At 32.6% G+C, this 57,671-nt stretch carries 49 protein-coding genes (1 of these 49 running past the window's edge); 35 read left to right on the forward strand and 14 right to left on the reverse strand.

Annotated features, from left to right (window positions below; translation table 11 throughout):
- The first annotated feature begins 40 nt into the window (after positions 1-40).
- Positions 41-1,269, forward strand: a protein-coding gene (locus ACVC5O_RS03155; protein ID WP_452220008.1) for an IS3 family transposase whose coding sequence is annotated in 2 segments (ribosomal slippage) — positions 41-398 and positions 398-1,269 — 1,230 coding nt in all. Because the reading frame shifts where the segments join, the coding sequence is not laid out codon by codon here.
- A 54-nt stretch (positions 1,270-1,323) separates the two neighbouring features.
- Here ACVC5O_RS03155 and ACVC5O_RS03160 read toward each other — a convergent pair.
- The 7 genes from ACVC5O_RS03160 to ACVC5O_RS03190 form a co-directional block, all read right to left on the reverse strand.
- On the reverse strand, positions 1,324-1,617 hold the full coding sequence (locus tag ACVC5O_RS03160; protein WP_452220009.1) for a F0F1 ATP synthase subunit epsilon: 294 nt from the start codon (positions 1,615-1,617) through the stop codon (positions 1,324-1,326).
- Positions 1,618-1,693: 76 nt separating this feature from the next.
- Positions 1,694-3,202, reverse strand: coding sequence for a F0F1 ATP synthase subunit beta (gene atpD / locus ACVC5O_RS03165; RefSeq protein WP_452220010.1), 1,509 nt, complete (start codon positions 3,200-3,202; stop codon positions 1,694-1,696).
- Positions 3,203-3,379: 177 nt separating this feature from the next.
- Entirely contained in the window at positions 3,380-4,981 is a 1,602-nt protein-coding gene (locus ACVC5O_RS03170) for an SGNH/GDSL hydrolase family protein (RefSeq protein ID WP_452220011.1), read from the reverse strand.
- Between the two features lie 2 nt (positions 4,982-4,983).
- Positions 4,984-7,749, reverse strand: coding sequence for a TonB-dependent receptor (locus ACVC5O_RS03175; protein WP_452220012.1), 2,766 nt, complete (start codon positions 7,747-7,749; stop codon positions 4,984-4,986).
- Positions 7,750-7,930: 181 nt separating this feature from the next.
- The gene (gene glmS / locus ACVC5O_RS03180) at positions 7,931-9,778 is read right to left on the reverse strand and encodes a glutamine--fructose-6-phosphate transaminase (isomerizing) (protein ID WP_452220013.1); all 1,848 of its coding nucleotides are present in this window, start codon (positions 9,776-9,778) and stop codon (positions 7,931-7,933) included.
- Between the two features lie 9 nt (positions 9,779-9,787).
- Positions 9,788-11,413 carry a DUF4270 domain-containing protein gene (locus ACVC5O_RS03185; protein ID WP_452220014.1) on the reverse strand — a complete coding sequence of 542 codons (1,626 nt, stop codon included), beginning with the start codon at positions 11,411-11,413 and terminating at the stop codon, positions 9,788-9,790.
- A gap of 14 nt (positions 11,414-11,427) precedes the next feature.
- Entirely contained in the window at positions 11,428-12,237 is an 810-nt protein-coding gene (locus ACVC5O_RS03190) for a glycogen/starch synthase (RefSeq protein WP_452220015.1), read from the reverse strand.
- A 162-nt stretch (positions 12,238-12,399) separates the two neighbouring features.
- On the opposite strand from ACVC5O_RS03190, the gene panC reads away from it, so the two are divergent.
- The 10 genes from panC (at position 12,400) to ACVC5O_RS03240 (ending at position 27,549) form a co-directional block, all read left to right on the forward strand.
- Positions 12,400-13,251 (forward strand): pantoate--beta-alanine ligase, encoded by an 852-nt coding sequence (panC, locus tag ACVC5O_RS03195; RefSeq protein ID WP_452220016.1) that lies wholly within the window; start codon positions 12,400-12,402, stop codon positions 13,249-13,251.
- A 13-nt stretch (positions 13,252-13,264) separates the two neighbouring features.
- Positions 13,265-13,615 carry an aspartate 1-decarboxylase gene (panD, locus tag ACVC5O_RS03200; protein ID WP_452220017.1) on the forward strand — a complete coding sequence of 117 codons (351 nt, stop codon included), beginning with the start codon at positions 13,265-13,267 and terminating at the stop codon, positions 13,613-13,615.
- 4 nt (positions 13,616-13,619) lie between these two features.
- A complete protein-coding gene (locus ACVC5O_RS03205; protein WP_452220018.1) occupies positions 13,620-14,588 on the forward strand; it encodes a lysylphosphatidylglycerol synthase transmembrane domain-containing protein in 969 nt (322 codons plus the stop codon).
- Between the two features lie 59 nt (positions 14,589-14,647).
- Complete coding sequence (locus tag ACVC5O_RS03210) at positions 14,648-15,796, forward strand: alpha/beta hydrolase (protein ID WP_452220019.1); 1,149 nt, start codon at positions 14,648-14,650, stop codon at positions 15,794-15,796.
- A gap of 59 nt (positions 15,797-15,855) precedes the next feature.
- Entirely contained in the window at positions 15,856-17,214 is a 1,359-nt protein-coding gene (gene radA / locus ACVC5O_RS03215) for a DNA repair protein RadA (RefSeq protein WP_452220020.1), read from the forward strand.
- Positions 17,215-17,497: 283 nt separating this feature from the next.
- Positions 17,498-22,219, forward strand: a complete 4,722-nt coding sequence (locus tag ACVC5O_RS03220; RefSeq protein WP_452220021.1) for a LamG-like jellyroll fold domain-containing protein — start codon at positions 17,498-17,500, stop codon at positions 22,217-22,219.
- A gap of 118 nt (positions 22,220-22,337) precedes the next feature.
- Positions 22,338-25,775, forward strand: a complete 3,438-nt coding sequence (gene ileS / locus ACVC5O_RS03225; RefSeq protein ID WP_452220022.1) for an isoleucine--tRNA ligase — start codon at positions 22,338-22,340, stop codon at positions 25,773-25,775.
- A 4-nt stretch (positions 25,776-25,779) separates the two neighbouring features.
- Complete coding sequence (locus ACVC5O_RS03230) at positions 25,780-26,163, forward strand: TraR/DksA family transcriptional regulator (RefSeq protein ID WP_452220023.1); 384 nt, start codon at positions 25,780-25,782, stop codon at positions 26,161-26,163.
- A 144-nt stretch (positions 26,164-26,307) separates the two neighbouring features.
- Positions 26,308-26,865 carry a hypothetical protein gene (locus tag ACVC5O_RS03235; RefSeq protein ID WP_452220024.1) on the forward strand — a complete coding sequence of 186 codons (558 nt, stop codon included), beginning with the start codon at positions 26,308-26,310 and terminating at the stop codon, positions 26,863-26,865.
- A 60-nt stretch (positions 26,866-26,925) separates the two neighbouring features.
- Positions 26,926-27,549, forward strand: a complete 624-nt coding sequence (locus ACVC5O_RS03240) for a lipoprotein signal peptidase (protein WP_452220025.1) — start codon at positions 26,926-26,928, stop codon at positions 27,547-27,549.
- A gap of 21 nt (positions 27,550-27,570) precedes the next feature.
- Here ACVC5O_RS03240 and ACVC5O_RS03245 read toward each other — a convergent pair whose 3' ends face one another.
- The 4 genes from ACVC5O_RS03245 to ACVC5O_RS03260 are packed head-to-tail and all read right to left on the reverse strand — an operon-like array spanning position 27,571 to position 30,391.
- Positions 27,571-28,134, reverse strand: coding sequence for a 5-formyltetrahydrofolate cyclo-ligase (locus ACVC5O_RS03245; protein WP_452220026.1), 564 nt, complete (start codon positions 28,132-28,134; stop codon positions 27,571-27,573).
- Entirely contained in the window at positions 28,131-29,096 is a 966-nt protein-coding gene (locus tag ACVC5O_RS03250) for a succinylglutamate desuccinylase/aspartoacylase family protein (RefSeq protein WP_452220027.1), read from the reverse strand. The genes ACVC5O_RS03245 and ACVC5O_RS03250 overlap by 4 nt, the downstream gene beginning before the upstream one ends.
- A gap of 3 nt (positions 29,097-29,099) precedes the next feature.
- Positions 29,100-29,972 (reverse strand): 30S ribosomal protein S6--L-glutamate ligase, encoded by an 873-nt coding sequence (rimK, locus tag ACVC5O_RS03255; RefSeq protein WP_452220028.1) that lies wholly within the window; start codon positions 29,970-29,972, stop codon positions 29,100-29,102.
- On the reverse strand, positions 29,969-30,391 hold the full coding sequence (locus ACVC5O_RS03260) for an ATP-dependent zinc protease family protein (protein WP_452220029.1): 423 nt from the start codon (positions 30,389-30,391) through the stop codon (positions 29,969-29,971). Before ACVC5O_RS03260 ends, rimK begins: the two co-directional genes overlap by 4 nt.
- A 125-nt stretch (positions 30,392-30,516) precedes the next feature.
- On the opposite strand from ACVC5O_RS03260, the gene uvrC reads away from it, so the two are divergent.
- From uvrC to bioA, 16 genes are all read left to right on the forward strand, one after another.
- Positions 30,517-32,310 (forward strand): excinuclease ABC subunit UvrC, encoded by a 1,794-nt coding sequence (gene uvrC, locus ACVC5O_RS03265; protein WP_452220030.1) that lies wholly within the window; start codon positions 30,517-30,519, stop codon positions 32,308-32,310.
- The gene (locus tag ACVC5O_RS03270) at positions 32,307-34,544 is read left to right on the forward strand and encodes a patatin-like phospholipase family protein (RefSeq protein ID WP_452220031.1); all 2,238 of its coding nucleotides are present in this window, start codon (positions 32,307-32,309) and stop codon (positions 34,542-34,544) included. Before uvrC ends, ACVC5O_RS03270 begins: the two co-directional genes overlap by 4 nt.
- Positions 34,545-34,742: 198 nt before the next feature.
- Positions 34,743-35,900 (forward strand): homogentisate 1,2-dioxygenase, encoded by a 1,158-nt coding sequence (locus ACVC5O_RS03275; RefSeq protein WP_452220032.1) that lies wholly within the window; start codon positions 34,743-34,745, stop codon positions 35,898-35,900.
- A gap of 1 nt (position 35,901) precedes the next feature.
- A complete protein-coding gene (locus ACVC5O_RS03280) occupies positions 35,902-36,396 on the forward strand; it encodes a CCC motif membrane protein (protein ID WP_452220033.1) in 495 nt (164 codons plus the stop codon).
- Positions 36,397-36,402: 6 nt separating this feature from the next.
- Positions 36,403-37,566: a 4-hydroxyphenylpyruvate dioxygenase gene (hppD, locus tag ACVC5O_RS03285; protein WP_452220034.1), complete on the forward strand. Its 1,164-nt coding sequence runs from the start codon at positions 36,403-36,405 to the stop codon at positions 37,564-37,566.
- A 147-nt stretch (positions 37,567-37,713) separates the two neighbouring features.
- Positions 37,714-38,493 carry a DUF3108 domain-containing protein gene (locus ACVC5O_RS03290; RefSeq protein WP_452220035.1) on the forward strand — a complete coding sequence of 260 codons (780 nt, stop codon included), beginning with the start codon at positions 37,714-37,716 and terminating at the stop codon, positions 38,491-38,493.
- Positions 38,494-38,498: 5 nt separating this feature from the next.
- On the forward strand, positions 38,499-39,431 hold the full coding sequence (locus tag ACVC5O_RS03295; protein WP_452220036.1) for a tryptophan 2,3-dioxygenase family protein: 933 nt from the start codon (positions 38,499-38,501) through the stop codon (positions 39,429-39,431).
- Positions 39,432-39,437: 6 nt separating this feature from the next.
- Positions 39,438-40,721: a peptidoglycan DD-metalloendopeptidase family protein gene (locus ACVC5O_RS03300; RefSeq protein WP_452220037.1), complete on the forward strand. Its 1,284-nt coding sequence runs from the start codon at positions 39,438-39,440 to the stop codon at positions 40,719-40,721.
- A gap of 3 nt (positions 40,722-40,724) precedes the next feature.
- Positions 40,725-42,368, forward strand: coding sequence for a glucose-6-phosphate isomerase (pgi, locus tag ACVC5O_RS03305; protein ID WP_452220038.1), 1,644 nt, complete (start codon positions 40,725-40,727; stop codon positions 42,366-42,368).
- A gap of 167 nt (positions 42,369-42,535) precedes the next feature.
- Positions 42,536-43,192: a carboxypeptidase-like regulatory domain-containing protein gene (locus tag ACVC5O_RS03310; RefSeq protein WP_452220039.1), complete on the forward strand. Its 657-nt coding sequence runs from the start codon at positions 42,536-42,538 to the stop codon at positions 43,190-43,192.
- 128 nt (positions 43,193-43,320) lie between these two features.
- A complete protein-coding gene (locus ACVC5O_RS03315; protein ID WP_452220040.1) occupies positions 43,321-45,234 on the forward strand; it encodes a TonB-dependent receptor domain-containing protein in 1,914 nt (637 codons plus the stop codon).
- 96 nt (positions 45,235-45,330) lie between these two features.
- A complete protein-coding gene (locus ACVC5O_RS03320; protein ID WP_452220041.1) occupies positions 45,331-45,774 on the forward strand; it encodes a hypothetical protein in 444 nt (147 codons plus the stop codon).
- A gap of 70 nt (positions 45,775-45,844) precedes the next feature.
- Positions 45,845-47,014, forward strand: coding sequence for an aminotransferase class I/II-fold pyridoxal phosphate-dependent enzyme (locus ACVC5O_RS03325; RefSeq protein ID WP_452220042.1), 1,170 nt, complete (start codon positions 45,845-45,847; stop codon positions 47,012-47,014).
- Positions 47,007-47,420 carry a DUF2007 domain-containing protein gene (locus tag ACVC5O_RS03330; RefSeq protein ID WP_452220043.1) on the forward strand — a complete coding sequence of 138 codons (414 nt, stop codon included), beginning with the start codon at positions 47,007-47,009 and terminating at the stop codon, positions 47,418-47,420. The genes ACVC5O_RS03325 and ACVC5O_RS03330 overlap by 8 nt, the downstream gene beginning before the upstream one ends.
- Positions 47,417-48,034 carry a dethiobiotin synthase gene (bioD, locus tag ACVC5O_RS03335; RefSeq protein ID WP_452220044.1) on the forward strand — a complete coding sequence of 206 codons (618 nt, stop codon included), beginning with the start codon at positions 47,417-47,419 and terminating at the stop codon, positions 48,032-48,034. Before ACVC5O_RS03330 ends, bioD begins: the two co-directional genes overlap by 4 nt.
- A gap of 85 nt (positions 48,035-48,119) precedes the next feature.
- On the forward strand, positions 48,120-49,385 hold the full coding sequence (gene bioA, locus ACVC5O_RS03340) for an adenosylmethionine--8-amino-7-oxononanoate transaminase (protein ID WP_452220045.1): 1,266 nt from the start codon (positions 48,120-48,122) through the stop codon (positions 49,383-49,385).
- A 210-nt stretch (positions 49,386-49,595) separates the two neighbouring features.
- On the opposite strand, the gene ACVC5O_RS03345 is transcribed toward bioA, so the two are convergent.
- Positions 49,596-50,195 (reverse strand): nitroreductase family protein, encoded by a 600-nt coding sequence (locus tag ACVC5O_RS03345; protein ID WP_452220046.1) that lies wholly within the window; start codon positions 50,193-50,195, stop codon positions 49,596-49,598.
- Positions 50,196-50,304: 109 nt separating this feature from the next.
- On the opposite strand from ACVC5O_RS03345, the gene ACVC5O_RS03350 reads away from it, so the two are divergent.
- Positions 50,305-50,640 (forward strand): winged helix-turn-helix transcriptional regulator, encoded by a 336-nt coding sequence (locus ACVC5O_RS03350; RefSeq protein ID WP_452220047.1) that lies wholly within the window; start codon positions 50,305-50,307, stop codon positions 50,638-50,640.
- A gap of 15 nt (positions 50,641-50,655) precedes the next feature.
- Here the strand turns inward: ACVC5O_RS03350 and ACVC5O_RS03355 are convergent, their stop codons facing one another.
- Entirely contained in the window at positions 50,656-51,093 is a 438-nt protein-coding gene (locus ACVC5O_RS03355) for a cytochrome c oxidase assembly factor Coa1 family protein (RefSeq protein ID WP_452220048.1), read from the reverse strand.
- 84 nt (positions 51,094-51,177) lie between these two features.
- Here ACVC5O_RS03355 and ACVC5O_RS03360 point away from each other — a divergent pair, with 84 nt between their 5' ends.
- The 7 genes from ACVC5O_RS03360 to ACVC5O_RS03390 all read left to right on the forward strand — a co-directional run bounded on the left by ACVC5O_RS03360 (position 51,178) and on the right by ACVC5O_RS03390 (position 57,467).
- Positions 51,178-52,326 (forward strand): beta-ketoacyl synthase N-terminal-like domain-containing protein, encoded by a 1,149-nt coding sequence (locus tag ACVC5O_RS03360; protein ID WP_452220049.1) that lies wholly within the window; start codon positions 51,178-51,180, stop codon positions 52,324-52,326.
- 54 nt (positions 52,327-52,380) lie between these two features.
- On the forward strand, positions 52,381-53,001 hold the full coding sequence (locus ACVC5O_RS03365) for a hypothetical protein (protein ID WP_452220050.1): 621 nt from the start codon (positions 52,381-52,383) through the stop codon (positions 52,999-53,001).
- The gene (locus tag ACVC5O_RS03370; RefSeq protein WP_452220051.1) at positions 52,970-54,394 is read left to right on the forward strand and encodes a flotillin family protein; all 1,425 of its coding nucleotides are present in this window, start codon (positions 52,970-52,972) and stop codon (positions 54,392-54,394) included. Before ACVC5O_RS03365 ends, ACVC5O_RS03370 begins: the two co-directional genes overlap by 32 nt.
- A 57-nt stretch (positions 54,395-54,451) precedes the next feature.
- Positions 54,452-54,907 (forward strand): hypothetical protein, encoded by a 456-nt coding sequence (locus tag ACVC5O_RS03375; RefSeq protein ID WP_452220052.1) that lies wholly within the window; start codon positions 54,452-54,454, stop codon positions 54,905-54,907.
- 32 nt (positions 54,908-54,939) lie between these two features.
- Positions 54,940-56,034, forward strand: a complete 1,095-nt coding sequence (bioB, locus tag ACVC5O_RS03380) for a biotin synthase BioB (RefSeq protein ID WP_452220053.1) — start codon at positions 54,940-54,942, stop codon at positions 56,032-56,034.
- A 70-nt stretch (positions 56,035-56,104) separates the two neighbouring features.
- Complete coding sequence (locus tag ACVC5O_RS03385) at positions 56,105-56,956, forward strand: cupin-like domain-containing protein (RefSeq protein WP_452220054.1); 852 nt, start codon at positions 56,105-56,107, stop codon at positions 56,954-56,956.
- A 16-nt stretch (positions 56,957-56,972) separates the two neighbouring features.
- On the forward strand, positions 56,973-57,467 hold the full coding sequence (locus ACVC5O_RS03390; protein WP_452220055.1) for a DUF6646 family protein: 495 nt from the start codon (positions 56,973-56,975) through the stop codon (positions 57,465-57,467).
- Positions 57,468-57,531: 64 nt separating this feature from the next.
- On the opposite strand, the gene ACVC5O_RS03395 is transcribed toward ACVC5O_RS03390, so the two are convergent.
- Positions 57,532-57,671: the 3' portion of a regulatory protein RecX gene (locus ACVC5O_RS03395; protein ID WP_452220056.1), read on the reverse strand. 334 nt of this gene lie beyond the right edge of the window; the window shows 140 of its 474 coding nt (coding positions 335-474); the start codon falls outside the window, past its right edge — the gene reads right to left on this strand; the stop codon is at positions 57,532-57,534.

A 57,671-nucleotide genomic window follows, 5' to 3' on the forward strand; every position in this document is an offset into this window, starting at 1 on the left:
TGTCACGTCCTGAAATAAGTTGACACAAAATCGACTTATTATGAAAAACAAAGAAACCAAAAGAGTAAAACGTACCCAACGCGATTATAATTTAGGCTTTAAATTAGCCCTTGTATCAGAGGTGGAAAAAGGCAATTACACCTATAAACAAATCCAAAGAGTTTACGGAATTCAAGGTAGAAGTACTGTTTTGGTATGGTTAAGAAAATATGGTACATTAGATTGGAGTAAACCAAATTTACATCTTATGCCAAACTCTAAAGAAACACCAGCTCAAAAAATAAAACGTTTAGAACGAGAACTAGAAGATGAAAAGTTAAGAAATCTCCTTCTAAATACTATGATAGACGTGTCAGATGAGCGCTTTGGAACCTCAATTAGAAAAAAGCTTTTATCCCAACAATCCAAATCATCCAACAAGATAAAGAGATAAATTTATCTCGTACTTGTAGATTGTTAGGAATAAGCAGACAAGCTGTTTATCAAAGTGTAAAGCGTAAAGAAGCTCGTGCTAAAGTCTTATCTCAAATAAAACCTTTAGTAGTTTCTATTAGAAGAGAAATGCCAAGAATAGGAACCAGAAAGCTTTACTATCTTTTAAAAGAAGACTTCGATAAACGACAGATAAAAATAGGGAGAGATGCCTTATTTGCTTATCTAAAAAGTGAACATTTACTAATAAAACCTAAGAGAAGTTATACCAAAACTACACACTCAAAACATTGGTTAAAAAAACACCCTAATCTTTTAAAAGAATTAGTTCCAGAAAGACCAGAACATGTTTTTGTTAGCGATATTACTTATGTAAAAAGTAGAGAAAGAACACACTATCTATCTCTTGTAACTGATGCATATAGCAGAAAAATAGTAGGTTATAAATTAAGTGATGATATGGCTGCAGAAAACGTTGTCAAAGCATTTAAAATGGCAGTAAAACAAAGGACTAGCAATAAAGAACTAATTCATCATTCAGATCGTGGATTACAATATTGTTCTACTATTTATCAAAAAGCACTAATTAAAAACAATGTAAAGCCATCTATGACTGATGGTTATGACTGTTATCAAAATGCTTTAGCAGAACGTATTAATGGAATACTAAAACAAGAGTTTTTAATTTACAAATGCAGTAATGGTATAGAACTAAATCAATTAATAAAAGAATCAATAGAAACTTATAACAACAAAAGACCACATTTGAATCTTAACATGAAAACACCTAATTTTATACATAACAAAAAACCAGAGAAGTTAACTTCTCTGGTTTAATTTATTTTTTAAAAACTGTCAACCTATTTTAGGACGACTCAATTTGAGTATTAACTAGTCTGCTAATATTATTACTTTGTTGTCCTTCATCTCTAGTGTACCAGAGTTTATTTTAAGTGTTAGTACTTTTTTATCGTCATTATGAGGAACTATGTTACCATGTAAATCATCTAGTACTAAATGGCTTTGAGAATGCGTGTTAATCTTAATTGTTCCTTCTTTTAAAAGAGATACAATTGGTGCGTGATTATTTAACATTTCAAACTCGCCATTAACGCCAGGTACAGTTACAGAATCAACCTCTGAACTAAATAGTTTTGCTTCTGGTGATACAATTTCTAAATACATAATCTTTTAGTTTACAGTTTGCAGTTTACAGTTTACAGTCACACTGAGGACTGAAGACTACGTACTGCTTACTGATTTACGCTTCAGCTAACATTTTCTCTCCAGCTTCTATAGCTTCTTCAATTGTTCCTTTAAGGTTAAAGGCGGCTTCTGGTAAGTGATCTAATTCACCATCCATAATCATATTAAAACCTTTAATAGTCTCTTTAATATCTACTAAAACACCTTTAAGTCCTGTAAATTGCTCAGCTACATGGAAAGGCTGAGATAAGAAACGTTGTACTCGTCTTGCTCTACCTACAGCCATTTTATCTTCTTCAGATAATTCTTCCATACCAAGGATAGCAATAATATCTTGTAATTCTTTATAGCGTTGTAATAACTCTTTTACACGTTGTGCACAATTATAGTGTTCATCACCTAAAATATCTGCTGTTAAAATTCTCGATGTAGAATCTAATGGATCTACCGCTGGGTAAATACCAAGCTCAGCAATTTTACGAGATAATACTGTTGTTGCATCTAAGTGAGCAAAGGTTGTTGCTGGTGCTGGATCTGTTAAATCATCCGCAGGTACATAAACTGCTTGTACAGATGTAATAGATCCTTTTTTTGTTGAAGTAATACGTTCTTGCATTGCTCCCATTTCTGTAGCTAAAGTAGGTTGATAACCTACTGCAGATGGCATACGACCAAGTAATGCAGATACCTCTGAACCAGCTTGAGTAAAACGGAAGATATTATCTACAAAAAATAATACATCTTTTCCTTGTCCATCTCCTGCACCATCTCTAAAGTATTCAGCAATTGTTAAACCAGATAAGGCTACACGTGCACGTGCTCCTGGTGGCTCATTCATTTGTCCGAATACAAAAGTCGCTTTAGACTCTTTCATTATATTTTTGTCCACTTTTTGAAGATCCCAACCGCCTTCTTCCATAGAATGCATAAAGTCATCACCATATTTAATAATTCCTGACTCTAACATCTCACGAAGTAAATCGTTTCCTTCACGTGTTCTTTCACCTACTCCTGCGAATACAGAAAGTCCTCCGTGTCCTTTTGCAATATTGTTAATTAACTCTTGAATTAATACTGTTTTACCTACTCCAGCACCTCCAAATAATCCAATTTTTCCACCTTTTGCATAAGGTTCAATTAAATCGATTACTTTTATACCTGTATATAAAACCTCTGTAGAAGTTGATAAATCCTCAAATTTTGGTGCGTTTCTGTGTATTGGAAGTCCTGCATCTCCTGCCTTTGGTAAATCACCCAATCCATCAATCGCATCACCAATAACATTAAATAAACGCCCGTAAACATCTCCACCTATTGGCATTTGTATTGGAGCACCTGTAGCATTAACTTCTGTTCCTCTACTTAAACCGTCTGAGGAATCCATAGCAATAGTACGAACTGTGTTTTCGCCAATATGTGATTGTACTTCTAATACAAGTTTTGAACCATCAGTTTTATTAATTTCTAATGAATCGTAAATTTTTGGAAGTTCAGCGCCTGCTCCGAATTCAACATCGATAACTGGACCTACAATTTGTGCAACTTTACCTGTAACTTTTGACATTACTTATGTGTTTAATATTATGGTATATAATTAAAAAAAACATCTTCTGTTTTCGCGTGCAAATATAGTGGTTTTAATTTAAATGTTCGTATTTATTTTATTGGTTTTTTTAAGCAAAAAAATGCCTTCTTTAAAAAACATAAAAAGAAGGCATTTAAAAAAAATTAAATATGTGTACTATTGAAGCGTTGGCGAGTAATTGGTTGGAAAATCTTCTGCTTTTGCAACATTACCTGATGCCACAAAATTAGAACCATAAGTTGCATCTATTGCTTCTAAAAATTTATTTGCCATTAATGCATAGCCCCTAGCTGTTAAATGAATACCATCTAAACTAACTAATCCACCAGTAACTAAGTCTGTAGTTAAATTATAATCATCAAAAACTACACCTGTTGTAGAAGCTTCGCTTAAAATTGAATTTAAATCTACTAAGGCTAATCCGTTAGAACTTGCAACACTTGCTATTGTAGCATTATAAGCATCAGTGGCTGTTTTAATTTCTATTTGTTCTGTTGGTAATAAAACCCACTTATCTTCAAGTGGTAAACTAACACCTTCTACAGAAAACTGTGCAGCTAAAGCTTGTGGTAAGCCTTGTGCCATTAATATTCCAACATTAGTAGTGTTCACAGTTCCAATAATTGAAGAACTAGGTAATACTAGTAAATCGTCTGGAGTTGCTTGTCTTGTTTGACCATAAGTTGTACCTAATAAATTTGCTACTAATGGTGCAGCTTGTGGAGGTAGTCCAAATTGTGCAATAAATGCAGGAAATGTTGGACTAGCATTTAATTGCGCTATAATTATAGCTGAAATATCTGCTAAACTTTCGTCTTTTATAACTACTGCACTTGCCTCAGTTTCTGAGAAAATAATTGCTCTACTAGGATCTACTGCAGTAAATATTGGGTTTAAAGCTCCAAAAATTGAGTTTAATAATGGGATTTGAGGTCCAAAGTCTGGATTTGAAGGGTCTAATGGATTATGAGGTACAGTTGTAAAATGTGGTAAATCTGTAATATAAGGTACATTGGTTACAACTCCATCAGGACTTACAGCTGTTAATTGGCTTACCATATCTGTAAATACAGCATCAAAGGTAGCTGTTGGTGTAATAGCATTAGAGCCATCTCCTCCTGAGGTAGCATAGCCTAAAACATCGTTCCCTCCAATTTCAGAAAGTGTGAAAAATGTTGGATTACGTTCTATTGCATATTCTAACATAGAAATTGTTGGCGAATTAGCCATTCTTCCAAAATAAGGGTTAGCAGTGGCATAGCCATTAAAATCTATATGAATGCTCTTTGCTCCAGGAACTCCTACGTTATTAAAAACACTACCATCTGCTGCTAGGCTAACTGTAACATCTGTTGTTGGAGTTGCAGGTAATAATTGAGGGCCTGTTCCATTAAAAAAGAATCTAGGGTTTGTTATTACTGTGTTTCCAAAAACTAAACCACCAATATTATCATTCATTAATGGCTGTGTAAATGTTCCTCCTCCAGCATTTGCAAATTGCTTAGATAATGTGTTAGGAAAAGAGTTCTCTTGTGCTGCAATAAATAATGCACCATCTGTAAATCCTGCAGTAAATGATGCACCTAAAGACACATAGTTGGAAAAGTCTAAGGACCCAGTAGTTAATGCTGGTAAAGGCACTTCTGCCACAGGTGGCTGATCTAAAAATTGTTCGAAATCTTCTTCATCATTACATGCCGTAAAACTTATAGCAAGTGCAAGAAGCCCTATATATTTTATATTTTTTATCGTTTTCATTATTATAAGTTGTTAATTGTTATTGAAGCATAATACATTGAGCCTATAAAACCAGTTCCAAATGCTGTAAAATACTCGCTTCCTGTAAGGTTTGTAGCTCCTACTTTAACTATTGATTTTAAACTAGGGATTTTATAATTTACTTGTGCATCTACTACATGGAATTCTGGTACTATTCCGTTTCCAAAAGTTGCTTCCCAAAAATAATCGTCACTAAATCTATACGAAACATTAAACCCTAAGTTTTTAACAACTTCTGTATGACCAAAAGAAGCTTTAAATTTATGTTCTGGTGTATTAAAGTTTGTTTGAAAATCTGGATTAGATGCTTGGTCAAAATCCTGTTTTGTAAAAGTATAACTTCCTCCTAAATCAAAACCTCCTAATACTTTAGTCGATAATCCAATAGATGCTCCATAGGAGTTTACATCTGCTTCAGAATTTGTATAGGCACTATAGGCTTGGAAATCGCCATTTGCTACTGCAGCTATAGCTAATCCATTAGGATCTCCAACAGTTCCGTAATAAGGAGAAATAACCACTTCTTGAGAAATAAAATCTTGATATTTGTTATAATATGTGCTAAAGTCAACAATTAATTTTCCATACTTTCCTCTATAACCTACTTCCATAGATGTTACTTGCTCTGGCTTAATAATATCTGGATTTGCTACTCTTAATAAAGCAGGATTACCAGCTTCAGCAAATGCTTGTACAGAACTTGCAGAATAAGAGTTATTATATGCAACTGCTCCTGTTTGTGTTACAGTTGGATTAACTCCTGGTAAACTTTGCCCTTCTACACTTACAGGGAATGTTCTAACATATCTATCTAAGTTACTTTCTGCAGAACCTACTAATATAGCTCTACCAGCATCTAAACCAATAAACAAATCTTGTGTTGTTGGGTTTCTAAAACCTGTTTGCACAGAAGCTCTAATATTATGATCTCTGTTTAATGTTAAACCTGCTGATAGTCTAGGAGAAAAGAACCCATCGAATAATTCTGATTTGTCATAACGACCAGAAGCTGTTAATTTTAACTCCATGTCTTCATTTAAATCAAAATCCTTTTGAGCTTGAGCATATACTCCAAATTCTGAATAATTTATTATACCATCTGCATCTGTATATATTGTTCCTCCTGAGTTCAATGCGTATCTTCTAAAAGATCCACCAACTTGGATTTCAGCAAAATCAATTAAATCGCCAAAATTGTAGTTTGCATCACTATGAATATATTTTGATGCATCTTGAAACTTAGAACCTGTAGATAAATCTGGGTCATTTATGCTTCTATTAAATGCAGATTCAAATTGAGACGATCCTGGTAAAAATCTTCCTGTATCTGCTTGTGCTCTAGCTGCTGCATGTTTTTGGTCATCTGTTAAACCTAAAGGGTTACCTGATAATTCAATTCCTGCGTAGGTTGCAATATACTCGCCAAACCAATCTTCGTCACTTTTCCAAGCTCTATTTATATTTATACCTGTAAATACCATATCGTAAGAATCTCCTGCTTTATCAGAAACTTCATAAACTCTTACAAAATAATTGTCGTTTTTAACTTCCAACTTATGTTGTTGTTGGAAAAAATTATCGATGTTATATCTATTTGTTCCTTGATAGATTGTTGATCCTGTTCCTACTTTACCAACATAAGACAACTCAAAGTTACTACCTTCTATTGGACGATAGTATAATCCCCAATCTGCTTTAATACTTTCAGCGTTATAGTTTGTTAAATCACGTTCGTTATAACCAGTTCTACTTACTACTACGTCTGGTATTATTCCTAAACCAGATGCAGATCTTATGTTTGTAGAAACCTCATCTCCATAGACGTTAATTCCATCATAATTAGTATTTGCTCGAGTTCTTCTTGGGTCTATTTTATCAACTTCGCTGGTTGCAGCCCAATCGGTACCTTTTAAGTATCCAAAATTAACTTTTGCCGCAAGCTTATCTGTAAATTTATGAGCCATTCTTACACTTAGATCTGTGTAAGGATTATCGCCTGCAGATTCTTGAGAGGTAATCCCTCTTTTAAATGAAGCACTAATTCCTGTATGATCAAATGGGTTTTTACTTCTCATAAAGAGTATTCCGTTAAAGGCATTTGCTCCATATAAAGCAGAAGAAGCTCCAGGTAATAACTCTACACTAAGTACGTCTGTCTCAGTCATACCTACTAAATTTCCAATCGGGAAATTTAATGCTGGTGTAGAATTGTCCATTCCATCTACTAATTGCATAAAACGTGTGTTAGCAAATGTTGCGAAACCACGTGTGTTAACAGACTTAAATGTTAAACTGTTAGTATTTACATCTACACCTTTCAAATTTTCTAAACCTCCATAAAAATCGGCTGATGTTGTGTTTTTAATTTCTTTTAATCCAAAACGTTCTACTGTAACGGGAGACTCAAAAATACGTTCAGGAGTTCTTGATGCTGAAATCACTACTTCGTCTAAAGAAGTTCCTTCTTCTAACACAAAATTTAGCGTTTGATTGTTTGAAGTAACCTCAATATCTAAGGTTGTAAAACCAACACTACTTGCTTGAACAGTAAATGGTGGGTTTTGATCTACAACAAGAGAGAAATTTCCATCAAAATCACTTGCTGTTCCTGTGGATGTACCAACGACAATGACATTGGCTCCTGGTATAGGTTGGTTGGAATTGTCTAAGACAGTTCCTGAAATCGTTGTTTGTGAGTAGGTTAGGACGCAACAAAGCAACAATAAACTTGAAAGAATTGTTTTCATTTTTTAGTTTTAGTTAAATTATTTGTCACCAATATACGTTTTTTAAGTAAATCTTTAAAAAAACGTTAAAAAAATTATGCGTGCATAATAGGGTTTTAACAAATTTTGCTTGTGTATTTAGGCTATAGTTAAAAAAAAAGAGCCTAATTAGGCTCTTTTTTAAAAGTTTTAAAATGTGTTATTATTCTACAGTAACTGATTTTGCTAAATTTCTTGGTTGGTCCACATTTTTTTCTAACATTACTGCAATGTGATATGATAAAAGTTGAAGTGGTATAGTGGTTAACAATGGTGTTAACGATTCTATTGTTTCTGGCACTTCAATGACATGGTCTGCTAATTTTTTAACACTTGTGTCTCCTTCTGTTACTATACCTATTATTTTACCAGATCTAGATTTAATTTCTTCAATATTACTTACTACTTTTTCATAATGTCCTTTATTTATTGCAATGACTATTACTGGCATGTGCTCGTCAATTAATGCTATAGGACCATGTTTCATTTCTGCAGCTGGATAACCTTCTGCATGAATATAAGAGATTTCTTTAAGTTTTAATGCACCTTCTAATGCTACAGGGAAGTTATAGCCTCTTCCTAAATACAAACAGTTTTTAGAATCTTTATAAATATCTGCTACCATTTTAATATGTGCATCAGATTTTAATGCTTTTTCAACTTTTCCTGGTATTAATTCTAATTCTTGTAAATGATAATGGTAATCAGTATTAGAAATTGCGCCTTTAGCTTTACCTAATTTTAGTGCTATTAAAGTTAATACTGTTATTTGTGTTGTGAATGCTTTAGTTGATGCGACTCCAATTTCTGGTCCAGCATGTGTATAAGCTCCTGCGTGCGTTTCTCTAGCTATTGTAGATCCTACAACATTACATACACCAAATACGAATGCACCATTTGCTTTTGCTAATTTAATTGCTGCAAGTGTGTCTGCTGTTTCACCAGATTGCGAAATAGCAATTACTACGTCATTATTTGTTATTACAGGATTTCTGTATCTAAATTCTGAGGCATACTCTACTTCTACAGGTATTCTTGCTAAATCTTCAAAAATATATTCTGCAACTAAACCTGCGTGCCATGAGGTACCACAGGCGACAATAATTATACGATTAGCATTGGTAAATTTTTCAATATTATCGTCAATTCCAGCCATTCTAATAATACCTTCTTTTGCTAATAAGCGACCTCTATAGGTGTCTTTTATTGCGCTTGGCTGTTCATGTATTTCTTTAAGCATAAAATGCTCGTAACCACCTTTTTCTATTTGCTCTAAATTAAATTTAAGCTCTTGCATTAATGGTGTTACTAGAGAATCGTCCTTTATTTTTCTAACTTTTATTTTTTTGTTTTTTCTAACAATGGCCATTTCTTCATCTTCTAAATAGATGGCATTTTTTGTGTATTCTATAAAAGGAGAGGCATCACTAGCTATAAAAAACTCGTCTTCACCAATACCAATTGCTAAAGGGCTTCCTAATTTTGCTACTACAATTTCGTTGGGTTTATTTTTATCAAAAACAGCAATAGCGTAAGCTCCTACAACCTCATTTAAGGCTAATTGTACCGCTTTACCTAATTTTACATTTTGTTTTTTCTTTACTTCTTCTATAAGGTTTATTAACACTTCAGTGTCTGTATCTGATTTAAAAGTGTAACCTCTTTTTACAAGTTCTATTTTAATAGATTCGTAGTTTTCTATAATACCATTATGTATTATAACTAAGTCTCCAGAGTTTGAATAGTGAGGGTGTGAATTCACATCATTTGGAACGCCGTGAGTAGCCCATCGTGTATGTCCTATACTTACGTTTCCGTTTGTAGTGATTTCTTCTTTTATTTTCGCTTCAAGATCTGCAACTTTACCTTTTGTTTTTGCGAGTTTTAGGTCTGTTCCATCATATATTGCTATTCCAGCACTATCGTAACCTCTATATTCTAAACGCTTTAATCCTTCTATTACTATTGAATAAGCGTCTCTTGGTCCAATATATCCTACAATTCCACACATAATATTTTTCTAATTTTGAGGTTCTGTATAAAAAATTTCTAATTGTAAACGCTTATTTTCAGGCACGTTATCTGTGCTTCCGTAAATTACATTTCCTTTTGGAGATATCACAGCACCTTCGGGAATTCCAGTAACTGTGTTAGTTTCTGGGTTTGTGCCTTTTATCATAGCGTTTTGAATTCTATTTACGTTTGTAGAAACTAAAAGTCCAAGTTTTGCATTGGTTGAATCTCTAATTAATATATTATTTAGATGCTCTGTTATGCGAATCTTATATTGTATTCCATTATTATCATCGTCTCTGGTTAATCTTGTAGAATGAATAATTTTTGAATTTATAGGGCTTGTAGTATTTTCAGATCTATCAAAAAAATAATCATCAACTGGTTTATTATTTTTTAAATCGTAAAGCATAACTCTATCTGATTCTTGCTCTGGATTAAGCTGTAAATCATTTTGATTAATGTTTACTACTAAAAAGGCTTCGTTTATAAGTCTTTTGTGTTGCCCATCTTCAGTGTCTGATTTATAGTTATCTTCAAAATAATTATAGGCATCTATGTTAGCTCCATTTTCGTCTTGTTTAATACCGTTAAATAAATCGATTACTGTTAAATAGCCTTCTGTACCTTTTATATAAACAAGGTCATCACCATTTTGAGAATCGCCATCGTTTATAGTAAAGTTATTATCGAATAAGTTAATTCTATTTTCTGCAAGATTTAAAACATACTCACTTGGTCTATTTGGGCTTTCTTCAAAATCTTCTTCTGCTTCTTCATCATTGGTGTAGTCTATAGTTAGTGTTCCTGCATTAAAATCTAATAACATTGCAGTACCTGTGCCATTTATAGCTTCTACTTTAAAATATAAACCTCTAAAATAGTCTTTAAAATTATTTACATTGCTTAATTCCGTTGGAGAGTCTGTACCAAAAAGGAGTAAATCTTCCCAAAACATAGAGTTCTCCAAATCATTATTAGTTAGAGATAAACGTAAACTTGGAGGTATGCGACTTAACACAACTGTTTCTCCATCTTCGTTAACTTCTTCGATAAGGGTTTCTGATGGACTTGGTATAAAACCTTCTGTCCCACTTTCGTATAATAATTCAGTATTAATACTAGCAAAATCTACGGCTTCTGTAGAGTAGTATTTTTGTGCTTCTCCTAGTTCACTATCTGGGTCAAAATCTCTTAAAAAATAGTTGTTTTTATATATTGATAATTTTATCGGACCTTCTCCAAAAATAGAATCTAATGTATAAGTATTATTCCCTTCTATATCTGTATCTGTTAATTTCGAGTAGTATGGAATATTAAGTGTTACAGATTCTATTACTGGGTTATCTCCAAAATCTGGATTAAAGCTAGTTGGCACAAGTTGAGTAACAATGTTATATTCACTTACACCAAAAGCATCATCATAAACGCCTAATAAGTTAGAAGATAAATTGTTGGTTTGTACTGGACCTAAGCGCTTGGTATAGGCTACTAAAGGAAATTTCTCACTAGTAGCTTCGAAGTTTTGAATGCCTTCTATATCACTTTCAATGCTTGTAAAATCTTTGTCACAAGCAATACTTGTAAAAACAATTAGAGTTAAAACGCTTATGGTTTTAAATATATTTTTCATAAATTTTTATATTATTAGCTTAAAACGGTTGTAGTGTAAAATTCTGTATAAGCTTCTGCAAATTCATCTTTTGCTTTATAATCTAAAACAGGTTTTTTAGAATCTTTTAGATGTTTTTCTAATTCTGAAGGAAGATCTTCTGAGCCAACTATTAAGGCATCAGAATAATTTATAGCAACTTTCATAACGTTGTTATAGCTTGGGTCTTCTAACAATTTAACCGAATCAGAATCTATATTGTCAAATTTTATTTTTCCAACCATATCTTTATTTAACGCTCCATCAAAGCTTTGATTGTACACAGAGGTCACAATTTTACTTTCGTTAAATAATGGTTCGTCTTTATAAAACTCTTTAAGGTATAACGGCAGTAATGCTGCTAACCAGCCATGAATGTGAATAATATCTGGAGCCCAGTTTAATTTTTTAACAGTTTCAATAACTCCTTTAGCAAAAAATATTGCACGTTCGTCGTTATCAGGAAATAATTTTCCGTCTTCATCTGTTAATGTCGCTTTTCTTTTAAAATACTCATCGTTATCTATAAAATATACTTGTATTCTTTCTTTAGGAATAGAGGCTACTTTTATAATAAGAGGCATATCTAAATCATTAATTACTAAATTAATACCAGATAAACGGATCACTTCGTGTAATTGATGTCTTCTTTCATTTATATTACCATATCGAGGCATAAAAATTCTTATTTGACCTCCTTGTTGATTAACCATTCTTGGAGTTTCAAAACTCATTGAAGAAATCTCAGTTTCAGGCAAATAAGGCACTACTTCGGATGATACATATAATATCCTCTTGTCTTTCATATAATCATTTTTTTAATATTGTGTTCTCTATTTTTACAAACTAAAATAGGCTTTGAAAGAAAAGCATTTCAGAAAATAAAAATAAAAACACGCAAAAGTACAAAAATTTATGCAGTTTGCGAGTAAAATATTAAGTTTGCAAGCGTTAATTTTTTATTAATTATGATAGTTTTTGATAACAGAAAAGAAATTCAAGACCATATAAAACTACTAAAGTCCAAAGGCAACTCCATTGGTTTTGTTCCAACAATGGGAGCATTACACCAAGGCCATCTATCGTTAATTAACAAAGCATTTACACAAAACAGTATAGTTATTGTTAGTGTTTTTGTAAATCCCACACAGTTTGATAATGCCGAAGATTTAAAAAATTACCCAAGAACTCTAAATAACGATGTAACACTTTTAAAAACAGTATCTAAAGACGCTATTGTAGTTTATGCACCTAGCGTAGAAGACATCTATAACGGAAACACAGTTGCAGAACAGTTCACTTTCGATGGTTTAGAATTTGAAATGGAAGGCAAATTTAGGCATGGTCATTTTAATGGTGTTGGTACCATTGTTAGACGTCTTTTCGAAATTGTTAAACCAGACTTTGCCTATTTTGGAGAAAAAGACTTCCAACAACTAGCTATTATAAAAAAATTAGTTCAGTTACATAAAATCCCAGTAACTATTATAGGCTGCAAAATACATAGAGAAACTAATGGATTAGCAATGAGCTCTAGAAATGTGCGTTTAAAACCAGAGTATAAAAAAGTTGCTCCTTTTATTTATAAAACACTTCAAAAAGCAAAGCAAAAGTTTGGCACAGAAAGTGCTAATAAAGTTACAGAATGGGTTGAAAAACAATTTGCAAAACATAATTTATTAAAGTTAGAATATTTTTTAATTGCAGATGTTGAGACCTTAAAACCAGTAAAACGAAAATCTAACAAAAAAACCTATCGTGCGTTTATTGCAGTTTATGCAGATGATATTAGACTAATAGACAATATCGCACTAAATTAATTATCTTTGCCACATGCAAATACAAGTAGTAAAATCTAAAATACACAGAGTAAAAGTAACAGGAGCAGATCTAAACTATATTGGTAGTATAACTATTGATGAAGATTTAATGGATGCTGCAAATATTATACAAGGCGAAAAAGTGCAAATTGTTAATAATAACAATGGCGCACGCCTAGAAACTTATGCTATTCCAGGACCAAGAAACTCTGGAGAAATAACTTTAAATGGAGCAGCATCTAGACTTGTTGCTAAAGACGATGTTTTGATCTTAATTACTTATGCCTTTATGGATATAGAAAAGGCTAAAGTGTTTAAACCTTCTTTAGTATTCCCTAATGAAGCGAACAATCTTTTAAAATAAAGTATTGAACAAAAACATATTAAAAATATTAAAAATTATACTCCCAATGCTTTTGGGAGTTTTTTTAATATGGTATTCTCTATCTAAACTCTCTTTTCAAGAGTTATTAGGCTATTTTAAAACTGCAGACTACTCCTTTATTGCAATTGGCGTTTTTTTAGGTTTATTAAGCCACTTATCCAGAGCATATCGTTGGCTATTTATGTTAGAGCCTTTGGGTTATAAAATAAAATTACAAAACAGTATTATGGCTGTTTTTGCAACCTATTTAATTAATTACACAATTCCGAGAGCAGGAGAAGTTGCAAGAGCTTCTATACTTACAAATTACGAAGGAGTTCCTTTCGAAAAAGGCTTCGGAACCATAGTTTCGGAGCGTATTGCAGATCTATTAGTGATGCTACTAATTATTGCAATTACACTGTTTTTAGAATTCGAATTTATCTATACTTATTTATCTGAAAAATTTGATCCAATGAAACTGATTTTAGGTATAGGAATACTAATAATAATTGCTCTTTTTTTTATTTTTTACATAAAAAGAAGCACCTCTAAAATAGCTATTAAAATTAAAACTTTTGTAAACGGTTTAATTGAAGGTGCACTAAGTATTTTTAAAATGAAAAAAAAGTGGGCCTTTATTGCGCACACCTTATTTATTTGGGGAATGTACGTACTTATGTTTTACGTAACCACCTTTGCCATTCAGGGTTTAGACGGGATTCCTTTTGGTGCAGTTTTAATAGGCTTTATTTTAGCTAGCTTTAGTATAGCAGCAACAAATGGAGGGATTGGTTCGTATCCAGAAGCTATAGTCATTGCTTTTTTATTATTTAATCTACCAGAAGATCAAAGTCGTGCTTTTGGCTGGATAATGTGGACTTCTCAAACAGCAATGATTATTATTTTAGGAGGTTTGTCGTTACTTTACCTTCCTATTTTCAACAGAAAAAATAAAACACCTCAAGAGTAACTCTATATTTTTAAGGTTACACTTAATTAATTATCTTGCGAATACAAAATTCAAATCTCATGAAAAAAATCTACTACACCCTATTATTCGTTGTTACATTTCAATTGCTAAGTGCTCAAACTAAGTACGAAGTCATAAACTCTTCTATTTTAAACGAAGAACGACAAATTAAAATTCAATTACCTAGAGGTTACGATAGTAATACCAATAAAAAATACCCAATATTCGTAGTTTTTGATGGCGATTATCTTTTTGAGCCTGTAGCAGGTGTTGTAGATTATTACTCGTATTGGGAAGACATGCCAGAATCCATAGTCGTTGGTATTAACCAATTTGGAAAACGCGAAGACGATTGTAACTATTCACCTCAAAACTCATTACCAATAGATAGTGGAGCAGAGTTTTTTGAGTTTATAGGCAAAGAATTAATTCCGTTTATTAATAAAAATTACAGAACAGAAAATTTTAAAATAGCTGTAGGCCATGGTAGTACTGCCAATTTCATTAACTATTATTTATTGAGAGAAAACCCGTTATTCCAATCTTATATTGTATTAAGTCCAGATTTTGCTCCAGACATGAAATCTTATATAACAGAGCGATTAAGCACTATCCAAACCAAAACATTTTACTATTTAGCAACAACCACTAATGATGTAGGAAGCATTAAAAAAGAAACTATTGCGTTAAATAATGCACTAACAGCACAAGAAAACAAAAATGTATTAAAAGGATTTGATAATTTCGAAGGCCCTTCGCACTACACACTTCCTGCGCATGCCTTACCAAAGGCTTTAGAGAGTACATTTTTAGTGTTTCAGCCAATAAGTAAAAAGGAGTATAAAGAAACAATTCTTAAATTAGAAAGCTCTCCTGTTGATTATTTAACTGAAAAATATCAAACAATAGAAGACCTTTTTGGTATAAAAAAACAAATTTTAATTAACGACTTTAAAGCCATTGCAGCAGCAATAAATAAAAAAGAAAAATGGGACTATTTTGAAGCGCTAGGAAAACTAGCCCGAAAAGAATACCCAGACGCTTTATTGGGCAGTTATTATTTAGCTCGTTTTTACGAAGAAACAGGAGAACCTAAAAAGGCAATGAAAACCTACCAATCTGCTTATATTCTCGAAGAAATTGGTGGCATTACAAAAGACCACGTGTTAGAAAAATCAGAAGAAATAAAAGCAGATTTTGGCTTTTAATTCAACGTTTAAATAATTAATTAAATTCTTCTTTTTTTTGAAAAGCTTAATAAAGGGATATGGCTAAAGTAAAAACAACTTTTTTTTGTCAAAATTGTGGCTCACAATACGCAAAATGGCAAGGACAATGTACAGCTTGTAAAGAGTGGAATACCATTGTAGAAGAGCTTGTACAAAAACCCGAAAAAAGCAGTTGGAAAACTCCAAGTAATTCTGCCAAACGCATTTCTAAACCGTTAACAATAAAACAAATTGATGCTTCCAAAGAAGCAAGATTAGATACTTTAGATGCAGAATTTAATCGTGTTTTAGGTGGCGGAATTGTACCTGGATCATTAACGCTTTTAGGAGGTGAACCAGGAATAGGAAAAAGTACTTTACTGCTTCAGATTTCTCTAAAATTACCTTATAAAACGCTTTATGTTTCTGGAGAAGAAAGCCAAAAACAAATAAAAATGCGTGCAGAACGCATAAACCCAAATAACGACAGTTGCTATATACTTACCGAAACAAAGACGCAAAATATTTTTAAGCAAATTGAAACGTTAGAGCCAGATATTGTAATTATAGATTCTATTCAAACTTTACATAGTGATTATATTGAATCGTCTAGCGGAAGCATCTCGCAAATAAAAGAATGTACAACAGAGCTTATTAAATTTGCTAAAGAAACCAATACACCAGTGGTTTTAATTGGCCACATTACTAAAGATGGAAATATAGCTGGACCAAAAATATTAGAACATATGGTAGATACAGTCTTGCAGTTTGAAGGCGATAGAAACCATGTATTTAGAATATTACGTGCTCAAAAAAACAGATTTGGTTCCACTCATGAGTTAGGTATTTATGAGATGCAAGGATCAGGTTTACGAGAAGTAAGCAATCCAAGCGAAATTTTAATTTCTAAAAAAGACGAAGAGCTTTCTGGTAATGCCATCGCAGCAACATTAGAGGGAATGCGTCCATTAATGATAGAAGTACAAGCATTAGTAAGCACTGCAGTTTATGGTACACCTCAACGTAGTGCAACAGGTTTTAATGCCAAACGTTTAAATATGTTGCTTGCCGTTTTAGAAAAACGTGCTGGTTTTAGATTAGGTGCAAAAGATGTGTTTTTAAATATAACTGGAGGGATTAGTGTAGATGATCCTGCAATAGATTTAGCTGTGGTTGCAGCCATTTTATCTTCTAATGAAGACGAAGCTTTACCAAACAATTACTGTTTTGCAGCAGAGGTAGGCTTATCTGGCGAAATAAGACCAGTACAACGTGTAGAGCAACGCATTCTTGAAGCTGAAAAATTAGGCTTTTCAACAATTTTCGTTTCTAAGTACAATAAAATATCGCTTAACACTACTGCTATAAAAATTCAATTAATTTCTAAAATTGAAGATTTGGTGGCCTTAATTGTTTAAAAATAATTTTCTGTGTTTAGGTTTTATATTTTTTAAATTACTTGTGCTTGTTAATTAACTATTATTTTGATAAAAATTATTCAATCTTTTTAATCCTCTCTATAGTCTTGAATGCTGAATAAAATGAATTGTTAAAATTTACACTTCATCGTATTTAATTGCATTTAATCGATAGTATTTAGTGTCTCAACGAAAATTACTCAAAATCATTGGACCGAAATCCTTTATCTCTTACTTTTGTTAAGCTATTATAGACTATTGACCCCAAATCAATGACCTGCTTATGAAACTAAATTTACTCTTGGCATTTGCCTACATACTTGTTTGTCCGCTACTTTTTGCACAAAACACAGATAGCGACAGCTATGATAATTACCTCGATTTAGACGATGATAATGATGGAATCCGAGATCGTGCAGAATCATCTGATTATGTATTAAGTAAATTCAGGTGGACTTTAAATTTCCCAGCAGGAAACCTTACTATGGATGAGGTTTATAATACAAAAATTACAGATTGGGCAATCTCTTCAACATCATTATTAAGTTTTAATAGTGGGATTTTTAGCGTTGTTAATAATGAAATAGAAATCTCATCTACTCCTTCAAATACGTTTGCACAAGCTTTAAGCAATGGAGACTATATAGAAATGAGTTTTGTAACAAGTAATGAATTATCAGACATTACTTTACGAAATGTAAGCTCTGGCTGGTATATACCAAGCAGTGGAGATTCTTTTTATACTGCAACACAATTTTCAGAAACTTCTACTGGAATATGGACCACATTATCTTCAGATGTTTTTCATACAGACGATGGTACTTCTTATGCAAATTTTGATAATATGACTGTACCTAATATAAAATTAAAACCAAATACAAGCTACACAGCTCGTTTTTATGTTTATGGTCAGGTTAACGATACTGCTGCTACGTTTTCTAACATAGATGATTTTACTTTTTTTATAGATGCCAGTAGAGTGCAAGACACAGATAATGATGGAATATACGACCATTTAGATTTAGATAGTGATAACGATGGGTGTCCAGATGCCTTAGAAGGAGATGCTCCATACAGCCAAATAGGTTATACTAATTTAGATTCAAATAGTAGAATATTAGGCTCAATAGATTCTAATGGAGTTCCTACAATTGCATATAGTGGACAAGGCATTGGTTCGAGTATTGATACTAGCCAAAGGTCAACGGAATGTAATTCTTGTTTTGAAGAAAATCCGGATTTTGTGGATACAGATGGAGATTCTATAGGTGACGCTTGTGATTTAGATATAGATAATGATGGAATATTAAACTTTACTGAGTGCCCAAGTATTGGTTTAAGTAATTTAAATGCAATAATAGGTAACGAAACCAACCTACAAGTTGGTGATTATTTAGTAGATGAAAATGCTATTTCGCTACAAGGCACAACTTATGATGTAGTTATTGAAATAATAGAATTATACAAGCCAACAGGGAGATTAGAAGTCTATACAAGTGGAGGATTTAAAAATTTAAGATTTAGAGGTGTTAGAGCTACAGAAGATCCTTATGTATTATATGATCTTTCAATAGTTTCTTCTGGTTCTGCAACAGCTTCTACTCCAAATGGAACTGCAGTAACATTAAACGATGTGACTTTAATCCTTCCGGATTTAGATTCTGGCTCAGGCCAATTTTCAGACATGGCAGGATATCAACTATCTGATGCTCCAGATCAAATACGAATGGGAGATGAAATTTACCCAGTAGAATTTGTTAATGGAGGAGGACCAAGCACACAGTATCAAAAATTAGGTACTGATTTTAATAATGGCTCAGAGTCTTCTGCAAATAGTGATTATTCAATCTCTTTAATATATAATTCTTTTTCTTCAAAAAGACTACTTTTTGGAGTAACAGGTACAAACACAGGAAATTTAAATCGTATTTTTTTCAATCGAGTAAAAGTGGCCTGTGATCCAGATAATGATACTGTTTCTAATGAATATGATATAGATAGTGATAATGATGGAATACCAGATAATGTAGAAGCACAACCAACAATAGGTTATATCTCTCCAAGTGGAATAGGAACAACAATAAACGATGCCAATAATGATGGATTGGACGATGCCTTTGGTTCTGGATTTAGCACTTTAGAAGATACAGACCAAGACGGAATTTCGGATTATTTAGATTTAGATACGGATTCTGATGGTATTCCAGATATAGAAGAAAATGGAATGGCAAACGCTATTATTACTTTCTCAGATTCAGATAACGATGGGTTAGACCTACTCTTTGAAGGTGCTAATGCAAGCGATCCTTTTGATGTTAATGATGAGATTGATGATCCAACAGATTTATCTGTTTTACCAGATACTGATTCTGATTTAACTTTAGGAGGAGATTTAGATTATAGAGACGATTTAGATGTGTTTTATCCATCTGCAACAATAGATTTTGATGGTGTAGATGATTATATTAATGTACCAGATTTACAAATGAGTGGATGGCGTGAAGGCACTTTAAGTGCTTGGATCAAATTAGATGCTAGTTTTTCGCACTCAGGAAATGTTGTTGGACAAAATATGTTTAGAATTTGGGTGGACTCTAACCGTAGAATTCAAGGCTATGTAATTACTAATAATTCTGGCACATCTTATGCCTTAAGTAGCACTTATCAATTACCTAGGAACGAATGGCACCATGTTACTCTGTCTTTTATAGGTGCAACCAAATCTATAAAACTTTATGTAGATGGCGCTCCAGTAGATCAAGTAACTTACCTAAACTCAGGCTCTGCATTATCTACTACAGCATCTAATACCAATCCTAATTTTGCAATTGGGCGTTATGAGCGTTTTGGAAACTCTTATTTTCACGGTTCTATAGACGAAGTTAGAGTGTTTAATAAAAACATGACTGACGAACAAATACAGCAAATGGTATATCAAGAGATTGAAAACAACAACGGAAATGTAAGAGGAAGTATAATACCAAAAGATGTAGAAGATTTAACCTCTAATATAAAAATTCCTTGGAGTAATTTAGAAGGGTATTACCCAATGACTAATATAGTTAACTCAACTATAGAAGATTATTCTAACAATAATAATACTGGACACTTAAAAAACATTACATCCATACAACCTCAAACAGCTCCAATGCCTTATGAGTCTGTATCTAATGGAAATTGGACAGAAGAATCTACTTGGTTACATGGTAACGTTTGGGATATTGAAGATGTTGCAAATAATAAAAACTGGAGCATTATACATATTAAAGATAATGTGGTTGCTTCTCATTCTCCAACAAATCTTGGTTTGTTTATTGATAGTGATAAATATTTAAGGATAAATGCTGATAATCAAGAAAATAACACTTGGTACTTAGAGTTAAACGGTACTTTAGATTTACAAAACGACTCTCAATTAGTACAAGGCATACATAGTGATTTAGTAACTTCTGCTGAAGGTAAAATACTTAGACGCCAAGAAGGTCTAAGCAATGTGTATAGATATAATTATTGGGCTTCTCCAGTAGGAGCCAAACAAGTAACCCTATTAACAGATAACAACACCGCTTACAATAACGATAACAATACAGCTTTTAAATTAAATACATTAAAAGACGCTAATGGCAATATTCAATTTACAAGCAGCCATAATCCTCCAGCAACAACACCAGCTACAATAAGCACACGTTGGTTATATACCTATAATAGTGGAGTAAGCTACTACCATTGGGATAAGTTATTAGTAACAGATGATGTATCACCAGGAATTGGCTGGTCGCAAAAAGGAACAGGAGTTGGTGCAAGCGAGTTTCAATATGTTTTTGATGGTAAACCCAATAATGGAACTATTTTAATTCCTGCCACAGATATTGGTGGTCCAGGTTCTGTTGGTGGAACTTCAAAAACAGAGTTCTTAACAGGAAATCCTTATCCTTCTGCTATTAATGCACACCAATTTATAGACGATAATATTGGTACTATTGGAGGTGCCATTTATTTATGGGAACAGTGGGCAGGAAATACTCATATTTTAAACGAGTACGAAGGTGGCTACGCTACTTTAAATAAACTAGGAAAAGTAAGAGCCTACCAATTTGTTGGTTTAGATGGCGCAAATAATGGCTCTCAAGATGGAACAAAAACACCAACGCAATTTATTCCTGTAGCGCAAGGGTTTATGGTAGAAATCGCTAACGATGGTGATATAGAGTTTAATAATGCACAACGTATATTTAAAAAAGAAGCTAATGGAGAATCTATATTTTTTAGAAACGCAGAAGCTTCAGCTGAAAATGTCAATACAACAGAAACATCCGAACTTCAATTCAAAAAGCTAAAACTTGAGTTTAAAACTTCACAAGAGTTAACCAGAGAATTAGTGTTAGGATTTCATAACCAAACTAGCGATGCTTTTGATTATGGCTACGATGCCAGACTAACAGAAAACATGATGCCTAACGATTTATTATTGCCATTAGCAAGTAATAAAACCGTAATCCAAGCCTATTCAGATATTGAAAGTGATAAAGTAGTCGATCTGTTTTTTGTAGCAGATGGCGCAGTAAGTTTTAGTATTAAAGCTTCAGATTTAGACAATTTAGACAATCAAGAGGTTTACCTAAAAGATAACTTTACAAACACCTATTTTGATTTAACAACCGACCAGACTTATAATTTTACATCAGAAGCTGGTGAGTTTCCAGACCGTTTTGATATTGTGTTTGAAACTTCAGACTTGTTGAGTAACCAGGAATTTAATGCAGATATAAATTCGGTGTTTTTCAATACTAAAAACAACACTTTGTATGCGAATATTACAAATAGTGAAGTTAAAAATGTATCACTAACAAATATGCTAGGTCAAGTTGTAATTATTTATAATGACATAGATAATGATATGTTAAGCAATGGTTTGGTGCTTAAAAAATTAAGTACAGGACTATACTTTGTAAACATTAAAACCAGTAAAAACCAAACATTAAATAAAAAGATAATTATTAAGTAATAATTAAACATACATAGTATTTAAAGCCAAGCTTACATAAGTTTGGCTTTTTTTGTGCTTTTAAATGAAGTTTAACAAGAATTCCTTAATTTCGCAACTCTTAAAAGTAAACGATATAATGAGCACGACATTTCCTGAATATAAAGGACTTAACTTACCAAAAGTAGCAGAAGAAATCTTAAACTATTGGGAAGAAAATAACATCTTCGAAAAAAGTGTAACTACTCGAGAAGGTGCAGAACCTTTTGTTTTTTTTGAAGGACCTCCTTCTGCAAACGGACTTCCAGGAGTACACCATGTATTGGCTCGTGCTATTAAAGATATTTTTCCGCGTTACAAAACCATGAAAGGCTACCAAGTAAAGCGTAAAGCTGGTTGGGACACACATGGTTTACCTATTGAGCTTGGTGTAGAGAAGGAATTAGGAATTACTAAAGAAGATATTGGTAAAACCATTTCTGTTGAAGATTACAATGCAGCATGTCGTAAAGCAGTTATGCGTTATACAGATGTATGGAATAACCTGACTCAAAAAATGGGGTATTGGGTAAATATGGACGATCCTTATATTACCTACGAACCTAAATACATGGAAAGCGTTTGGTGGTTGCTTAAAGAGATTTACAACAAAAGCTTAATGTATAAAGGCTATACCATTCAGCCTTATTCACCAAAAGCAGGAACTGGTTTAAGCTCACATGAGTTAAACCAACCAGGAACATACCAAGACGTAACAGACACCACAGTAGTTGCGCAATTTAAAGCAAACGAAGATTCACTTCCAGACTTTTTACAAAACGAAGGAACTATATTTTTCCTAGCTTGGACAACTACACCTTGGACTTTACCAAGTAACACAGCATTAACCGTTGGACCAAAAATTGAATATGTTTTAGTAGAAACCTACAACCAATATACCTTTCAACCAATGAATGTTATTCTAGCTAAAAATTTAGTTGGTAAACAATTTGACGGAAAATTTAAACAAGTAGAAACAAAACCAGAATTATTAGAATATACATCTGGAGATAAAAAAATACCGTTTTACGTAGTAAAAGAATTTATTGGGAAAGATTTAGTAGGAATCACTTACGAACAACTTTTACCATACGCATTACCAAATGATAATCCGCAAGACGCATTTAGAGTAATCTCTGGAGATTTTGTTACCACAGAAGATGGTACAGGAATCGTACATACAGCACCAACTTTTGGAGCAGATGATGCCTTGGTTGCAAAACAAGCAACACCAGAAATTCCACCATTATTGGTAAAAGACGATAATGGAAACCTAGTTCCTCTTGTAGATTTGCAAGGTCGTTTTAGACCAGAAATGAAAGAGTTTGCTGGAAAGTATGTAAAAAACGAATATTACAATGATGGCGAAGCTCCAGAACGTTCTATAGATGTGGAACTTGCCATTAAATTAAAAGAAGAAAACAAAGCCTTTAAGGTTGAAAAATATAAACACAGTTACCCAAATTGTTGGCGTACAGACAAACCAATTTTATACTATCCTTTAGACTCTTGGTTCATTAAAATAACAGATGTCAAAGACCGTATGCACGAGCTTAACAAAACCATTAACTGGAAACCTGAATCTACAGGTACAGGTCGTTTTGGTAATTGGCTAGCAAATGCAAACGATTGGAATTTATCACGATCTCGATATTGGGGAATTCCACTGCCAATTTGGAGAACAGAGGATGGTAAAGAAGAAATCTGTATTGGTTCTGTTAAAGAATTAAAAGCCGAAATGGCAAAAGCAGTTTCAGCTGGAGTTTTAGCAAAAGATATTTACCAAGACTTTGAAGTAGATAACATGTCTGAAGAAAACTATGCTAAAATAGATTTACATAAAAATATTGTAGATGAAATTGTATTAGTTTCCCCTTCAGGTCAACCTATGAAACGCGAAGCAGACTTAATAGATGTTTGGTTCGATTCTGGTTCTATGCCTTATGCACAATGGCATTATCCTTTTGAAAATGCCAAAATGATAGATGGTTGTCATTCAGAGCAAAGCGAAGAATCTAAAAAAGGAAAAGCTTTCCCAGCAGATTTCATCGCAGAAGGAGTAGATCAAACACGTGGTTGGTTTTATACACTACATGCCATTGCAACCATGGTTTTTGATTCTGTAGCATATAAAAATGTAGTTTCTAACGGATTAGTTTTAGATAAAAACGGACAGAAAATGTCTAAACGTTTAGGAAACGCAACAGATCCTTTTGAAACATTGTCAACCTATGGAGCAGATGCAACACGTTGGTACATGATTGCAAATGCAAATCCTTGGGATAATTTAAAGTTTGATGTAGATGGTATTGAAGAGGTAAAACGTAAATTCTTTGGGACACTTTACAACACCTATTCTTTCTTCACTTTATATACTAATATTGATAAATTTAGCTATGCAGAAGCAGATATTCCGTTAAACGAAAGACCAGAAATTGATCGTTGGATACTTTCAGAATTACACACATTGATTCAAAAAGTAGATGATTTCTATGCAGAATATGAGCCTACAAAAGCAGCAAGAGCAATTTCATTTTTTACTCAAGAATTTTTAAGTAATTGGTATGTACGCTTAAGCAGAAGACGTTTCTGGAAAGGCGATTACCAAACCGATAAAATTTCTGCTTACCAAACTTTATATACGTGTATGGTTACCATTGCAAAGTTAGGCGCACCAATTGCACCTTTCTTTATGGATAAATTATACATGGATTTAAATTCGGTAACCAAAAAAGAAACTTTTGAAAGCGTACATTTAGCAGAATTTCCTAAAAGTGATAAAACGTTTATAGATAAATCTTTAGAACGTAAAATGGAAGCAGCGCAAACCATATCATCATTAGTTTTATCGTTACGTGCTAAAGAGAAAATTAAAGTACGTCAACCATTGCAAAAAATAATGATTCCTGTAGATTCTGTAGCACAAAAGGAAGAAATTTTAGCAGTTGAAAATTTAATAAAACACGAAGTAAACATTAAACACGTGGAGCTTTTAGAAGATGCTTCAGATATATTAGTGAAACAAATAAAACCTAACTTTAAAGCATTAGGACCTCGTTTTGGTAAAGATATGAAAGCGATTGCTGGAAAAATTCAGCAATTTACAGCAGAAGACATCAAAAAAATCGAGCAAAATAATGTTTTAGACGTTGAAATTAACGGAAAAAGTATTACTTTGGAACTCAGTGATGTTGAGATAACATCACAAGATATTGAAGGTTGGCTTGTAGCAAACCAAGGTAATTTAACCGTTGCTTTAGATGTTACAATAACCGAAGAATTACGCGAAGAAGGAATTGCTCGTGAGCTAGTAAATAGAATTCAAAATTTACGTAAAGATTCTGGTTTTGAAGTTACAGATCGAATAGATGTAAAACTTCAAAAAGACAACCAAATTGTTAAGGCTATTGAAACTAATATAGAGTATATTAAAGCAGAAACCTTAACAGAAGATTTAGAAATTATTGACCAAATAGATAATGGTATAGAAATTGCTTTTGATACAATAAACACCAAATTATCTATTACAAAACATTAATATTATGGCAAACGACACAAACGTAAGGTATGCAGACAAAGATTTAGCAGAATTTAAAGAACTAATCTTAGAAAAAATAGAAAAAGCACAGCACGATTTAGAGCTTATTAAAAGTGCATACATGAACGACCATAATAATGGTACAGAAGACACATCGCCAACTTTTAAAGCCTTTGACGAAGGTAGTGCTGTAATGAGTAAAGAATCTAATTCGCAATTAGCTATTAGACAAGAAAAATTTATTCGCGATTTAAAAAATGCTTTAATTCGTATTGAAAATAAGACTTATGGTGTTTGTAGAGTTACAGGTAAATTAATAAATAAAAAACGTTTGGAATTAGTGCCTCATGCTACTTTAAGTATTGAAGCTAAGAACATGCAACAATAAACAGTTTTTATAAACTCCTAGTAAAAGCTTCAATTTTAATTGAAGCTTTTTTTATCAATTAATTTAAAATTTTTATTTAAAGTGAAGTGTTTTAGATTTAGCTTAATTCTACTGTTTAGCCTACAAGTATATGCGCAAAAAGTAGTGGACAAAGTTATTGACGGAAGCACTATTAATACAATAAAAATTGCTGGTGATGATGTGTTTAGAGTTAATGTAAAAACACATACACACAAAGCAATACGAATTTCTGCAAGAAGTGAAGGCGAACACAATGATGAGGTTGTTTTGGTAGCAAACACTATAGAAAACACCTTAAATATCACTGTAAATTTTCAACCACTATTTAAAAATGAAAACGATAAGTTAAGTGCTCATAAATTAATCTCTACAGAATTAGTACTTGTTATTCCTGAGAATTTAGAGGTTATTATTACAAGTGAAATAGCTTCCGTAGAACTAAAAGGTAAATACAATCCTTTGTTTATAGAACTTAAAAATGGGAGTTGTACACTTAGCGATTACTACGGAAACGCTAGAGTAAACACATTACTTGGAGACATCAATGTAGAAACCAACTTCGCAACTATTACCTCTAATACTAAGTCTGGTGATATCACACAAGAAAAATTGGTGGCAGGTAATAACGTTATTATTTTAAACTCTATAAACGGAAATATAAAAGTCACAAAACGCCAATAAATAGCTATTTTTGCGAAATATATACCCAAACACCACGTTTTAGTAAAAACCATATAATCTATGAATTTAAAAAAAGCATTTATACTTATTTTCTTTATTTTACTAATAGATCAAATTAGTAAATTTTACATAAAAACACATTTTGTTTTAGGTGAAGATTATAAGGTTTTCGAGTGGTTTAAAATTTATTTTGTAGAAAACGATGGTATGGCTTGGGGAACTAAGTTGAGCGATATTTTTACTTTTATTAGCGACAGAACGGCTAAAATTAGTTTAACAATATTTAGAATTGTAGCCATTTTTGTTATTGGCTATTGGTTATATAATTCGTCTAAAAAAGGAGCGTCTAAAACATTAATTGTAGCTCTCTCTTTTATTTTTGCTGGTGCGTTAGGCAATATTTTAGATTCTGTTTTTTATGCTGTGTTGTTTAACGATAGCTATGGACAAGTCGCTACGTTTTTACCAGAATCTGGAGGATACGACACTTTATTACATGGTAAAGTGGTAGATATGCTGTATTTCCCGTTATGGAAAGGCTATTTGCCAGAATGGATTCCTGGAGTTGGCGGCAAATTTTTTACGTTTTTTGAACCTGTTTTTAATATTGCAGATGTTGCAATTAGTATAGGCTTTGGTATTCTTATCTTTTTTAACAAAAGAGCGTTTGCTAAAAGCGAATAGCCTTCTTTTAAAAACACATTTTTAAAAAGTATAAAGGCGTTTAGGTGTTACACAATAATGTAGTGGTATATCTGTGCTTAAAGTATCAATCAAAGAATCTTCAGCTTCAAAAAAAGACAAACCAATTTTTATAGTTTCGGGTTTGCAAGTGGCTAAAAACTTATCGTAAAATCCTTTACCATAACCTACTCTATTTCCTTTTAAATCGAAAGCCAAAAGTGGTATAAAAACAACCTCAACAGTTTTATTTGCTATAGGAATTCCATTTACAGGCTCTGGAATATTATAGGCATTTAACGATAATTTAGTAGCATCGTTTAATAAAAAATTGTGTAGTAATCCAGTCTCAAAATCACTTTTAGAAACCACAATGTTTTTGTCTTTACCAGACAGGATGTTTAAAATATAATCGGTATTGACTTCTTTTTGAGTTTCAATAGATAAAAAAATATGATAAAATGAAAACTCCCAAATGGGTAGTTTAAGTGCTTCATTAGCTATTAACAGGCTTAAATCATCAATCTCTTGTAGCGACAAGTCTTGTCTTAATTTTTTATATTTTATTCTTAACTCCTTTTTTGTCATAATGTTTCTCTAGAAATATGAAACAAAGCATCACCTTGATACACAACTGGAGATTCATTCACATTTATAATATAACCAGAATAATCTGCTTTTACAAAGTGATTAAATTTACCATAAGGATCTGTAATGTTTCCTATATTTTGACCTTTAACCACTTTCTCATTAATAGGAATAGTGGCTTTAAACATCCCAGAATATTTGGCTCTTAACCATGTACTGTCTGTAATAAACACACAAGGTTTTTTAGGTTTAGAGGCTTTAAACTTATTGGTTAGCATACCTAATTGATTTAACACTCTTTTGGCTCCATTTACACCAGTATTTGTAATGGTATTGTCTAAATGTGTTGATTTACCACCTTCAAATAATAATATAGGTGTTCCAATATTATAGCAGGCATTTCTAAACGATTTATTTAAGTTTTTAGAGTACAAAACAAAAGGTGCTCCAAAAATTTCTGCAAGAGCATCTAAATTGTCGTCACCTTTTACAATTCGAATTTGAGGTGCATTAAAACGTCCTGCTCCTCCTGTGTGGAAATCCAAAATTAAATCTGCATGTGGCACGATTTCCTTCATAAATTTGTAAGCCACTCTACTGGCTAACGAGCCATTTTTATTACCTGGAAACACACGATTTAAATCGCGACCATCAGGAAAATCCCTATTCATATTAATAAACCCAAAAATATTAATTACAGGCACACAAATGGTGGTTCCTATTTTAGGTTTATTAATACCTTTTGCAATTATTTGGCGTACAATTTCTACTCCATTTACTTCATCTCCATGGATTCCTGCAGTTAGTAATACCGTTGGTCCTGGTTTTTTAGAACGCGATATAATAACAGGTACTTCTACATCGTTGCTAGAATGTAGTTTTGCTACACTAAAATTAGCTTCTTTTGTCTCGCCAAGTTTTATTTTTTCGCCTAATATTTTAAAAATATCCTTGTCACTCATAGTCTATCTATTAGTTTCAATAAAAGAAATTATTGCTTTGGCAATGTTTCTTCCTGTGGCACCTTCTATACCTTCTAATCCTGGAGTAGAGTTCACTTCTAGTAATAAAGGACCTCTTTCGGATTGCAGCATATCTACACCACAAACAGGTAATTTTAGTGCTTTAGAGGCATTCATGGCTAATTTTAATTCTTCGTGGCTGAGTTTTATAACTGCTGCACTTCCACCTCTGTGTAAATTAGATCTAAATTCACCTTCTTTTCCTTGGCGTTTCATTGCACCAACTACTTGTCCGTTTACCACTAACGCTCTTATATCTGCACCTTTAGCTTCTTTAATAAATTCTTGTACAATTACTCTGGCTTGCAAGCCATTAAAGGCTTCTAAAACAGATTCTGCTGCATTTTTTGTTTCGGCTAAAACCACACCCAAACCTTGTGTACCTTCTAATAATTTTATAATAACAGGAGTTCCTCCAACATGCTCTATGACTTCTTCTACATCTCTGGAGTAGTTAGTAAATACCGTTTTTGGCATTCCAATACCTGCTTTACTTAAACGCTGTAAACTACGCAGTTTGTCTCGCGAGCGTTGTATAGCGTCTGATGTTACTATGGTAAACACACCCATTTCTTCAAACTGTCGTACAACTGCACAGCCATAAAAAGTTACAGAAGCGCCAATCCTTGGAATTATAGCATCTACATAATCTAAATAACGGTCTTTATAGTAAATAGTGGGTTTTTCTTTTTCAATAATTATATCACAACGTAAGGGATCTATAACTTCAATTTTATGACCTCTTTTTTCTCCTTCTTCAACTAATCGATCTGTTGAGTATAGGTTTGCATTTCTGGATAAAATAACTATGTTCATTCTTTTTTATAGTTTAACGAAACGTTTTCTAAATCTACATCTACTATAAATTTTTGTTTTAAAAACTGCCTACCTATTAAAACAGGGAATTTCATATCGTCTCTAGTGCTTAAAGTTAAGTTAATCTTGTACGTTTTGCCAAAAAAAACGACTTCAGATTTTATTTTATATCTATTTTCTTTAAATCCATTACTACTTTTTACATCGGTTTGGGAAAAGCTGTCAAAAACGACTTCCTTACCACTAAAGTTTGGATGGCCTTTACTGTAAAAAGTACATTTTAATTTCTCGCCATCAACAATAATTTTAGAACAATGTATGGCAGAGGTATATGCGCCTGTATCGATTTTACAAGTAATATTGTAAAGGTTAAGTTTTGGGAAATCTATAGTTTCTATTCTACCAATACTCTTTTTCATAAAACAATAAATATGTATTAAGTTACGCAATGTTACAAAAAAACAAGAGTTATATATAGCATACTTTAACATATTTATTTGAGTAATTTTTAGCAATGGATAATTAAAATATTACCTTTGAGATAATGAGTAAACCTACATTAGATATACAAATTAAAACCTTGCCAAATGCTCCAGGTGTGTACCAATATTTAGATAATAATGGTACTATAATTTACGTAGGAAAAGCTAAAAACTTAAAAAAAAGAGTGAGCTCTTATTTTACCAAAACCCACGACAATGGTAAAACCAGAGTTTTAGTAAAAAAAATAGCAACTATTAAGCACATTGTGGTTGAAACCGAAAGCGATGCCTTATTACTAGAGAACAACCTTATAAAAAAGCACAAACCTCGTTACAATGTATTACTTAAAGATGATAAATCTTATCCTTGGATTTGTGTAAAAAAAGAACGCTTTCCTAGAGTATTTCCTACGCGACGCGTTATAAAAGATGGCAGCGAATATTTTGGACCTTATACAAGTATGAAAACGGTTAAAACGTTACTAGATCTCATAAAAGGACTTTACCAACTACGCACCTGCAATTATGATTTGGCTGAAGACAAAATACAATCTGGCAAATATAAAGTGTGTTTAGAATACCACTTAGGAAACTGTAAAGGACCATGTGAAGGTTTAGAAACCGAAGCGCATTATTTAGAAAATATTACAGCAATTAGAGAAATTTTAAAAGGAAATTTTAAAGACTCATTAGGTCAATTTAAACTGCAAATGAAACAATTTGCTGAAGAAATGCTGTTTGAAGATGCACAACGTGTAAAAGAAAAGATTGAAATTTTAGAAAATTACCAAGCAAAATCTACAATTGTAAATCCTAAAATTAGTAATGTAGATGTGTTTAGTATTGTTAGCGACGAGAGTTTTGGGTATATAAATTTTTTACAACTTTCTTATGGCTCAATAATTAGATCGCATACCTTAGAAATAAAAAAGAAATTAGACGAAACTGATAAAGCGCTTTTAGAATTAGCAATCACAGAAATAAGACAACGTTTTAACTCCAACTCTAAAGAAATTTATGCGCCTTTTAAAATAGATGTTGGAGACGAAATAAAAGTAACCATTCCAAAGTTAGGCGATAAAAAAAAGATTTTAGACCTATCGGTTAGAAACGCAAAGTACTACAGAATGGAGCGTTTTAAACAAGTAAAAATTACAGATCCAGACAGGCATGTTAAACGTATAATGGCACAAATGAAAGCCGATTTGCGTTTGTCTGAAGAACCAAGACATATAGAGTGTTTCGATAATTCTAACATACAAGGTACACATCCTGTTGCTGCTTGCGTAGTGTTTAAAAACGGAAAGCCTAGTAAAAAAGACTACAGGCATTTTAATATAAAAACAGTTGAAGGTCCAGACGATTTTGCCTCTATGGAAGAAGTGGTTTATAGACGTTACAAACGCTTGTTAGATGAAGAGCAACCGCTGCCGCAATTAATAATAATTGATGGAGGAAAAGGACAATTATCGTCGTCTTTAAAAAGTTTAGACGCTTTAAATTTAAGAGGAAAAATAGCTATTATCGGAATTGCTAAACGTTTAGAAGAATTATTTTATCCAAACGATCCAATTCCTTTATATTTAGATAAAAAAAGCGAAACATTAAAAATTATACAACAACTAAGAAATGAAGCACATCGCTTTGGTATAGAACATCACAGAAACCGAAGAAGCAAAACAGCCTTAAATACAGAGCTAGAAACTATACCTGGAATAGGTGAAAAAACAATTGTTGAATTGCTTAAAAAATTTAAATCGGCTAAGCGAGTAGCGCACGCTAAATTAGACGAGTTGGAAGCTGTTGTAGGTGTCTCTAGAGCAGAAAAAATTTATAACTACTATCACAAAAAATGAAACAAACACTAATTGTCATAATTCTTTTTTTTACACTTTGTTTACAGGCGCAAGACTCTATTGCTGTGCAAAAAAAACAAAAAGTAGGATTGGTACTTAGTGGTGGAGGCGCAAAAGGCTTGGCACATATTGGTGCATTAAAAGTTATAGATAGTTTAGGTATTAAAATTGATTATGTTGCAGGAACAAGTATGGGAGCTATTGTTGGCTCGCTTTATGCTTCAGGATATTCTGGTAAACAATTAGATTCTATATTTAAAGAAGTAGATTTTGATGCTATTATTAACGATAATGTACCAAGAGCAGCGAAAACCTTTTACGAACGAGAAAATGCCGAAAAATATGCTATTATTTTACCGTTTGATAAGTTTAAAGTCACTTTGCCTTCAGCATTATCTAGAGGACAAAACACTTATAATTTGCTCTCTAAACTCACTATGCATGTTAATCAAATCGACGATTTTAGTAAATTACCAATACCATTTTTTTGCATAGCTACAGATATTGAGTCTGGCGAAGCTGTAATGTTAGATAAAGGCAGTTTACCACTAGCAATTAGAGCAAGTGGTGCTTTCCCATCGCTCTTTCAACCTGTTCAAATAGATGGGAGACTATTAATAGATGGAGGTGTTGTTAATAATTTTCCAATTGATGAACTTAAAGACAAAGGATTAGACTTAATTATTGGCGTAGATGTGCAAGATGGATTATCAGATAGAGATGCTTTAAACAGTGCACTTTCCATTTTGTTACAAATTAGTAATTTTAGAACCACTAAGGAGATGAAAAACAAGGCTAAATTAGCCGATGTTTATATACAACCAAATATCGATGGTTTTACAGTAGTCTCTTTTAACGAAGGCGAAAAAATTATAAAAAGTGGTGTTGATGCCACATTAAAAAATATAGAAGGACTTAAAACTATTGCCCAAAATCAAAACCAAAAAGCCAGAGAACCACTTAAAGTGGTACAACACGATAGTCTTAAAATAAATAAAATTGATATTAAAGGTATTGATAATTATACATTCTCTTATGTTTTAGGTAAATTAAAAATGAAGCCTAATGAAACCATAAGCTATAAGGATTTTCAAAAAGGACTAAACAATATTGTAGCTACAAATAACTTCGACGATTTTAATTACGATTTAAAAAAATCAAAAAACAAAGCTGGTTATGATTTAATCACAAGATTTCAAGAAACAGACAAAACAACTTTTCTAAAACTTGGAGTACATTACGATAACCTATATAAAAGTGCTGTACTACTAAACTTAACAAAAAAACAATTTCTTTTAGATAATGATGTTGCTTCGTTAGATGTTATTTTAGGTGATAATGTAAGGTATAATTTTGATTATTTTATAGACAAAGGGTTTTATTGGAGTGTTGGTGTAAAATCAAGATATAACGAATTTCATAAAAACGTAAATGCAGCAACATTATTAAATCCAGAAGATTTAGCCGTATTAGGCGTTAATAAAATTGATGCAAAAGTGGTGGATTTTACCAACCAATTTTACATTCAAACACTGTTTAGAAAAGATTTTGCACTTACCTTAGGAGCCGAACATAAATGGTATAAAGTTTATACAGAAACAATTTTGCAATCCAGCAACCGTAACGATACTAAATTTGAAGACAGTTATTATTTAAGTGTTTTTGGAAAGCTTCAGTTTGACACTTATGACAATAGATATTTCCCAAATGAAGGTGTATATTTTAATGGAGATGTACACCTCTATTTACACTCTTCAGATTATAATAATAATTTTAGTGAGTTTTCTATTGCAAAAGCAGATTTAGGTTATGCTTTTAGTTTTTCAGATCGGTTTTCTACAAATATTTTAATGCAAGGTGGCTTTAAAATTAATCCGCAATCAAATCAATCCTTAAACTTTGTACTTGGTGGCTATGGAAACGATTTTATAAATAATTTTGAGCCTTTTTATGGTTACGATTATTTATCTATACCTGCAAATAGTTTCGTAAAATCCACAATAACCTTAGATTATGAGCTATTTAAAAAGCACCACGCTATTTTAGCAGCAAATTATAGTAATGCTGAAAACAATTTATTTGATACAGGAAACTGGTTTTCGCTACCTGATTATTCTGGTTATGCTGTTGGTTATTCTGTTGAAACGTTTTTAGGTCCAATTGAAGCTAAATATACTTGGTCACCAGAGTTAAAAGATGGATATTGGTTTTTTAATTTAGGGTTTTGGTTTTAACTAAAACAAAAGGAATTTCATAAAAATTAACGATATTTGTAGTACTATGATGCTTTTTTGGAAAGATTTACTACTTCTACTTCAATTTCTTATTAAGAGAAATCCTGAATAAGTTGGCTTTATTGTATCTTTATAACTATTATTAATTATAAAGACTCAAACTTTTAATTATTAGTATAACTTCTAAATAAAATAACAATGCCATTTTATCATAAATTAGGAAAAATTCCACCTAAACGTCACACACAATTTAGAAAACCTGATGGAACCCTATATGCCGAACAACTGTTTGGAACCATTGGCTTTGATGGGATGTCCACAAATTCTTATCACGAGCAAAGACCAACACAAGTTAAAGAAATTAGAAAACAATATAGTGTTGCTCCAAAAATTGCAAAAGCAAATCACATTCAATCTTATCGTTTCAGAGGTTTTCAAATTAAGCCAGAAAACGATTATTTAACCAGCCGAAAAGCAGTGCTTACCAATAGTGATTGTACAATTATTTTAGCTGCACCAAAACAATCTACTAAAGATTATTTTTATAAAAATACAGATGCCGACGAGTTAATTTTTATCCATAAAGGCACAGGAAAATTGCGCACAATGCTTGGCAACTTAGATTTTAAATATGGAGATTACCTTTTAGTGCCACGTGGTATAATTTATAAAATAGATTTTGACACAGAAGATAATAGATTGTTTATTGTAGAGTCTCGCAGACCAATTTATACTCCAAAACGATACAGAAACTGGTTTGGGCAATTACTAGAACATTCCCCTTTTTGTGAACGCGATATTCGCCAACCGCAAGAGTTAGAAACCAACAACGAAAAGGGCGAATTTATAATAAAAGTTAAAAAACAAGACGATATTTTTGAAATGGTGTACGCCTCTCATCCTTTTGATGTAGTAGGCTACGATGGCTATAATTATCCTTATGCCTTTTCAATTCATGATTTTGAACCTATAACAGGACGCATCCACCAGCCACCTCCTGTGCATCAAACCTTTGAGACAGACGCCTTTGTTGTATGCAGTTTTGTGCCTCGATTATACGACTATCATCCAGACAGTATTCCTGCTCCTTACAACCATAGTAATATAGATAGTGATGAGGTATTATATTATGTAGATGGAGATTTTATGAGCCGAAACGATATAGACGCAGGACACATATCATTACATCCTGCAGGAATACCTCATGGTCCACATCCAGGCGCAACAGAGCGTAGCATAGGAAAAACTAAAACAGACGAACTTGCAGTAATGGTAGATACTTTTAAACCTTTAATGGTTACAGAAGAAGCCATGAAAATTGCAGACGAAGAGTATATAAAATCTTGGTTAGAATAGTATGAATTACAATAAATTACCAGCAGATAATTCTGCTCAAACACTAGGAATTATTGCATTAGTTATAGTGGTTTTAGGTTGTTGTTGTGGCTTTGTTTCTGTAATATCATTAATATTGAGTATTGTAGGTTTAGTAAACGCAAACAAAAGTATTAGAGAGTATTTAGAACACCCAGAATCTTATTCGCCTAATAGCTTTACAAATGTAAAAAACGCTAAAATTATAAATATAATCGCTTTAATTATAAGTGGTATAATAACTCTTTTCTATGTAGCATACTTTTTTATATATGGCGCATTTGTATCAACAGTAGTAATGGAAGCATTAAAAGAACGAGACAGAAATTCAAATTACCAATGGGAACAAGATTCGACCTTTTATGAAAATGATTCCATATATTACGAAGAAGACACATTTATAATCGAAAGTGATTCTATTAATTTAGATTCCATAAACACTAAAGAATTAAACGAAAAAACGAACTCAGAAAATTAAACTATTATGAGTAAAAAAGAAGTAAAATCGGTAAACTACGGTTTAGAAAAAATATTTGAAGGTGCACAAGATTTCTTACCACTTTTAGGGACAGATTATGTAGAGTTTTATGTTGGAAACGCCAAACAATCTGCACACTATTATAAAACGGCATTTGGCTTTCAAGACTATGCCTATAAAGGCTTAGAAACAGGCTCCAAAGACTCGGTGAGTTATGTGCTAAAACAAGATAAAATTCGCTTAGTGCTAACTACACCTCTAAATAGTAAATCGCCAATAAACGACCATATTGTTAAACATGGAGATGGTGTAAAAGTTGTTGCACTTTGGGTAGATGATGCCAGAAAATCTTATGAGGAAACCACAAAACGTGGCGCAAAATCATATATGGAGCCAGTTGTAGAAAAAGACGAATTTGGCGAAGTTGTACGTGCAGGAATTTATACCTACGGAGAAACTGTACACATGTTTGTAGAACGCAAAAACTACAAAGGTGTATTTATGCCAGGTTTTGTAGAATGGAAAAGTGAATACAACCCAGAACCTGTTGGATTAAAGTATATAGACCACATGGTAGGCAATGTAGGTTGGGGACAAATGAATACTTGGGTAAAATGGTACGAAGATGTTATGGGATTTGTAAACTTTTTGTCTTTTGACGATAAGCAAATCCACACAGAATACTCTGCACTAATGAGTAAGGTAATGAGTAATGGAAATGGACGCATTAAATTCCCTATAAACGAACCAGCAAAAGCTGCCAAAAAATCTCAAATAGAAGAATATTTAGATTTTTACGAAGACTCAGGAGTACAGCACATTGCAGTAGCAACAGACGATATTATAAAAACAGTAGCACAATTAAAAGCAAGAGGTGTAGAGTTTTTACCTCCTCCTCCACAAGCGTATTACGATGATATACCGAGACGTCTTGGTGTACACATGGATATGATGAAAGAAGATATTAAAGAGCTTCAAAAACTATCCATACTAGTAGATGCAGACGAAGAAGGCTATTTACTACAAATATTCACAAAACCTGTTGAAGACAGGCCAACTTTGTTTTTCGAAATTATTCAAAGAATGGGAGCACAAGGTTTTGGAGCAGGTAATTTTAAAGCCTTATTTGAGTCTATTGAAAGAGAACAAGCAAAAAGAGGTACACTTTAACAAACTTTAACGTTAAAAATTTAAAAAATGCTATCATAAATATCGATAGCATTTTTTTGTTTTATATTTTTGGAATAGTAATTGTAATCTACTGAGTATAACAAAATAAATATGCTCTAAAAGAGTTATATTACAAGGACTTATATTATGAAAACAAGATTACTTATATTACTAACTATACTAGCATTTAACTTTTCGTTTTCCCAACAAGAAAGTGCATTTCAGGATGGAGAATGGTTTAAATTTAAAATGAGTTATAGTGGCTTCTTAAAAGCAGGAAATGCAACATTATCTGTAAAAGAAACTACATTAGATAATAAGCCTGTTTTTCATGTGGTTGGTAAAGGCTGGACAACAGGAGCCATAAAATGGTTTTTTAAAGTAAAAGACCGTTACGAAAGCTATTTTGATACTCACAAAATTTTGCCCTATAAGTTTATTAGAGATATTGATGAAGGTGGCCATAAAAAAAACATAGAAATAGATTTTGATCAAAACAATCAAAAAGCACATGTTTTTAATAAAAAATACAATAAAAAAACAATTATAGATACCAAGCCAAATGTGCAAGATATGGTATCTACATTTTATTATTTAAGAAACAAATTAGACGTTTCTTCCCTTAAAATTGGTGATGAAATAAAATTAGACATGTTTTTTGACCAAGAAAACTATGGCTTTAAATTAAAATATTTAGGCGAAGAAACTATAAAAACTAAATTTGGTGAAGTAGAAACCATAAAATTTAGACCTTATGTAATGGCAGGACGTGTCTTTAAAGAAGAAGAAAGTCTAACCCTTTGGGTAAGTAAAGACAAAAATAAAATACCTTTGCGAATTAAAGCAGATTTAGCTGTTGGATCTTTAAGAGCAGATTTAGAAGCTTTTAAAGGATTAAAACACCCTTTTAAAATAATTTTCGATTAAATATTATGCCAAACCAACCAAATTTTGACAGCATACTAGAAGCACTTCAAAAAAAATATAACGACATAGGTCAGGATACAGACGACCACCTAATGGGCTTGCTATACAGTAAACCTATTACGTATTGGGATTATATACAAACAGACGCGCTTTTAAATTTACAAACACAACGTACCACTTTGCCAGACGAAATGGTATTTATTGCATACCATCAAATTAACGAGTTGATTTTTAAAATGATTCTTTGGGAAATCTCTCAAGTGTCTGAGAAAGAAAATCTAGACGTTACGTTTTTTGAGAGCAAAATAATGCGCATAAGCCGCTATTTCGATATGTTAACCACTTCGTTCAATATAATGAGAGAAGGTATGGAAATTGAACAATACATGAAATTTCGATATACCTTAACACCAGCTAGTGGTTTCCAAAGTGCACAATACCGTTTAATTGAATTTGCTTCAACAGAACTTATTAACCTCATCGATTACAGGTTTAGAAGTACTATAAATAGAAACACACCTTACACACATGCCTTTGAACACTTGTACTGGCAAGCTGCAGGAAAAGACTATTCTACAGGAAAAAAATCGACACTTTTAGTAAATTTCGAAAACCGCTACAAAGACGAGTTTTTAAGATTTATGGAAAGTTATAATACCAAAAATTTATGGACTCGTTTTAAAGAATTACCTAAAGAAGATCAAAAAAATCCTGAACTAATAAAAGCAATGAGACATTACGATTACACAGTAAATGTAACTTGGGTAATGGCACATTATAATGCTGCAAAGCACTATATTGAAAGCGGAACAGGAGATGGAGAAGCAACAGGTGGAAGCGACTGGAAAAAATACATGCATCCAAAATACCAACGCAGGATTTTCTTCCCAGAACTATGGTCTAAAGAGGAATTAGAAAATTGGGGAACTAATGTTTAAAGAATAATGATGAAGAATGTTTTATTTATAGTGGTACTACTCATTGCAATTTACTCTTGCAAAAAAGAAGAACGACCAATAATAGATACGGTTTCTGTTATAGAACCAGAAGAAGAAATCTTAGAATTTGGCTTTAATTTAAAAGATTATATAGTAAAAAGAGATACCATTAAAAAAGGGGATAGTTTTGGAGAAATTTTAGAACGCAATAATATAAATTACTCTAGAGTTTTCGAAATTGCCGAAAAAGCGAAAGACACCTTTGATATAAGACGATTACAAGTCGGTAAACCATACACACTTTTATGTACTAACGATTCTTTACAAGAACCTAAATGTTTCATATACCAACCAAACAAAGAAGATTATGTAGTTATTAATTTTCAAGATTCCATACATGCCTACAAAAGCACAAAACCAATTAAATATGTAGAGAAAGAAGTTTCAGGAGTTATTAATTCTAACATTTCACAAGCTTTACAAGACCAAGGTGTTTCAGTATTATTAGCATATCAAATGTCAGATATTTATGCGTGGACAATAGATTTCTTTAGACTTCAAAAAAACGATAGATTTAAAGTAATCTATACAGAAAAATATATAGACGATAGTATTTACGCAGGAATAGATAATATAAAAGCAGCTTATTTTGAACATAATAATGAGCCTTTTTATGCATTTCAATACGAAACGGATAGCCTTAAAGGCATCAAAGATTACTTTAGCGAAGATGCTAAAAACTTACGTCGTGCCTTCTTAAAAGCACCATTAGAATATAAGCGTATTTCCTCTCGCTTTAACTTAAAAAGACGTATTGCACTTTACGGAAACAGAATTAGACCTCATAAAGGCACAGATTTTACAGCAGCAATTGGGACTCCAATTAGAGCAACCGCTAACGGAACAGTTATAGAATCGGCAAAACGTGGAGGCAATGGTAACTATGTAAAAATTAAACACAACTCAACCTACTCCACACAATATTTACACATGAAAGCCCGAAAATCTAAAGTAGGTGATTTTGTAAAACAAGGCGATGTTATTGGATGGGTTGGTATGACAGGTAATACCTCTGGACCGCACGTGTGTTATCGCTTTTGGAAAAACGGAAGACAAGTAGATCCCTTTAAACAAAAGCTCCCAGAAGCAGAGCCAATTTCAGACAGTTTAAAAGTAAAATATCTAGACTATATACAACCAATAAAAGCACAATTAGATGCCATTTTATTTGAGACTCAACTAGAAGACATACCAAAAACTGATAAAAATCTTATCACTTTAGCACAATAATTTATGCCATTACCAACCGTAAATCCAACCCAAACTAAGGCTTGGAATAAACTTAAAAATCATTTCGAGACTATAAAAAATGCACACATGAAAACCATGTTTGCAAACCATCCTAGTAGAGCACATGAGTTCACCATTACGTTTGAAGATTTTTACGTGGATTATTCCAAAAACAGGATAAATGCAGAGACTATCGAGTTGCTTTTAGAATTAGCTAATGAAGTAAAATTAAAAGAAGCCATACAAGCCTATTTTGGAGGAGAAACAATTAATAAAACCGAAAACAGAGCAGTTTTACACACAGCGTTAAGAGCACCTGAAAACGCTAATTTTAAAATAGAAGGCAAAAATGTAATGCCAGAAATTTTTGAAGTTAAACAAAAAATAAAACACTTTACTCAGGCTATTACCTCTGGAGAACAAAAGGGGTTTACAGGCAAAGCATTTACAGATGTTGTAAATATAGGCATTGGAGGTTCAGACCTTGGACCAGCAATGGTAGTAGAGTCGCTTCAGTTTTATAAAAACCATTTAACCACACATTTTGTTAGTAATGTAGATGGAGACCATGTAAACGAAGTACTAAAAAAAATAAACCCAGAAACTACGCTATTCGTTATAGTTTCAAAAACATTTACAACACAAGAAACTTTAAGTAATGCCAATACTATTAGAAATTGGTTTTTAAAGCATGCAACCCAAAACGATGTTGCCAAACATTTTGTAGCAGTATCAACAAACACAAAAAAGGTTGAAGAATTTGGTATTGCCTCACAAAATATTTTTCCAATGTGGAATTGGGTTGGAGGTCGTTTTTCATTGTGGAGCGCAGTAGGATTAACCATTGCTTTAGCAGTAGGCTATACTAATTTTAATAGCTTATTAAAAGGCGCAAACTCAATGGATAACCATTTTAGAGATGAGACTTTTAAGTCTAATATACCTGTAATTACTGCACTATTAACCATTTGGTATAACAACTTTTTTAAAGCTGAAAGTGAAGCAGTAATAGCCTATTCTCAATATCTAAACCAATTTGCAACCTATTTGCAACAAGGGATTATGGAAAGTAACGGAAAGAGTATAGATAGAAATGGAGAGCGAGTAAATTACCAAACAGGAACCTTAATTTGGGGAGAACCAGGCACCAATTCGCAACACGCCTTTTTTCAGCTTATCCATCAAGGCACAAAACTAATTCCTGCAGATTTTATTGGTTTTGCAGAGTCGCTTCATGGCAATCAAGACCATCATGATAAGTTAATATCAAACTATTTAGCGCAAACCGAAGCCTTACTAAATGGTAAAACTAAAGACGAAGTTGTAGCAGAGTTACAATCACAAAACCATTCTCAAGCCGAAATAGAGTCGCTTACACCATATAAAGTATTTGAAGGCAATAAGCCAACAACCTCTATTTTTATTAAAAAGTTAACACCAGAAAGTTTAGGAAAACTAATCGCAATGTACGAACATAAAATATTTGTACAAGGTGTGATTTGGAATATTTTTAGCTATGACCAATTTGGTGTAGAATTAGGAAAACAACTTGCCAACAAAATTTTAAAAGAATTTGATAAAAGTGAAATTAAAAATCATGATTCTTCAACCTCAAATCTTTTAAAATACTTCAAAAAATTTAGATAAAAATTGTTAAAAAGCTTGTTAAAAGCTTTTTGTATTAAATAATTATTAAAGCTTTATTTGTTTTAAATTGCTGTGCACGCATAATTGTTAACATTTAGTTAATGATAAACTATTAATAAGTCGTACTTTTGCCAAAAATTTAAAACCAATTTTTAATATTTAAACAAATGAAGCAATCAATTAAATTTTTATTTCTAGCAATTGCTATTATGTTTTCTGCCAATGTAATGGCACAAAGTATAGTATCAGGTACTGTTGTAGATTCCGACAATCTGCCATTACCAGGAGCTAACGTTATTGAAAAAGGAACCTCAAACGGAACAACTTCTGATTTTGATGGAAACTTTAAATTATCAACTACAGGAAACTCAGGAACAATTGTGGTTTCTTATGTAGGTTATGGAAAGGTAACAATGCCTTACAATGGGACATCAAACCTAGGTAACATTACATTAACTTCTGATAACACATTAGAAGAAGTGGTAATTGTTGGATCTGGTGTAATCGATTTAGCAGAGGGTAGAAAAACACCAATTGCTGTATCGACTATTAAAGCTAAAGAAATTCAGGAAAAAATTGGTTCTGGAGATATTACAACTTCTCTGGTAAACACACCTTCTGTATATGTTGCTGGTCAATCTGGTGGTTTTGGAGATTCTAGGATTGCAGTGAGAGGTTTTGAGCAAGATAATACAGCTTTCTTATTAAACGGACAGCCAATTAATGGTATGGAAGACGGTAAAATGTACTGGTCTAACTGGTCAGGAATGAATGATGTTGCAAATGGAATTCAAATCCAACGTGGATTAGGATCATCTAAATAGCCATTTCTTCAGTAGGAGGTACTGTAAACTTTGTTACAAAAACCACTGATAAAAGAGAAGGTGGCTTTGTAAAAACTACGGCTGGTAACAATAACTATTTAAAAACAACAGCATCTTATAGCTCAGGAATGTTAGAAAATGGTTTTGGTGTTACAGCATTATTAACGCATTGGCAAGGTGATGGTTATAATATGGGAACTTTTGGTCAAGGTCAAACTTACTTTTTATCTTTTGGTTATAAAGCAAACGAAAATCATAACTTCAATTTCTTATTAACTGGTGCTCCACAATGGCATGATCAAAACTTTTCTAAATCTATTGAAACATATTTAGAAAGAGGTAGAAAATTTAATGACAACTATGGTTATTACCAAGGGAATTACCAAACAGAAAGAAGGAACTTTTATCACAAGCCTGTAGCTAACTTAAACTGGGATTTTACTATAAACGACAATACAAACTTATCTACTGTATTATATGCTTCTTGGGGACGAGGAGGAGGAACTGGAGGACGTGGTAACAGAATACGTACTGCAGATGGTTTAGTAGATTATAATGCAATTCATGCTTTTAACAATGCTGTAACAGATGGAGCAGGAGGGAATTTTGCAGCAGGAAATGGATATGTAACACGTGCATCTATGAACTTACATAGCTGGTATGGTATAGTATCTAACCTAGAAATTGATTTAAGCGAAAACCTTACCTTAAACACAGGTGTAGATTTAAGAACTTATAACGGAACTCACTTCCGTCAAGTAGAAAACTTTCATGGTTTAAAATCTTGGCAAGAGAACATTAGATTAGTTGATCAAAATAATAATCACCAAACTTATGGTTCTTTTGGAACTTATAAGAGTGTTGTGGTTACAGAAGCTTATGCTGCAAATCCATGGACTGCAACTTTTAATACATTAGGAGAAGACCAAAGAATCGCTTGGGATTACGAAGAAACTATTAACTATGGTGGTTTATTCGCTCAATTAGAATATGCTAATGATAATATGTCGGTATTCTTTCAAGGTGCTGCATCTAACCAATCTCACCAAAGAACTGATAGATACCAATATGCAGACGATGAGCTAATTGCTGAAATCGAAGCTGAAACTAATGCTGATTTTGTAAACCCAGATACTGGAGAGTCTATTACAGATGGAACAAAAGCAGAAAAAGTATCTAACTTTGGTTTTAATGTAAAAACTGGTGGTAGCTATATAATTAACGAGAACAATAATATATATGTTAATGCAGGATATTATTCTCGTCAGCCATACCATGATAATATTTACTTAAACTTTACAAACCAAGTAAACCCTTTAACAGAAAATGAAAAGATTTTTGGTCTTGAAGCTGGTTATGCTTTTTCTAGCCCAAGGTTCTCTGCAAGTCTTAACCTTTATAGAACTTCATGGAAAGATAGAGTAACAACAACTTCTGATACAGATGATGATGATAACTTAATCTTTATTACAAACGAAGGTGTTGAGCAATTACACTCAGGTGTAGAAGTAGATTTTACAGCTAGAGTAATGGATAAATTAAGACTTAAAGGTTTTGCCTCTATGGGTAATTGGGAATATGTTGGTAATGCGAGAACAACTACTAGAGATGAAGAAAATAATGTTTTAGATTTTGAAGATGTAGATGTAGATGGAGGTAAAGTTGGTGATGCAGCTCAATTCACAGCTGGATTAGGTTTTGTTTATAATGTAACACGTAACTTTAGCTTTGATGCAGATTATAGATATAACGATAAGCTTTACGCAAGAGTAGGTGCTGTAAAAGAAAATTTAGAGTTACCATCTTACGATTTAGTAGATTTTGGAGCATCTTACAAAATGATTTTAGGAAAAGAAGACGACAAATCTCTTGACTTTAGATTAAACATAAATAACTTGTTTGATTCTGTATATTTATCTGAATTATCATCAAATAATCCTGTTGAAGCAGGTGATGAAACTTATGAAGGAATTAACGTAAGTAACAGAGGTTACTTTGGTTTAGGTAGAACATGGAACGTTAGTTTACGTTACAACTTTTAAATAAATCTTATTATTTTAAAAACCGCTTCAACCGAAGCGGTTTTTTTATGCTTAATAATTACTACATTTGTTTTTAAATAAAAAAACCTCAAGATTATGTATCCAACCGTAAAAATGCTTCACTCCTATTGGGCTTATTTAGTGTTTATAGTTTTAGTATTAGCCACTTTAAGTGCGCTTTACAAAACCTTTACTAATAAAGAATATTCCTTTAAAGATTTTAGATTATCGCTGTTTACACTTATCGTATCTCACATACAATTACTTATAGGTATTGTGCTCTTTTTTGCAGCAGATTATTTAAGTATAATTAGCGAAATAGGTATGGGAGAAGTAATGAAAAACAGTACCTTACGATCAAATATCATAGAACATCCATTAACTATGATTATAGCAGTTGCATTAATTACGATTGGCTACTCTAAGCACAAAAAGAAATTATTATCTAAGCCAAAATTAAAAACTATAGCTATATTTTATACAATCGCTTTAATTTTAGTAATTGCTAAAATGCCTTGGAAAGTGTGGTTTAATTTATAAGCATTAAATAATGATTTTTTATTTTAACTATGAATACAAAACACAGGTAAAATTGTTTACATAGATTAAAATGCTTCCAAAAAAACTACAGCAAAAACTAGACAATCGCAAAGCAGAGAACAGCTTACGCTCTTTACCTTTACAAAATAATTTAGTGGATTTTTCGTCTAACGATTATTTAGGGTTTTCTAAAAATATAACAATTTTTAATGCTGCTCACAAGTATGTAGTGAGTAATAACATGGCTCAAAATGGAGCAACAGGTTCGCGTTTATTATCAGGAAATCACTCACTATACACTAGTTTAGAAACCACATTAAGCTCATTTTATAATAGCGAGTCGGCTTTAGTTTTTAATTCTGGGTACGATGCTAATATTGGCTTTTTTCAGGCTGTGCCTCAACGTGGAGATATTATTTTGTTCGATGAGTATATACATGCCTCCATTAGAGATGGTATAAAAATGAGTGATGCAAAAGGTTATAAATTTGCTCATAATAATTTAAAGGATTTAGAGCAATTACTTACACGATACATTCAACAAGATTTAAACTCTCACAACCAAATATACGTAGTCACAGAATCGGTTTTTTCTATGGATGGCGACTCGCCAGACCTAAAAACACTTTCGGAACTCTGTAAAAAACACAAAACGCTTTTAATTATAGACGAAGCACATGCTATTGGTGTTTTTGGAACATTAGGCTGTGGATTAGTACAAGATTTAGGATTAGAAAATGCTGTTTTTGCTAGGATTATAACCTTTGGAAAAGCTATAGGTTGCCATGGAGCAGCAATTTTGTGTAGCGAACAACTAAAGCAATATTTAGTGAATTTTTGCCGTTCGTTTATATATACAACGGGTTTGTCGCCTCACGCAATAGCTTCAGTTATTCAAGCTTACAATCAGTTTTTTGTGCTTCAAAACTTGCAACAAAATCCAATACAAGAATTGCATAATAACATTTCATTTTTTAAATCCGAAGTACTTCGACTTCATCTCAACAAGCACTTTATTCCAAGTCATTCTGCTATTCACTGCTGCATAGTTTCTGGGAACGCTACTGTAAAATTTATTTCGGAGCAATTTCAGCAAAAAACATTTAGCGTTAAAGCTATTTTATCGCCAACTGTTCCAAAAGGAAAAGAACGTTTGCGTTTTTGTTTGCACAGCTACAATTCTCAAACCGAAATCACTAAAGTGTTGGAGTTACTTAGTACCTTTGTAACTAATGAGTGATAAGTTTAAAATCATAGCAAAATTCCCGTATTCGTCTGAGGCTCAAATTATAAAAGGACGCTTGGAAGCCGAAGGAATTCCTGTTTTTTTGTCAGATAATTTAACAATAGACACAGATCCTTTGGTGAGTCAAGCAATTGGTGGTGTTAAATTAAAAGTTCTGGCAGAAGATGCTTTAAAAGCACAACATATTTTAAGTACTATTTCGCAATATTCTTTAGATGACGAGGGTGAAACCATACATTGTCCTAATTGTAATAGCGAGAAAATTGATTTATTTTCTACAATAAAAGACTTTAAATCTTTCTTTTCCTTTGTGTTTGGAGTGTTGTTTTCTGCGCTTCCTTTTTATACAAAACACAAATATGTTTGTGAAGATTGTAAAACCGAATTTGATTTAAAATGAAAAAAATTTTCGTAACAGGTATCTCTACAGAGGTTGGTAAAACCATTGCTTCTGCTATTATTGTTGAAGCTTTACAAGCCGATTATTGGAAGCCTATACAAGCTGGTGAATTGGACCATTGTGACACTAAAAAAGTAAAACAACTAACTTCTAACACAAAATCGCAATTTTACGATAATAGTTACGCATTAAAAACACCAATGAGTCCTCATGCTGCTGCTGCTATTGATGGTGTATCGATAAACACCAAGAAAATAACCGAACCAAAAACTACAAATAATTTGGTAATTGAAGGTGCTGGAGGAATATTAGTACCAATTAATAATACACAAACTATTGTAAACCTAATACAGCCAGATTACAAAGTAATTGTAGTCTCTAGGCATTATTTGGGCAGCATTAATCATACGCTTTTAACTCTAAATTTATTAAAAGAGAAAGGGTTTGATTGTGCTTTAATGTTTAGCGGAAACGAGCATAAAACAACCGAGGACATTATTGAAAAAATGGCTAAAGTTCCAGTTATTGGTCGTGTAGACGAAGAGCCTTATTTTGATAAAAATGTGATTAAGGAATATGCCGAAAAATTTAAAACGAAACTTAACAAGTTATAACCAAAAACAGTTACAATAAAAGTATCCATAAACGTTGGTTTGAGTGATTTTGAGGCAAGAAACATTGTATTGAGAACTATTAATTATGACATTAAAAGAAAGAGATAAAAAACACCTTTGGCATCCTTTGCGTCAACACCAACTGCAACCCGAAAGTTTAGCAATTGTAAAGGCTAAAGGTTGCGTGCTTACAGATGAAGATGGTAAGGAATATATTGATGCTATTTCCTCTTGGTACACTTGTATGTTTGGACATTGTAACTCGTATATAATAGAGCAAACCTACCAGCAAATGCAACAGCTAGACCAAATAATGTTTAGCGATTTTACGCATGAACCTGCTGTAAAACTATCCGAAGCATTAATTAAAATTTTACCTAAAGGTCAAAACAGAATTTTCTTTAACGATAATGGCTCCACTGCTGTAGAAGCTGGTATTAAAATGGCGTTGCAATACTATTTTAATACTAACGATAAACGCTCTACTTTTATCGCTTTCGAAAATGGGTTTCATGGTGATACTTTTGGAGCAATGAGTGTTTCTGGCTTATCGGTTTACAATGGTCCTTTCGAGGAGTTTTTAATTAATGTTAAGCGTATTCCAACACCAAATGGCGTAAATACTGACGCTATTTTAACTACATTAAAAGACTATATTTCTAATCACAAAATTGCAGGTTTTATTTACGAACCCTTAGTGCAAGGTGCTGCAGGAATGAAAATCCATAATGCAAATGGATTAAACCAAATTCTTAAATTTTTAAAAGCACAAAACATTTTAACTATTGCAGACGAAGTTATGACTGGTTTTGGCAAAACAGGACGTTATTTTGCTTCAGATTATATGGACACTAAACCAGATATTATTTGCCTTAGTAAAGCTTTAACTGGTGGATTGGTACCTATGGCAATTACATCGTGTACCGAAAATATTTACGAGGCTTTTTTAAGTAACGAGATGGCAAAAGGCTTTTTCCATTGCCACACCTACTCTGCTAATCCAATGGGTTGTGCAGCAGCAATTGCGAGTATAGAGTTATTACAATCTAAAGATATCCAAGACCATATTAAGCAAATAACAGCATCGCATAAAGCCTTTGATTTACGCATAAAACACCATCCAAAAGTGGAATCTACTCGGCAAATTGGTGTTATTTATGCATTAGATTTAAATGTAAAAATGAAACGCTATGGTGATTTACGAGATAAATTACTACATTTTTTTATGAAAAATGGTGTGTTTTTAAGACCTCTTGGAAACACTATTTATATACAAGTCCCTTATGTAATTACTAAACAACAATTAGAAACTATTTATACTACTATTGAAGCTGCTTTGGAGACAGTGTAGTCTGTTTTTAAATGTCTATCTTTTAGTACCAACGGAATTACTGAGATTGTTTAAATATGAAATAGTTTTTATCTAACTGAGCGCAGTCGAGCTTTTGTTGTTTTAAAAACTAGAGGATTTCGACTGCGCTCAATATGACTTTTTTATTCTAAAGGTTCAATAAAACTATAAATTATAAGAGTATTATTTATAAAAGTGAAATTTCTTCTTCTAAATAGATTTTACTACTTCATTTAAAGATCTTCTCGATTTAGGCTTTTTACTTGGTTGATTAAAATCGTCTTTATCTCTGTAACCAATAGCTACTGCTACAATTGTCGAGTAATCGGTTTGATTTAAAATTTTATCGTAGTTAATAGGTTCAATACCTTCCATTGGTGTTGCATCAATTCCCATTTCTGCGCAAGCACTAAGTAAAATACCTAACGCTAAATACACTTGTTTTTCAAACCATGATTTAATGTGTGCTTCTGGTTGAGGCTTAATAAACTCTTTGTAATAATCCACTGCACCTTTTGGAAGTTCTTTTTCTATTTGCGCTTCAAACAATTCTAAATTATTAATTCGGCTAAACACTACAACAGTATCACAATCAATTACTTTCTCGTTATTTATCCAAGACACCTCAGATAATTTTTGCTTGGTATCTGTGTTGGATACAAAAGTAAATTTCCAAGGCTGACTGTTTATGGACGATGGACTTAGTTGTAAAATTGTTTTTAATTCTTCAATTTTATTTTTTTCAATTTTTTTAGAGGCATCATAATTTTTAGTGGTATAACGATGTTGCATAGATTCTATAAAACTCATATTTATCTGTATTTAATTTATACTATATTTTTTATAGTTGCAAAAGTAAGTATAGTATTTTATCTTTGCAATAACGGTCAAAAAGGATAGTTTAATTTTAGTTGGTATTATGTATATATTCAAACAAAAAGAATACCCTTGTAGTGCAAGTTTAACAATGAGTCTTATTGGTGGAAAATGGAAAACGGTTATCTTATTTCATTTAATAGAAAAACCACTTAGGTATAATGAATTAAGAAAAGAAATGCCAACAGTAACAGAGCGTACGCTAAGTTTACAATTAAAAAAACTAGAAGAAGACGATATTATAAAACGAAAAGTATATACCACAAAACCACCTTTAAAAGTGGAATATTCGTTAACCGAATTCGGAAAAACTTTAGTGCCAGTAATACACTCTATTGCTAATTGGGGAAATTTTGCAGTAGAAAATTATTCGAAATAGCTTTTTAATTTAAAATTAATCCGCCTCCAAACTAACCGTCTCCAACAAATCAATTTTCTCTTCAGTATCTTTTATAATTACGTACAACGCGTCGTAATCCCATTGATCGTCAATTTTTTCTCCAACAACATACAACGTGCCTTTCCCTGTTTCGCCTTCAATAGGAATGCTAATATCTGCAACACTCTTTCCGTTTGTATAATTTAAGTTTCCACTAAACATCCCATAAGTATCAATAGAATCTCCTAGTTTTTCTTGGACTAAAGGGTTTAGTTTTGCCTGTGTTACAGCATGCTCGTAAGGTGTAGCATTTTTAAAAGCATTGATACCTGTAAATACAGCAGCTCCTAAAACAAAAATCCCAACTATAATAATGGTTAAACAACCACCAACTGGCACAACCCATTTCCAGTTACGACCAAACCAATTTTTATTTTGTACGTGCTCTTCCATAATAATCTATTTATTTTATAAGTAATATATTTTTCGCTTTTGTTACATTTTTAGAAGCTTTACTTTTGCCTAAAATAAAATTTCTTGCAAAAACCCGTTTTTATTACAGCCATTCAATCTATTTCTCCTTTAGGAAATACAACTAATGAAATTTGGAAAAATTACAACACCAATACTCATTTTTTGTCTTTAAAGAAAGGTAATGTTGTGGCACAACTTTCTGCAGAATCTAAAACTATAATAGAACACTTAAAAGTATCTGACGCAAAATACAAATCTTTAGATGATTCTGTTTTATTTGCAATACATTCGGCAAGGCAAGCAATACAGCAAGCACGATGGAATCCTGAGGATAATTTTGGAGTAAACGTAGGTTCATCTCGAGGAGCAACTGCTCTTTTTGAACACTATCATAAAGCATTTTTAAATAGAAACAAAGCTGAAACCTTAACCTCACCAACCACTACACTCGGAAACATCTCCTCTTGGATTGCTCACGATTTGCAAACTAAAGGTCCAGAAATAAGCCACTCCATAACCTGCTCTACTGCATTGCATTCTATGTTAAACGGAATTGCTTGGTTACAAGCTGGTATGGCAACAAAATTTTTAGTTGGAGGAAGCGAAGCACCTTTAACACCTTTTACAATTGCACAAATGCAAGCACTTAAAATCTATTGTCACTCAGAGCAAAGCGAAAAATCTTATCCTTGCCAAGCACTTAATCTGGAAAAAACAAAAAACACAATGGTATTAGGGGAAGGTGCAGCAATGGCCTGTTTAGAGTTGGAAGACAATCCTAATTCTTTAGCAAAAATTATAGGAGTTGGTTACGCTACAGAAGTTTTAGAACATAACGTGTCACTTTCAGCTGAGGCTATATGTTTTCAAAAATCAATGCAAATGGCTTTAGGCGACATTAATCCTGATGAAATAGATGCTATTGTAACGCATACACCAGGAACAATAAAAGGCGATATAGCCGAAATAAATGCAATAAACACCATTTTTTGTAACAAAACGCCTGCATTGACTACTAATAAGTGGAAGTTAGGTCACAGTCTTGGTGCTTCCGGACTATTAAGTATAGAAATGGCAGTAATGATGCTTCAAAACCAAAAATTTATTGCTGTACCTTATTTACAATCAGAATTGCCTAAAAGCATTAAAAAAATCATAGTTAATGCTGTTGGTTTTGGTGGAAATGCTGTAAGTATTCTACTTTCAAAATAAATATTGCTCGACACCTTTAAAGGTGTTATATTTCCAACTTAATACATTTAAAATATGGAATGGTTTTCTAATTTAGAGGCTTTTGAACAATTCTTTTGGATTATTGCGCTTATTGGCTCTCTAGTCTTTGGATTTGTTATTGTAACTACATTTGCTGGAGTAGATGGAACAGACGATTTAGATAGTGTTGAAACAGATACAGGAATTGGATTTCAGTTTATCACCTTTAAAAATCTTGTTGGCTTTTTTACAATTTTTGGATGGATTGGTATTGCGTGTATAAACGCAGACTTTTCTAGACCTGTAACGGTTATAACAGCTTTTGGCTGTGGTTTATTAATGATGGCAATAATGGCAACTATGTTTTATTCCATGAGAAAATTAACAGATAGTGGCACACTAGATTATAAAAATGCTATAAATGCAATTGGAGAAGTCTATTTAACCATTGGTGCAAACCGCTCTAAAATGGGTAAAGTAAGCGTTAGAGTACAAGGCTCCTTGCGAGAATTAGAGGCATTGTCCGATTCTTTAACCGAATTAAAATCAGGCACATTAATACAAGTAGTCGATGTGACTAGCAATGGCATTTTAATAGTAAACGAAACTAAAAAACCTATAGAACCAATTAAACAACAAACACATGAACTACCTTCTGACACAAGAACCTTTTAAATTAGGCTTTCCAATAGCCATTATTTTTGCAATACTTTTTGTATTTGTATTCCTAATTATTTTAATAAAACGCTATAAACGTTGTCCTTCAGATAGGATATTAGTGGTTTATGGAAAAGTAGGAGGCGGACAATCTGCTAAATGTATTCATGGTGGAGCAGCTTTTATTTATCCAGTAATTCAAGACTACCAATTCTTAGATTTAACACCAATCTCTATTGAGGTCAACTTAGTGAATGCGCTTTCAAAACAAAACATTCGTGTTAATGTACCATCGCGTTTTACTATTGGTGTATCTACAGAACCTGGAATTATGCAAAATGCTGCAGAACGTCTTTTAGGACTTAACCAAAATGATATTCAAGAATTAGCGCAAGAAATCATTTTTGGTCAATTACGTTTAGTGGTTGCTTCAATGGATATTGAAGAAATTAATAATGACAGAGATAAATTTTTAACTAATATTTCTCAAAGTGTAGAATCAGAGTTAAAGAAAGTAGGTCTAAAGCTAATTAACGTAAATATTACAGATATCGTAGACGAGTCTGGTTATATTGAAGCATTAGGAAAAGAAGCAGCAGCACATGCCATAAATGCTGCACGTAAATCTGTAGCCGAAAAAACTAGAGATGGATCTATAGGTGAAGCCAATGCTGTACAAGACGAAAGAACTCAAGTAGCAGCAGCAAATGCACAAGCGGTTGAAGGAGAAAACACAGCAAAAATTGCAGTAGCAAATTCAGATTCTTTGCGTCGTCAACGTGAAGCAGAAGCAGAACGTGTTGCAATAGCATCCGAAAAAGTACAAAGTGCAAAAGCCTTACAAGAATCGTATGCTGCAGAGCAAGAAGCAGAAACAGCAAGAGCAGAGCGCGAAAGGTCTTCCCAAATGGCAGATGTTATTGTACCTGCGGAAATTGATAAACGTAAAGTAGAAATTGATGCAGAAGCAGAAGCAGAACGTATAAGAAGACGTGCTAAAGGTGAAGCAGATGCTATATTATTTAAAGCACAAGCAGAAGCACAAGGACAGTTTGAGGTGTTAACCAAACAAGCTGCTGGTTTACAAGAAATTGTTAAAGCTGCTGGAAACAATAGTAGAGATGCGGTTTTATTATTAATAGCAGATAAATTACCTGAATTGGTAAAAACACAAGCTGATGCAATTAAGAACATCAAAATAGACAAAGTAACGGTTTGGGATAATGGTGGAAATGGTGAAGATGGTAAGTCCTCTACAGCAAATTTCTTGTCAGGAATGTACAAATCTGTTCCTCCTTTACAAGAAATGTTTAATATGGCTGGTATGGATTTACCAGAATACTTAAAAGGTAAAGACTTAAAAAGTGATGCTGAAGCAGAAGTTATAGAAAGTAAAAATCCGAAATCTTAATAAGTATTAATTAAGTAAAATCTGAAAAATATGGTTTTCTACAATAAGAATAGTTTTATGAAATGGGTCATCGCAATTACACTTCTTATCTGTGGTTTAATCTTATTTTTTGAAAATAAATCTAGAGGCGTTTTACTTATTGTTACTGGAATTATCATCTATTTTTTTAAAAAAGGAATAGAAATACTAATTGAAAATAAAACATATCGAAATTTCTTTTCTTTTTTTGGTTTCCGTATTGGTAAATTGGAAAATTTACCAAAAATAGAATACGTGTCAATATTCAATACTAGGGAATATACTTTAGATCCAGCTTTAAGGGTAGATGCAGAACCTGGAGTGTCAAAAACATATGATATTATTCATGTTAACTTATTTTATAATACCAATCAAAAAATTACAGCGTTTAGAACTAAAAGTAAAAAAGAAGCATTTAAAGTTGCAAAAGAAATGGCAAATAGATTAAATATTGATATTTTAGACGCAACAGAACCAAAATCTAAATGGTTATAACTATTTTTGAATTACAAAACTGATACGATTTTATGAGCGAAGTAAGACACAATTGGACTAAAGAAGATATTTTAGAGATTTACAATAAACCTTTAATGGAGTTGCTTTACGAAGCAGCAACAATACATCGTTTACATCACGACCCTAACACTGTTCAAGTTTCAACTTTATTATCTATAAAAACAGGAGGTTGTCCAGAAGATTGTGGCTATTGTCCTCAAGCAGCTCGTTACCACACTAATGTAGAAGGAAACGATTTAATGAGTGTACAGCAAGTAAAAGCACAAGCCTTACGTGCAAAAGCTTCTGGTAGTTCTCGTGTTTGTATGGGAGCTGCTTGGCGAAATGTTAAAGATGGTCAAGAATTTGACGATGTTTTAGAAATGGTACGTACCATAAATAAACTAGATATGGAAGTGTGTTGTACCTTAGGTATGATTACCGAAAATCAAGCACAACGTTTGGCAGAAGCTGGTTTATATGCCTACAATCATAATTTAGATTCTTCAGAAGAATATTATAAAGAAGTGATTTCCACTCGTGGTTACGAAGACCGATTACAAACCATTGATAATGTACGTAAAACAAATGTGACTGTTTGCTCTGGTGGAATTATTGGGATGGGAGAAAAAATTGAAGACAGAGCAGGAATGCTAGTTGCATTGTCAACTTTAAATCCACAACCAGAATCTGTGCCAATTAATGCTTTAGTAGCTGTAGAAGGTACTCCACTCGAAGAACAAAAACCAGTCTCTATTTGGGAAATGATTAGAATGGTAGCAACCACTCGAATTATTATGCCAGAAACGCAAGTGCGCTTAAGTGCAGGTCGCAGAGACATGAGCAGAGAAGGACAAGCGATGTGCTTTTTCGCAGGAGCAAATTCAATTTTTGCAGGAGATAAGTTATTAACCACTCCAAATCCTGATGTAAATGAAGATATGGAGATGTTTAAAATGCTTGGTTTAAATCCTCAAAAACCATTTATTAAAAAAATGCAGCCAGAAACAGTGGAAGCTTCGGACTCTAAATTTGAAGCTTTGGGAGAAAAGCCAAAATGGACACGACCAGATCATAAAATAGACCGCAACGAAGACGCTAAACAAAAAGCTAAAGCACTGAAATAGTTAAAGTTTTCTTTCAACATTTTCAATTTAGCAACGTTTATTTAACTTTGTAGGCTTAATTTAATATTATTTGAAATTAAATCTTCAACATATACCTCGTGTTAAAACGATAACCAAAGAGGACTTTATATCCAATTACTTTAAACCACAAAAACCTGTGGTTATTGAGCAATATATTGAGGATTGGCCAGCCTATTCTAAATGGAGTTTAGAGTATATGAAAACAGTAGCTGGCGATAAAATTGTCCCTTTATATGATGATAGACCTGTAGATTACAAAGATGGGTTTAATGAGCCTCACGCCAAAATGAAAATGAGCGAATATGTAGATTTGCTAAAACGAGAGCCTACAAAATATCGTATTTTTTTATGGAATATTTTAAAGGAAGTGCCTAAGCTTCAAAAGGACTTTACATTTCCTGATTTTGGATTAAAACTCATGAAGGGTTTACCTATGTTGTTTTTTGGTGGTACCAATTCGCATACCTTTATGCACTACGATATCGACTTGGCAAATATTTTTCATTTTCATTTTGAAGGAAAAAAACAGTGTATTCTTTTTGATCAAAAACAAAATAAACACCTCTATAAAATCCCTCATTCTTTAATTGTAAGAGAAGATATCGATTTTTCTAATCCTAATTTTGACAAATGGCCAGCATTAAAAAAGGCTAAAGGTTATATTACAGAATTAAACCATGGCGAAGTGCTTTATATGCCAGAAGGCTATTGGCATTACATGAAATATTTAACACCTGGATTCTCAATGAGTTTACGAGCTATTGCTAGACATCCAAAAAATTTAGGAAAAGCAGTCTATAATATTGTAGTAATGCGTAATTTTGACAACTTAATGCGACGTTTAAAAGGTCAAAAATGGATAGACTGGAAAAATGAGCAAGCAATAAAAAACACCAAATAAAATAAATTTAAAAAACATGAAAAAATTACTATTTGTAATAGCCATACTTAGTGTTTCGTTTATAAACGCGCAGGCTTTTGAAGGTAAAGGGGATCAAAAATTTCAGATTGGAGCTAATTTTCAGGATTTTGCTACTGGAATAAATGTAAGCTATGATTATGGAATTGGACAAAATCTTTCCATAGGTGTATCTTCTACTTATGCATTAAGTGTAAAAGACAATGACATTCTAAATGCTGACTTTGGAGACCGTTTTGATATTAAGGCACGTTTAAATGCCAACTTAGGAAACGTTATTAATATTGACGAAAACTTTGATGTGTATCCAGGTTTAAGTTTAAGTACTAAAAATTTTGGAGGTCATTTAGGCTTTCGTTATTTATTTACTGATGGCTTTGGAATTTACTCTGAATTAAATACTCCATTAGCTAAATATAAGGAAAATCCTGTTGGACCTGAAAATATTCATAACCAGTTTACAATAAGTTTTGGAGCTGTATTTAATCTTTAAGATTTAAAAAATAAAAAAACTAAAGCCTTTCAAATTTAATTTCTGAAAGGCTTTTTTTATGCTACTATTTTATAAGTTCTTTGGCTTTATCATATACCAAAAAAGACTCCCAACCACGATATAATAAATAATCTATAAGCTTTTTTCGTTTTTTATAAATATTGGTCTCTTTTATAGAATTTACTCTTTTTTTTGCTAATTCAT

The sequence above is a fragment of the Lacinutrix salivirga genome (assembly GCF_053604675.1).

What these genes read in the sequence shown, in the direction of transcription:
- ACVC5O_RS03160 (WP_452220009.1), bottom strand. Translation starts at nt 1,617, where the DNA reads ATGTATTTAGAAATTGTATCACCAGAAGCAAAACTATTTAGTTCAGAG.
- atpD (WP_452220010.1), bottom strand. Translation starts at nt 3,202, where the DNA reads ATGTCAAAAGTTACAGGTAAAGTTGCACAAATTGTAGGTCCAGTTATC.
- ACVC5O_RS03170 (WP_452220011.1), bottom strand. Translation starts at nt 4,981, where the DNA reads ATGAAAACGATAAAAAATATAAAATATATAGGGCTTCTTGCACTTGCT.
- ACVC5O_RS03175 (WP_452220012.1), bottom strand. Translation starts at nt 7,749, where the DNA reads ATGAAAACAATTCTTTCAAGTTTATTGTTGCTTTGTTGCGTCCTAACC.
- glmS (WP_452220013.1), bottom strand. Translation starts at nt 9,778, where the DNA reads ATGTGTGGAATTGTAGGATATATTGGACCAAGAGACGCTTATTCAATA.
- ACVC5O_RS03185 (WP_452220014.1), bottom strand. Translation starts at nt 11,413, where the DNA reads ATGAAAAATATATTTAAAACCATAAGCGTTTTAACTCTAATTGTTTTT.
- ACVC5O_RS03190 (WP_452220015.1), bottom strand. Translation starts at nt 12,237, where the DNA reads ATGAAAGACAAGAGGATATTATATGTATCATCCGAAGTAGTGCCTTAT.
- panC (WP_452220016.1), top strand. Translation starts at nt 12,400, where the DNA reads ATGATAGTTTTTGATAACAGAAAAGAAATTCAAGACCATATAAAACTA.
- panD (WP_452220017.1), top strand. Translation starts at nt 13,265, where the DNA reads ATGCAAATACAAGTAGTAAAATCTAAAATACACAGAGTAAAAGTAACA.
- ACVC5O_RS03210 (WP_452220019.1), top strand. Translation starts at nt 14,648, where the DNA reads ATGAAAAAAATCTACTACACCCTATTATTCGTTGTTACATTTCAATTG.
- radA (WP_452220020.1), top strand. Translation starts at nt 15,856, where the DNA reads ATGGCTAAAGTAAAAACAACTTTTTTTTGTCAAAATTGTGGCTCACAA.
- ACVC5O_RS03220 (WP_452220021.1), top strand. Translation starts at nt 17,498, where the DNA reads ATGAAACTAAATTTACTCTTGGCATTTGCCTACATACTTGTTTGTCCG.
- ileS (WP_452220022.1), top strand. Translation starts at nt 22,338, where the DNA reads ATGAGCACGACATTTCCTGAATATAAAGGACTTAACTTACCAAAAGTA.
- ACVC5O_RS03230 (WP_452220023.1), top strand. Translation starts at nt 25,780, where the DNA reads ATGGCAAACGACACAAACGTAAGGTATGCAGACAAAGATTTAGCAGAA.
- ACVC5O_RS03240 (WP_452220025.1), top strand. Translation starts at nt 26,926, where the DNA reads ATGAATTTAAAAAAAGCATTTATACTTATTTTCTTTATTTTACTAATA.
- ACVC5O_RS03245 (WP_452220026.1), bottom strand. Translation starts at nt 28,134, where the DNA reads ATGACAAAAAAGGAGTTAAGAATAAAATATAAAAAATTAAGACAAGAC.
- ACVC5O_RS03250 (WP_452220027.1), bottom strand. Translation starts at nt 29,096, where the DNA reads ATGAGTGACAAGGATATTTTTAAAATATTAGGCGAAAAAATAAAACTT.
- rimK (WP_452220028.1), bottom strand. Translation starts at nt 29,972, where the DNA reads ATGAACATAGTTATTTTATCCAGAAATGCAAACCTATACTCAACAGAT.
- ACVC5O_RS03260 (WP_452220029.1), bottom strand. Translation starts at nt 30,391, where the DNA reads ATGAAAAAGAGTATTGGTAGAATAGAAACTATAGATTTCCCAAAACTT.
- uvrC (WP_452220030.1), top strand. Translation starts at nt 30,517, where the DNA reads ATGAGTAAACCTACATTAGATATACAAATTAAAACCTTGCCAAATGCT.
- ACVC5O_RS03270 (WP_452220031.1), top strand. Translation starts at nt 32,307, where the DNA reads ATGAAACAAACACTAATTGTCATAATTCTTTTTTTTACACTTTGTTTA.
- ACVC5O_RS03275 (WP_452220032.1), top strand. Translation starts at nt 34,743, where the DNA reads ATGCCATTTTATCATAAATTAGGAAAAATTCCACCTAAACGTCACACA.
- ACVC5O_RS03280 (WP_452220033.1), top strand. Translation starts at nt 35,902, where the DNA reads ATGAATTACAATAAATTACCAGCAGATAATTCTGCTCAAACACTAGGA.
- hppD (WP_452220034.1), top strand. Translation starts at nt 36,403, where the DNA reads ATGAGTAAAAAAGAAGTAAAATCGGTAAACTACGGTTTAGAAAAAATA.
- ACVC5O_RS03290 (WP_452220035.1), top strand. Translation starts at nt 37,714, where the DNA reads ATGAAAACAAGATTACTTATATTACTAACTATACTAGCATTTAACTTT.
- ACVC5O_RS03295 (WP_452220036.1), top strand. Translation starts at nt 38,499, where the DNA reads ATGCCAAACCAACCAAATTTTGACAGCATACTAGAAGCACTTCAAAAA.
- ACVC5O_RS03300 (WP_452220037.1), top strand. Translation starts at nt 39,438, where the DNA reads ATGATGAAGAATGTTTTATTTATAGTGGTACTACTCATTGCAATTTAC.
- pgi (WP_452220038.1), top strand. Translation starts at nt 40,725, where the DNA reads ATGCCATTACCAACCGTAAATCCAACCCAAACTAAGGCTTGGAATAAA.
- ACVC5O_RS03310 (WP_452220039.1), top strand. Translation starts at nt 42,536, where the DNA reads ATGAAGCAATCAATTAAATTTTTATTTCTAGCAATTGCTATTATGTTT.
- ACVC5O_RS03315 (WP_452220040.1), top strand. Translation starts at nt 43,321, where the DNA reads ATGTTAGAAAATGGTTTTGGTGTTACAGCATTATTAACGCATTGGCAA.
- ACVC5O_RS03320 (WP_452220041.1), top strand. Translation starts at nt 45,331, where the DNA reads ATGTATCCAACCGTAAAAATGCTTCACTCCTATTGGGCTTATTTAGTG.
- ACVC5O_RS03325 (WP_452220042.1), top strand. Translation starts at nt 45,845, where the DNA reads ATGCTTCCAAAAAAACTACAGCAAAAACTAGACAATCGCAAAGCAGAG.
- ACVC5O_RS03330 (WP_452220043.1), top strand. Translation starts at nt 47,007, where the DNA reads ATGAGTGATAAGTTTAAAATCATAGCAAAATTCCCGTATTCGTCTGAG.
- bioD (WP_452220044.1), top strand. Translation starts at nt 47,417, where the DNA reads ATGAAAAAAATTTTCGTAACAGGTATCTCTACAGAGGTTGGTAAAACC.
- bioA (WP_452220045.1), top strand. Translation starts at nt 48,120, where the DNA reads ATGACATTAAAAGAAAGAGATAAAAAACACCTTTGGCATCCTTTGCGT.
- ACVC5O_RS03345 (WP_452220046.1), bottom strand. Translation starts at nt 50,195, where the DNA reads ATGAGTTTTATAGAATCTATGCAACATCGTTATACCACTAAAAATTAT.
- ACVC5O_RS03350 (WP_452220047.1), top strand. Translation starts at nt 50,305, where the DNA reads ATGTATATATTCAAACAAAAAGAATACCCTTGTAGTGCAAGTTTAACA.
- ACVC5O_RS03355 (WP_452220048.1), bottom strand. Translation starts at nt 51,093, where the DNA reads ATGGAAGAGCACGTACAAAATAAAAATTGGTTTGGTCGTAACTGGAAA.
- ACVC5O_RS03365 (WP_452220050.1), top strand. Translation starts at nt 52,381, where the DNA reads ATGGAATGGTTTTCTAATTTAGAGGCTTTTGAACAATTCTTTTGGATT.
- ACVC5O_RS03370 (WP_452220051.1), top strand. Translation starts at nt 52,970, where the DNA reads ATGAACTACCTTCTGACACAAGAACCTTTTAAATTAGGCTTTCCAATA.
- ACVC5O_RS03375 (WP_452220052.1), top strand. Translation starts at nt 54,452, where the DNA reads ATGAAATGGGTCATCGCAATTACACTTCTTATCTGTGGTTTAATCTTA.
- bioB (WP_452220053.1), top strand. Translation starts at nt 54,940, where the DNA reads ATGAGCGAAGTAAGACACAATTGGACTAAAGAAGATATTTTAGAGATT.
- ACVC5O_RS03390 (WP_452220055.1), top strand. Translation starts at nt 56,973, where the DNA reads ATGAAAAAATTACTATTTGTAATAGCCATACTTAGTGTTTCGTTTATA.